The following is a 56,793-nucleotide window of genomic DNA, read 5'->3' on the forward strand; positions in this document are numbered from 1 at the left end:
CATATCACCGACGTCGCCGACAAGCCCGGTTGGGTCGATTGACACCAGTAGAGTACGAAGCAATCATAGAGCCAGCTGCTCTCGCAGCTTGACACTCAAACTGTCACCTTTCTTTGCATCAGTCCCCTGCGCTGAATCGTCTCCAGCTGCACTTGCAATGCCCCGTCGACAACCGCATATTGCGTTTCATACTCTGCTGGCCATCTCGTAGCCTCATCTTTTTTCTCAATGCACAGTCCCGCAAACTGATGCCGTTCTCCACTCTTCAGCTCGACATTCGCCCCCGCCGCATTATTCCAAACCACGGTGCCGAAACGCTCTTCGATGGCGGTCTTTTCCTCGGCAACAGGGCCAAGTGCGAAGAACTTTTCCGTTGTAGTCATCATCTTCCTCTCATTCACTCCAGCCCAGGGGTTCCCGGTCCAGGTGCATCCGGTGCCGTCATCGTGCCTTGCCCGACTATGTCTGTTCTCAGTGTTGCAGATTTCCGGTCGTTCCTCTGTGCGTTCACCATCATTTCCGTGGTTACGCCCTTCTCGTGTGGATTCAACCCATGTGGTGGCATAGACGGAATTCCCTGCCTCAACCCCTCCACGTCGGCCAGGCCGAACGCTGCTCGCGGACTTTCGGTCCTCCATTTCTCAACGATCTCGTTCGTTTCACCTCCACGCAGACACGCTTCGACTTTCATTGCCGACTCCTGTGGCAGTTCGCTTAACGCTTCTCGCATCGACTTCCAACGCGCTGTGATCAACTTCTTCTCAGTCGCATCGAGACGGCTGTAAATTTCCTCTCCCAATGCGGCCCCCCTCATATTCTTTCCAAGCCGTTCATTCGCTTCGGCGTTGCCTGCCGTGAAACGCTCCACCGCTCCCTGATAGTCCTCTACCGCGTTTTGTAACCGTTTCGTGGATTCTGTGTCGACCGCGGGGAGGTATCGCACCGCCTGCACCATGCGCTCGATACTCGCCTGATCTGCCCGACGAAACGCATCGCTTCCGACAATGGCCTGTCCATGCCCCGGCAACCGTTCGTCCACGTACCGTTGCAACACGTTGAACGAAGCGACACGTGCTTCCCGAGCCTCACGGATCATCTCCACGGCACTCTCTCGCGCTCTCGCCGCTTCAACTGCTCGACGGGCCTGATCACTGTTGTCCTGCAACTGGCTCGCGACCACGAACCGTTGGCGTGCTTCGTCCAGCAGCTCCTCTACTTTTCGCGTGCCGTTCCAAAATCCGTCAGTGGCGCTGGCTCTCTCCATCGGGTCTTTCACCCTCTCATTCAGAGTTCCCAACTCCGACACTAACTGTGTCAATGCCTGCTCTGACTTCGCCTGTGCTTCTGCTTCTACCCCCGCGTGCTCGTTCGGATAATTTGTAGCAGCATATTCGGAGTCCCGTTCCGCATTCTTGCCACCAACTTCTAATGATTCGCGTGCTGGCCGGTCTGACGTCTCGCGCTGCTTCTTCCGGTCTTCTTCCGCCTGCATCTGTTTGATCTTCCGATCAATTTCTGCCAATCGTGACTGTGCATCTTCGAGTTCCTCCGCGTGTTTGAACGGTTTTCCGAGCTGTCCGTCGACACTTTCCAGAATGGATTCGGCTTCCTCACGATTCTTCAGGAGCCGTTCCTTCACGCGGTCGAGACCGCTGATCTTGTTCTCAATCAACTGCGCAACGTTCCCACCGACTTCGCTTCTCTCGTCGAGAACGGCTTCGTAATCGAGTTCGACCTGAACCGAGTCGGGGTGAGCTCCGGTGTCGGCTGGTGTCAGCAGAACCTTTCGCTCCATCTTTTCGTTGAAGTCGAAGCTCATGTCGACAATGAATCCGCCCATCTCAATACGGTTTCCTTCACCATTGATCATTCCTCCCCCTGGCCGGGAGGTCGAGCGAATCAATCCCAGGATCGCTTCCGAGGTGTCTTTTCTGTCTTCATACCTCGTGCCGGCGACCGTTGCTTGGAAAGAATCGCCCCGAGTGTCGATACGTCGAGCGATCGCGGCTTCCACATCGGGTAGACGCTTTGCCACCTGTTCGAGCCGTTGTTCTGCTGAGCTACGGCGGTACTTCAATGCGGCTTGTGCCTTGTCGTGGCCTCGTGCACGCCGTGACAGTTTCTGAACGGTCACGTCCAACTCGGTGCGCTCCACGAGCAGAGGGTTGCCCGATGACCCGGCCATCATCTGTTGTGCATCCAATGCCAGATCGCCGGGGTCATCGAGTTCGCGCACGTCCAATCGTCCTCGCATCACCTGCGAAATCGCGGTCGCTTTTCGTCCGATGATGTCCCATGAGGTCGAGTCGAACGTGTTCTCCGTTGCGTACCGGTAGATCTGGACCTCGTCATTCTGGTTGCCTTGACGCAGAATTCGACCTTCACGCTGTTCCAGTTGGTCCGGTCGCCAGGGGCAATCAACGTGGTGCATAGCAATCGCTCGGGCCTGAATGTTTGCGCCAGTTCCCATTTTCTGGCTCGACCCGATCAGCACGTCGACCCGACCCTCTCGCGCGGCTTTAAACAGCTCGGCTCGCTGCTCATCGTCTTTCGCGTCGTGGATGAACCGAATTCGGTCTCGCTCCATACCGTGTCGTGTCACCAAGTCCGACTTCATCTGGTCGTAGGCGTTCCACTCGTCATCGTTCGGGGTCGACAAGTCACAGAACACGATCTGGAATGCACCCCTGTTCTCCGAAACTTCCGCGGTTCCTGGAACCAGGTATTCGTTGTCCCGGTTCTCCCGCCAGATCGAGGCCACGCGGCGAGTGACATAATTGATCTTTACGTCCCCGCTGAATTCCTCGCCAACCATCCTCGGGTCGAGGGCGACTTTCCGCCCGTCGTTATACACCGTCAGATGATTGTCTGCTCCTTTCTCGGGCCGACCGCTCAGTCGGTCCAACCGTTCTTCGAGGTATTCCATGTACTTAGCGTGAGTCTCCGTTCGCGGGATGATCACCATTTCCGGACGACGCTCCCCGTCACTGTTGACCGCCTGGTCCGGCACCGGCAGATTCAGATCTTCACTCCGTCGAACGTCTGCGAACTGCTGCCAGGAGGACAACATCTCCGGCACATTCTTGAACTTCGCGAAACGTGTCCGCTGCTTCAGTCGGCCCGCAGCATCTCGCTCGATACGGGTCACTGTCTCCCCGAACGTCGAACCCCACTGATCGAACGATTTCACTCCCGCGTCCTCCAACAGATCCGGTCGCAACAATTTCGACATCACGTGAGCTTCGCTGATCGAGTTCGCAATCGGTGTTCCTGTGGCCAGTGTCACGACACGCTCACCATATGTGTCCCGCAGGTAGCCAATCTTCATCTCCAGATCAGTAGCCTTCTGCGACCCCTCGATGAACGCTCCTGCAATTGATGTTGGTGTGTGCAGGTTCTTGTACTCGTGTGCTTCGTCCACCGTCAAGTAGTCGATGCCGGTGTCTTCGAACGACAGATTCGTCTCATCGGCCTTCGCAAGTATCTTTTCCAGACGCGCTTCTTGCGTCTTCTTCGCCTTTTCGATGTTCTTCACTGTTCGGTTGTTGTCCCGGCCAGTCGCTTCTTCCATAGCAACTCGGGCCTCGTCCAATTCGGCCGTGATATCTCGGAAGTAGTTTTTCGCGGTGTCGGGTTTCACACCCAGCAGCCGGAAAGCTGAGTGAGTCATGATGATGCCGTCCCACTCTCCAGTTGTGGCTTTGGCAATGAACGCTCGCCGTGCGTTGAGATTTCCTCCTTTCGCGGCCACATCGTCACTGCCTGCTGACAGCAACTTCGCATTGGGATACATCTCCTGCCACTCTCGCGTGAACTGCTCCAGCATGTGTCCGGGTACAAGCACCGCCGGTTTCGACACCAGCCCTCGCCGCTTGAGCTCCATCATTCCCATCACCGCAGCACCGGTTTTACCAGCACCCACGACATGGAACAGTCCCACCGCCGGCTCGGCAATGATTCGCGCCACTGCCGTCTTTTGATGTGGGTGCGGGACATAGTCATCAACTAGTCCGGGCAACTTCAGTCGCTCCGCTTCTGGTTCGTAATCGCGGGGCACCAACGAATTGAACCGCCGGTTGTACTCAGCCACCAGACGCTCGGACCGTTCCGGGTCTTCCCACACCCAGTCCTCGAAACGCTCCACGATTTCGTCGGCCTTCGCTCTCGCCGCTTCTGTCTCCGTAGCGTTCAACACTCGAGTTTTGTCTTCGAGAGTGTCCATGACTGTGATTTCTGCTCCGGACAGCAACTTCCGGTAAATGTCATAGACCGGCATCCTCTCTGTTCCCCATTGAGATGCAGCCTCGACCGTGCGCCTGCTACCACCATGCTCGACTTCCCAGAACCCAGCGCCAGCCTTATGCACCTTTGCCAACCTGTCCTGTGCAATATCGCGCAAGAATCTTTCGTGGTCCTCTGCCGGAATCCATACCGCACCAATCGTTGGGGTAATGTCTTCCAGCCCAATGGGCTCGGGGATGACTTTCTGCAGCTCTTGAACGTTAACCTTGTACCGGTCATCGCCTTCAGCCTCTCTTTCAGCAGCCTCCAGCTTGGTCCGAACGTTCCCTGAAAGATACTCCGCGCGCGTAGCCAGGCGAGCCGTTTCAGGATCGTCGAAGACCAGAGCACCGAGTTCCGCCCGTGCTGTATCTTCGTCGGTGCCCAGCAGATTCGCGATACGGTCGAGTTCCGCCCGTCCGCGAGCATCCAAGCACAGTCCCAGGGCTTCTTCTGCCGTGTCCGCTCCCAGCAAAGGACGATTCTGCTCCACCGTTCGCTGATGCAGCACATCGGCTGCCACCGCTTCTTCGGTCTCGTCGTTATAGATCTCAAGGGCCTTAGTGAGTGACCACAATGGGTCATCTCGCATAATCTTCGCGGGGGTCGGGTCGACACGCACTTGCACTCGGACTCGCTCTTTTTCGCCCGTGTCATCATTCCGCACGATCTTCGTCTGCCAGCGCGTCCGGTGCCGGTTGATCGGGCCGAATCTCTCTACGTGTTTCGCCCACACCTCTCTCGTTTCTTCTCGCAGAGCCACGAGTTCTTCCGTATCGACAGGTGTTGCGACTTGGCCCTCGATCAAGGCCGATGCCCGGTCGCGTAGATCCATCAATGATCGGACTTCGTCCATTGCGTTTTTCGGAACCTTGACCTCGACGGTTTCTCCGTCGATCACGCGCACGAAACTCTCGGGTTCGCGCTCCAACAGCGTTCCTGGCCACTGTCCTGGATTCAGATCCACGGCGACTGACTGTTCACGTGCTGCCAGGACCTCGGGGCTTGGGGCCACATACGTCCGTCCCCGTTCCTCGGCGGCATCGACTATCGCCGCCAGTCTGTCCCTCAGCTGCTCCGGCACAGCGGCGAGGTTGTCGGTCTTCACATCGATCTGTGTGTCACGGAAGGTGGATATCTCGAGTTCGCCCAGCACGTTCTCGGGGTGATCTTGGAAATACCGGTTCAGCAGTAGCCGGCCACCTGCATTCCCGATCTGTGTCGGGGTCGACTTCACCCACCGAAGTGTCTCCGGGGTTGGTTCTTCGCCCTCCATTCGTTTCCGGAACACGAGCACGTCCGTGACCACTTCTGTCCCGGCAGTACGTCGATGTGTCCCGTTCGGTAGTCGCACCGCGCCAAGCAGGTCTGCCTCGCGGCTGATTTCGGCCCGGAACGCCGGGTTCTGTGAGTCCATCGTGAACGCTGACGTCATCATCACGCCGATGCCGCCTTCGTGGAGCCCTCCGACTGCTTTTCGGATGAAGTAGTTGTGGATTGAGAATCGTTCGCCGGGGTTCCACGATGGGTCGAAGACAGGGAAGTTGCCGAACGGCACGTTCGCTATTGTCGCATCGAACTGGTCGGGGCGGACCAGAGTTTTTCCGAACGACTCATTGCGTACCTCGGCGTTTGGGTACAGGTATCCGGCGACCTGAGCTGAAATCGGGTCGAGTTCGATTCCCACCATGTCCATCGAGTCCGGAGCGGTGCCGATGAAGTTGCCCGAGCCACATCCTGGTTCGAGAACCTTGCCCTCGTTGAGACCGAGCTTCTGAAGTGCTGACCACATCTCCCCCACGATGGCCGGTGCCGTGTAGTGGGCATTAATGGTGGTTGCTCGGGCCGCTTCCCACTCGTCTTCTGTCAGAAGTTCCCGTAGCTGTTCACGCTCGGCAGCCCAGTTGCTCTTAGTCTCATCGAACACATCAGCAACAGCGCCCCAGGATGACCACCCGGCCAACACTTCCTGATCTTGTCCGGTCGCGGTCCGCCCGGTCTCGGTCAGTGACCGGACGCGCTCAATTGCGGCCACGTTCGCTTGGAAGCGAGCTTTCGGGCCGGACGGAACATACTCCTCGCCCATGTCCATGCGGAACACCGGCCCGGTCACTTCCTGTCCGTCCCCGCCGTCCGCTTCTTCCTGGACATGCGAAGTGTCCGTGACCGGTCCCTCCTTTTGTCCGGTCACGGACACTTCTACGGTGGGTGATGCATCGACTCCGTTTGCCGGGGTCAATCCTCCAACGGAGTCCCCGTCTCGTCGACCTCCGGTGGATACCGATCCAGAACGACCTCTTGCCAGGCCACTTCCTCGGCCTGCTTCCGGTTCGCCCGGCTCTTGCCCATCAGCAGCAACGGATTCGCTCGTTCCTCGTCCGTCGCCTGCTTCCCCTCCGGCTCCAGCTCTGCGATCACCTCCGACCTCCTCGTCACGTATTCCTCGAACATCGCCGCGTAGTGCTCGTCCGGGTTCTGGATAGTCTGTGCTTTCGTCGGGGCGAACGTCTCCACGTACTCCCGAATCCTCCGGCCCTCGGCCATTGCCCTCACCTGCTCCTGCATTCTCTCCTGGCTGCGCTACCAAATTCTCTTTGACGCTCAATACTGGCTGTACATCACTCTCTTCCGAGAAGATGAGGTCGAACAACCCCTCAGAATCATCGAATCCTTTTTCTGCCATTCTTCCTTACTCCATATAATAGAACATTCGTTCTATTTGTCAATATCTAATTGCTTGTTGCACTTGCCGTTCTGTTGGTCACCGGTCAATACCGGTGCTGTCCGTGGCCGGTCCGGTCACCGCCTGACCGGGCATCATGCTCATGTCCGGGCTGGTCTTCGTATCCAGTCGCGTCCGTTCGCGGCCCATGCATTGATCCCACGCTCGTTCCTGGTGCACTCCGGTCGACCGGGAGATGGCCATGATCTGACCGGCCAGCTGACCGCGTGGGGAATCTCGGTCATCCATGATTGCCGAGGTCCGCTCGGTCTCTGCTTTCAGATGCGCTGATAGGTCGGCCCCTGACATCGCTTTCGTCCACGCTCGGGAAACGACGCTGGCGCGGTCGTAGCGTTTCCCCTCGCTACCAAGGTCATACGTACACGCTTCGTCCTGCTTCTCGTATGCGTCCCAATACCGGTCCAGCGCGACCTCCACCTGTTCTGCTCCTGCGGTGGGTGTCCACGACATCAACGCCGCTTCTCTGCTCGCGGCCTTGGTCACATAAATATCCTCGTCGTTCTCGAACTTATTCAACGCTTCGGCAGACATTTCGTCTCGCGCCGCGCGTTGGATGATCGCCCACTCCTGTCCACCGGTTCTCGAATCGTTCGCCGCGACGAGCGCGTCGGCGTACCGCTCCATCACTCCCGCTTCGGCAGGAGCTTCATCGACCATCAGTTCCGCAGCTCTCTGCGCATCTTGCGCCTGACCGCTCAGCAGAGTGCGCAGGTCTTCCTTATATTCGAGCTGGGTCTGCGGTGACTGCGTGACCCGCTCGCCCAGCTGTCTTACCAGCCGCAGTCTCAGACTCAACCGGTCCCGGACTTCTGCCTCGGAGCTTTCAACCATGTGTCTTCACCCTTCTCTTTCGACAGTGGTTTCTGTCACCGTCGTCACCGTGGGCGGTTCGACTGAGTACACGCTCTCGGGGGTATGGGTGCGCTCGATCATCGACTTCTGAACGCGCAGACTCTCGGAGGGAATCTTGGACCGGTCTTCCAACCCCAGCGCAGGCATCTCCGGAATTCCGATCATGCGTGAGTACTCGTGTGCAATGCGGCTGTTGACCCCACCATCGTCCAGACTCTCTCGCTCTACATTCGACAAGCGCCGCCAGCGATCGCTCACCTCTTTCTGTTCTGAGCTCATCACGTCATAGCACGCCATGCCGAGTCCTTGGCCGCGCAGAGTCGCAGTCCGCGGGACATGTCGCCGCGCCGTCATCTCGTCCCAATCCAGCTGGTCTCGCTCGAACGACGCTTCCACATATTCGCGCACTTGGTCGCCTGTCTTGTCCACGTCGGGATACCACGTGGCCGGGTTCTTCGGGGTCAGCCGCAGCGCGCTCTCGACACTGGATTTCTCAGCTAATCGACCCGCTTTGCTGGCCATGATGTCGTTGACCTGGTGAGGAAAGCGCTCTGACAGACTGCGCCGGACTCCAGCCATAAACGGTGCTGTCCGTTGCGCCCCTTGGTGCAGAGCCGCTGAGTACGCGATCATCGCCGCGCCCCGGCTTGCCGCTACGCGTTCGTTGACTTCGAACACCTCGTGCACAGATTCCGGGACGTGCTCATCCCGAAGCGTCTCTCGAAACCCTCGTGCGGCTGACAAGTACTTTCGTGCTGCCACTTCCACGTGCTCGTTTGCCGCCGTCATCTCCTGTTTCACATAACGTTCGGCCTCGGCTCTTTGCTGTGGCTGGCGCGCCATCTCCTGTGCATGAACCAGGGCATCGATGATCCGACGCCGAAGTAGCATTACCGTTTCATCAGCTTCGAGCAGGTCCATCGGACTGCCGTTGCTCTCGCCCGAACCGACATAGGTGTCGTGTTCGTCTTCCCACCACCGTGAAGCATCGCCGCGTGCTGGGACTCTCTCAGTGCGGTTCGGATTGCGAGCGTCGGCTATCGCATCTTCGACTACGCGTTCCAGAACTCCGTCATCGACTTCGTTACGTCCCTGACCGATGTGGTTTTCCATCTGCCAGACAAGCGTTGGCGATGACTTGAGCCGGTCGAGGTCTCCGTAGGCATCTCCAACGTCTGCTAGGCCATAGATTCTGTCCCCGCGATCACTTCCGGCTTCTTCTTCCTGCTTTTGCAATTGCCGTTCGTAGTCCGCCAACTCGTTCCATCGTTCCCATCGCAGGGACACGTCCTCGGGGCTATTTCCGACAATTCCCAGCCGCATGGCCTCTCCCGGAGGAGAGGCCGCAAGGTCCTGGTGGAGCAGTTTCAGTCCGTCGTTGTTCATCCTCATACCTTCCCGTTCATCGACCCATATCGACGGTGGCAGAGGCATCCGCCGTCCTCGGACCGGCTGTCATGTAAACCTGTTCACGTTTCACACCCAGCACTGTTTGACCTGCGCTGTGCACTGGCACTGCTCGAGCGTTATTCAAAGCTTCTGTCAACGCATCACATTTGCTGACTACTTGTTTGGCCTCAGCATCGATATCAGCAACTTCGCGTCGATCCTCCGCCGCCGGTTCGTCAGCTTCCATCCTCACCAGGAATCGATCATGGATTTTCTGTGCATACGAAACAGCTGACCATTTGGTTATTTCCGTACGGTCTTTCAATTCTTCGAGCTGCTGGGCGCCCATCACGATCTGCACTGAATGATCGTCCACAGACGTCAACGCCTCATGCTCTTTGCCCATATATGTCCGAGCTCTTTCCCATTCCGGACGTGTCATCGTCACTGTGACATCCGGTTCCTGTTGGAGAGATTTGTTCGGAGCTGGGAATGAGTCCACATCGGTAGGAATCCCTTGATTCAGTGCCCACCAATTGCTCGTTGCGCCAGTCCCCTCCATGAGCACAAGCTCGGCACGAGCACGCGCGTCCGAAACAGCGAGACTGTTCCCGTCGGTACGCAAGCAACTCTGTTTAAGTCGTTTCCCCACCTCGTCTCGTAGAACGCCGCCAGCCGGTAACTCTTCCGTTTCGTTCGTTTCCCACGGGCCATAGTCCTGCCGTCTCCACACGTCTGCGTCTCGCTTATAGGCCTCGATTCGTTGGAAACCCCCTCGATCTGCAGCTGTCCACTTTGCGGGGTCCGGTGGCATACACGACACCCCGGCTTCCAGACTTGCCTGCTGAGTCAGTCGCCAACTCGGAGTGCTCCGTAATTCCTCAAGCAGTTCGGGCCGGACCACTTCTGCCGTTGTGGTTGATAGTCCGGCCAGCCACGGCCGCTCATAACTACTCGCGCCCTCAAACGCCTCGGAGAATCCCCGGAGTTCCTCTGCCCGTGCGCTCATCTCTTCCTGCACATCCGGATCCACGGAAAGTTCGCTGACTGTCTGATAGTTTTCGACCGCAGATGCAACGCTTTCATCCGTGGCTGCAGTCTCCAGCTTCTGAAGGAGGTCCCATGCGATGGAACCTCGTTCGTCTGCTGGACTGATCATCAGCCGTTCATGCGCGTCCGCCAAGGCGTGCACCATGCGACTGCGCATCGAACGGACTTGAGCATCTGCATGCTTGATCATCTGCTCCTGAAGATCCGCCATGCCTGATCACCGATCCATTCCCACATCCGGAGTCTGGTCCGGACTAGGTGGAGCGTACGACTGCTGCTGTTGGTGAACGGGCTGGCCTCGATCAGCGAACCGTTGCGAATGCTGTGGGTATGGGTCCGGGGCTGTGCCCCAAGCCGGCGCACCGCCTTGTTCCACCCCCGGACCGGACACGTTCTGATTCACTTCCGGCTGCACATCCCTACCAGGCGCAATTCTGCCCCGACCTTGGGGCTCATGCATATAGCTCGCCGCTACGTCGTGTGCATACAGTTTGTGTCCGACTCGCTGTTCCCCGGTCTTCTTATCCACGAATGGTTTCGGTACATAGTTGCCGTTCACTGCTACCCGCTGGCCCTTTTCCAGAGAGGCCATGATGTTGTCACGGAGCTTCGCGTTGTCGACCGTAACTTCGTATCGAGTTGCTTTGGCGTCTTTCCATTCGTTTGTTTCTGGGTCTCTGTAGCGTTTGTTCTCCATCACCGGGAACGCGGCGAACTGCGTTCCGTCCGGCGCGGACCTCAGTTCGGGATCGGCTGCGACGTTTCCGCTGATGGTGCGTTTCTCGGCCATTGTGGTCACTCTCCCTTGTTCGGTAGCCGCCTTATTGCGACTCACCCGGAGTACGTGACCACCGCACACCCCCGTAGAGTGACAAACATTTTCCGAAGACCAAGGCGAATACAGATGAAAGCGGCAACCATTACTTGGTCGCCGCTTTCTGCCGTTCGAGATGGATCTCTCACTCAATGCCCCAGACTGGCTGGCACTCTGATTCCGGTGACGGGGGCTTCGGAGACCGCCACCGTCAGCGATTCCAACGAATCAACCTTCGGGAATTCTCCACCGTGCCAAGAAACGATTTCATCAAACGTCAGCCCGTCGATCACTTGTGACCTTGGTGCACCCCACCTCGTCACAGCGAATACACCGGTAAGTGACCAATCGTCGCGCCACTCGCGGCCCTCCCTGCGAGACCTCAAATGGAATCCCTCCCCGGGGTCATAACTGATTCTCAGCCACTCACTCGCCACTTCTGGGACATCGACGGGGCGCTGGCATTGAAGAACCAGTCCCAATCCAAACACCTTATTCTCGAATCCCCCATGTTCTACCGGCCAGAACGACATACACCATTCACGAGACACGTATCCTCCTTGGCTCTCCTGATGCCATGTATCCGTCATCGTTCTTCGTCTCCCGGTCCCATCGTTTCCTCATCTTCTGGTGGCTGGTTCTCCCCGCTGTTCTCGTCCTCTTTCTCTTCCAATCCTGACCACGTTGCCATTTCGTCATCCGACCGTTCCCAAATCAGGTCGGCCGCTTCTGGGAACTGCTCGGTCTTCAACGTCAGGATCGCGTCAGTCCCACCGGGCACTCCGTCGCCGGTCAGCACTGATGTCCGTTCGCCTCGGGCTTTTCTCACTGGACCCGCTCCACCGACGTTCGACTCGCTGACGATCTCTCCGTTGTCATCGACAACTCTGACCCGGACGTATTCTGCTTCGGCATCGGCACCGGGTCGTTCAACCGTCTTCGTCTCGACTCGTGTGAACACCGTCCGTTCCCAAAGGTCTTCGTCATAGTCTCGCTGCACAGGGTCCGGCTCTTTATGCTGCCCGTCAGCGCAGCTGCCGAGTTCCTTGACCTGCTCACGTAGGCGCATCATCATCTGTTGGAGCTGGGGTAGCCACATCCACATTGCGTTGACCGTTGGTGCGCCTTCTTCCCATGTTTTGTACTCAAGGTTCATCGCCGCATGGAGTTCGGCCACGATTTCGGAATGGCGGAACCAGCATCCCGGTATTACTGCCTTGTTGATCTTGAACTCCGCAATCAACCAGTCCACCCATCGTCGGAGGCCGACCCATGCTTCTTGCTGTAGCTCGACTGGGATTTCCCGCCACCGAAGACCCAACCATGCCGGATATTCTGGCTCCTCAGCCAATCCCATCAGACCTGGGTCTAAGTACGATTCCGTCGTGTTTTCGTATACCTGGTCCGGTCGTGTGACCCTTTCGAGCAGCGCGTCCAGATCACTGGGGTCAACTTCTTCTTCGGATTCAGGTTGCACCTCGTTGTCATCGACCATCGTTACCGCCCCTCTTCTGATATTTTCGTGCATTCGCACACACAGCTTCCGCGAGTCTCCGTATCATCGACCCGATCACTTTCGCGGCTTTTCCATCCCCGCATTCTTCTTTCATCAGCTCATGGGCCGTGGTGTGGCAAAGTTCCGAACACAGCCAGTACCCAGCTCCACCACTGTTAACGGATGCAGCACACTCTTCGACGCTTTCGTGGTCCGTCGTGATCGAGTGCCAATCGAGCTCCGCAAATCTGCCGCAAACCTCACACAACATGGGTCGACTGCCGTTCGTTCCCATCGTTGTTCCTCCGTTTGCAATGTTCGTTGTCATTGTTCTTCCCATCGTGTTCGAAGGAATGTGACGATCACGAGCGTTGCTCTCCGTCGATTCCATCCGTGAAACTCGCGTTTCCTGTCCATCAGCCGGTGCACCGCTTGATGATGTTCCCGGCACAACGGCATCAGATCCTCATCTGCTTCTTTCGCCGCCCACGTTCCGTCTCCCTTATCCACCACTCCGTCGTACGAGACGTGGTGCAGATCAAGACTTTTTGTGTCTTCCAATCGCAATCCGCATACCTGGCAGGCTGGTTCGAATCCGGCTGACCGGCGGTCACGGAACCACCGTCGCCGTCTCCAGTGCCATTGTTGAGACTGCAGATACCCCTTTTGGTAGCTGCTCGATCCAGTCCTGGTGAGACTCAGCCGACTCATCTTGCATCACCCGATTCAGAACATCGTGATCGACGGTTTGTCCGCCGAGTCCTCATTGCTCGGCTGTTCGTCGTCGGTCTTCGCCTCCGGCTCCTGCCGGACCTCGCCTGTGGCTTCGTCAGTGTCGACGACTTCGCTCGCGACAATTTCTCCGTCTTCCATCGAGCCGAGGTGCTTCTCCCAGGAGTCTTCCTCTCCCTCGTCGAGGAGTGACTGTGCGTACAGCTTCTTCGTCATGTTGATTTCTTCTGCGTACTTCGACTTCCAGTACGGGGTCAGCTTCATCAGCATGGGACGGTTGTTCCGGAAAAACACGACAGCCCAACCGAAAGGCAGGCGGTGCAGCTCCGACACCTCAAAGACCTTCTTTTCATGAAGCTGGTCTGAAACGCTCGACCCATCTTTCTGCCGTGTCTTTGACGAGCGCACCACTTCACGCTGGCCTGCCAGTGTCGACAGCACTTCGAGGTCTTGGGTGTTTGACGCGCCTCCGAGCTGAATTTTCACAGTCGCTGCGTCGAAGATGGCTGACGCCGCTTGCTCACCCCACGAGTTCCGTACCTGCGCCATGGACTGGAACACCGCCATCACGCAGATACCGACACCACCTCCATCAGCCATGAGAGGTACAAGGCCTTCCCACGCCTTGGTGATGTTCGCGATCTCATCGAGGACCAACATCATCGGCGGGTCGAGACGGTTGCCCTCGCTCTTGGCTGCGATTTCACGTGCCCGTTCTGTGATGGCGTCCATCATCGCCACGAGGAATGGTCCGGCCGAGGATCCGCCCGTCTTGGTTCCCACGATGTACAGGGTGCCCGATTTCTGGATGAATTCATCGATGTTGAATTCTTCGTCCTTGGTCTTCGGATTCATCACGTCGCGCACGTTATCGACGCTCAGTCCTCCGACTGCGTTCGCGACTCCGAACCACTTGTTTGTTCGCATTTTCGGGTCCGACTCGATTTCGGATTCTAAACTGGTTGCCCAACCACGGGCAGCACGACCTGCTTCTTCGTGCTCTCGCAAAATTTTCACTGCGTCTTTAGCTTCGGCGGGAGAAGTGCCCCATTTCATGAGCGTGTCGACGCCTTCCCCGGCCAGGGCACACGCGTGAAGTAGTGCCTGCATGATGCCGATTGCTGGTGGTCGCCACTCCGAATTCGACGAATCTTCGCTCAGACCGGCAGCCGACACCAACGACGTTGCACGCTGGTTCGCCACTCGTGCCGTCTCGCACCCTGTGATAGGTGACCATTTAAGTGTTGTCGGCTTCCCCGTCAGTCCCTGCGGGTCGAACAGTGTCACCGGCCCCCGCTTTGCGCGGATCGCCGCTGTCATTGCGTAGTTGTCAGCCCGTGAGGACGTCGTGATCACTGGCCCTGGGGCGTCGATGATCGCCTTGACGAGAATGTTCACGCCTTTACCGGACCGTGGTGGCCCGATGAACACGATTGATTCCTCGAGAGCGATCCACGACTGAATACCCTCGGAGTATCCGAATTCAATGTTCGCTTTCTCCGGTAGCGGCTTCTCTTTCAGAGTTGGTCGCACCTTCCCGACCACCTTGACCGCAGCCTTGTGCCCCATCGCCTTATTCACTTCACGACGCTTCGCTACACCGCGCCGTTCCCGAAGCCTCTTGACGAAGTACCCATCTGATTCCAAATACTCCCGGTACTTGATCACGCCCACAATGGCCCCGGAGACGACCAGGATAAGTGTAATGACCCACACGGTCACAATTGCGCCGCCGGGTGCGGCGCAACCCTCTGTTGTCTGTCCGAACACCGATGCATCCCCGGTGCCGAAGAAACTGAACACGTCGAACACACCAGAAGGTGCTGCCCAAGCCCCGCACGCAATCCTGTTCACGAGCATCGCCGCACCCGTCAACAAACCCAGGACTCCGATCAAGCCGCCCACGATATAGAGGATGATGTCTTCTCGGGACGTCGCCGTCATCTGGTTCTCCCGCTCTTGGAAAAGTCCCATCACGCAACATCCTTTCCCGCGTCTGGTGCCGCCCAGTCAGTGAAACTCTGTCCGCCTGCCGTGATCAATGGTTGTCCGTCCTTGTCTTCTCCGGAAGCGCGAAGACGCTGGTCAGTGTCGAACAGTGGAACTTCTTCTTCGGTGAGATCGTTTCGCACGTGGAACGTCTTCTGTCCCAGCCGCCATAGACCAGTTCCCTTTTCCAATGACTTCAACATTGAACGTTCCTTGTCGTTGAGCTCCAGTTCTTCTGTTGTGGAACGCAACGCGGCCGCGTCCTGTCGGTAGATCACTTTGATATCAGCGTCCGCGAGCAGTGATTTCGCCATTGCAGCCATCTGGGATCCTTGGTCGCCAGCCATGTTCAGGTCCGAGACTTTGTGCAAGATCAGGATGTTGAAGATGCCGTAGTCACGCGCCAACTTCCAGTTCTCGACCATCCGCTGAAGATCAGCCCGTGAAGTTACCGCGTCCCAGCCCTCCTCATAAACGACAAGTCTCTGGCCTCCATCAGGATTCGTGACCATTGCCTCGATCCACGTACCGCAGCACGCCGAGGCCACCCTGCGTCCGGTCTGAGTCGCACCGCGAAGTGCCGCTGTGTCGATGGAAACAGCAGGGAGGTCACCGTCGAACGTCACCGTTGACAGACCATCGAACATTCCCGCCACGTCACCCGTGGACAACCGGCGCAGAGACAACCCCAACACTTCACAGGCATCGGCAATCAACGGCGGTGCAGTTTCCTGGGCTTTCTTGAGCGCGGCCTCCACGTCCGGAACGATCATCATCCGGCCGGCCTCTTTAGCAATATCGGCAGCGCCCTCAACTCCGTCCTCCAACGCCGCGTGCTCGGCAGGAGTCAGTTCCGCTTGTCCCGTCAGAATCTTCACGATTGTTTCGAGAATCGACAGACGACGAGTCCGAACCATCATGTCCCAGCCCTCGTCGGTCATCGGGTTACCCATTCGGTCAATGGAGGGACGGACTCCTTCTTCCAATGGGTTCAGCCGTGTCGGCAGACCTGGCCCGATCTGAATAACGCGTCCATTGAGACGCTGGATGACAGGAGTCCACTCCCCTTTCAGATCACTCGCTACCGCGAGTTTCTTACCGAACTGGACGAGTCGCGATGACCACGATTTCGCACAAGATGATTTTCCAGTGCCCACAGTTCCGAACAAGAGCATGGCCATACCCGAGATGATTCCTCGCCGGTATAGATCCCAGGGGTCGATGCAGAACATTCCCCCACCGAACAAGTCCACGCCAATCGGAGGCCCGAACGTGCCGAGGTTTGGCCCCGCACAGAAAGGATAAGCCGTGGCCGCTGTATGCCCGGCGACCTTGACGCCTCCGTCGCGCACAGTCCTCGCTCCTCGTCCTGACTGCTTGCGTGGCTGGCCACCCGATCCCCACTTGCGCTTCGGGAATCCGGCTTTAAGGTCCCGCGTCGGATTCTCTTCTGCAAGGCGGCGTTCGGCTTCCATCCCTACCATTCGGATGATCCGGGACTGCCGTTTACGCGCCTTCTTATCTCCATCAACGAATGCAAATACGTTCTGTTTCTTCGCCATCAGATATTCAGCCTCCCCAGCGGGGTCGCCGCTGCCATGAATGCGCTGTCCTGCTGTCCGTACATCACTCGAAGTTCACAGTTCGCGCGTGCCGCCGCAGTCTTCAACTGCGACACGCTTGCGTCCATCTCTTCTTCGCTGAATGCCGACACGGTCACCATCACCGTCATTTTCAGAGCCGCATGGCCCCGCTCCAGTTCGCTTTCCTCTTGGCTCAAGTCTTCGAGCTGTCGGTCGTGCCGGAGAGTCGTCTGCTTGCCCAGCTTGTCTCGCAACGTCGCGTTTGATGTCCACGTCGCTTTCGACCGCTCATTCGTCTTCAACGCTTTACCGATATCTCGCGGTTTCATGTACACACTCACTGTGTGCCGGAAATCTCCCGAGAAGATGAAGTTTTGCAAGAACCCGAGCTGTGCCTGTGACCGAGGGAATTCAGAGACCTTAAAGGTTCGGTGAATAGCTCCCTCGGATGCGAACGTCGCCAACGAATCGCGTGCCCACATTGGACCCGCAGCACCCACATCGACTCCATCTTCACGCTCGGAGATTTCTACTGAGGCGGCAGGGTCAAAGGCGGTCCGAACAAGTGCAGCCAACGACCGCGGGGAGTGCCACCGAACGACCTCTGTGCCTGATTCCGGAAGTGCCGACTCAACGGCACCCATGGCCACCAATGCTGTTTCCATGAATCCGCGGATGCCGCGTCCAGCTGAATGGATGCGCTTGGCCAGCTTCGTTTGGCTCAGAACCACGGCCATCCACATTCCATGCACTGGCCGTCCTTCTGCTGCAACCAGCATGTCTACGAGCGACTGATGAAGGAAAGGGTCAATTGCCTCCCCGGCCTGCTCCACTGTCTCTCCGGTATCCGGGTCGACCACAGTCTGTGCGTTGCTTATTTCCTGCTCGTAGTGGTCGAGCACGGCTGAACCTGATGCGATTGTCGTCTGGTCTGCCATCTGTACTCGGAGCACGCCGTCGATTCCCGCAATCGTCGCCTCTGCTTCTGCCCACGCTCGAAGCCTGGTCTCCTGGTCTTCGAACGATTCGAGGCCGAACGCTTTGTGGGTCGATATTTGGGCGACCACAATTCCCTCTTTGGCAACCGGATCGTAGGCGAATGCTGCTCCGCCTGGCATCTGATAAACCAACAGCTCGCTGAACTCGCCCGGAAGCAGCAGCCGACCCGGTTTCAGCGGTTTGATCCGGCCTTTCTTGTCTCTTCCGGTGTCTTCACTGCGACGCGGCGGATCGATGACTTCCAATTCTGGACTGAGCTCAATCCCTTCGTCACCGACAACCACATCGACACCGGATTCCTCGGGCAGGTATTCGTTCTGACCGGTGCGCTTTCGTGATTGGGAACTCAAGATAACCCGGACCCAGGTGAGCAGTGATTTTCCGAAGATTCGAGGAATACCGATTGCCCCGAACACTCCCGCTGTCAGTGCCGCTGCGATCAGTCCACCGGGGAAACCACCGGCGACTACGCATACCACGATGATGACCATGCCCACGCCCAGGAACACGATCTGCAGCATGTCCATCCCGAACGCAACGCCGGTGGATTCCTCTCGCCCGAACCGGGCTCCGTCCCATTCGCTGGATTCATCATTGACAATCTGAGCGGTCATTGTTTTCACCTTCCACCTGTCACGAGTCGGCGCCCGGCTCGGGCTGTTCCACCGACTGACTTCTTCACCACGCTGGTGCTTCCTCGGACCACTCGCTGTCCGGCCTGGTTGATGCCTCCATAGACGCGGCGCTGTCCTGCCATTGCGTAGTTACCTGCTGTCTGTTCAAGCATTCGTGCCGAGTCTGGGGTCATGAACGAAATGATGCTGATCATCACGATGGGCATCGCGGCCGAGATGATCACCAGGACCACTCCAGCTGCCATCTGAACCCAGTCAGAGCCGATGGATGCCATCGTGATGCCGAATTTGGTGACTGCTGCGGCAATTGGCTTCGCCATGAGCAGCGCCACCACCAAGCTCGCCCACTTCGAGGCGATGCCTTTAGCTGCATCCCACGACATCGCGAACACTCCCACCGGAGTGAACATCGCCAGCACGAGAACGATCACGGTGCGGAACAGCATCATCAGCATCAGTGCCAGGCATGACAGTAGAATTACGCCCGATACGAGCCATGGCAGGATGGACTGGCCTACCTGATCGGTCCCGGTTGCCATGGCCCAGATTTCGTAGCCTGCGTCGACCTGGACTCCCCCGTCACCGTTATTCGCTGACGGGTCCCACCACAGTCCGAATAGCCGCAGAATGCCGCCGACACCAACATCATCACCACTGGTGTCGCCCTTGCCCACTTCCAGAATCCATTGCGCTAACTCGTCAGTTCCGACCAGTCCCAGGTACACAAGGCCGGCGCAGATGTAGGTTGACGGGACGGCCAGCACTGCGGAGGCAAATGCGCGGAGCATTCCTGCTGTTGAAGACCGGTAGATCGACATGAAGATCTGGATTGCGAGGAAGATGATGAGGAGCGGCATCATGGCGATCACCATGACGTTGAGCATTCCTGGGTATTCCACGGTGTGCTGGTAGGCACCGCCCTGGTACACCTCAACTTCTCCACCGATGACCGCGATCCACCAGTCGGATCCCCCGCCTTCTGGAGTGAACGATCCCACTCCAAACGCACCTTTGAGGAACTCCCAAGATGCGATTGCGAATCCGTCGATTGATTGCTGGATCAGGGCCTGGATCGACTTTCCCCAGTCTTTCCAGGGACCGTCGAGAAGCCCTCCCCAATCATCTTTCTTCGCTAGATACATCGTTGCCTTTCATCGGTTCTCGCGCTTGGGAATCCTCAGAACAGTGACAGTCCCGAGAAGTACATGGCCGCACCACCGAGCGAACCCATGATCACGCAGGCTGCGAGCCCGATCAGCAGGGCCTTAGCTCCCATCGACTGCCCGGCACCGGATCCGCCGATCTTGGATGCCACCCAGAACGCCAAAGCGATACCCATGAAGATGACGATGCACGCCATGATCGTGCCGAGAATCTGACCGCCGAGGGTGCGGAAGAAGCCCATCCACGGTGCGTCGAATCGGGGTTCCACACCTGGGTCATACCCCTGAGCAAGAACTGCTGTGCTGTGGTTGATGAATTCGGCTTTCATCATGTTCATTTCTGCGGTTTCCTTTCAGAGACTCCCCGACCCTGTGCCGGAGAAATTCGAGGGGAATTACTTCACCGGGATAGTGAACTTGCGGTACCCGTACACGGCGGGGTCGTTGTCCATGAACTTTTCGAAGAAGATCACTTCGACCGGCGCACCTTTTGCAGCATTGAAATTGGTGTTGTCGCAGTTGCCCTTTTTGCCGTCTGGTTGCCACTGGATGCGCGAATACATGGGTTCGTGTTTCTTCTCGTATTCGCTGCGGTTCTTCTTCCAGTCATCTTTGGAAGGCAGATCGCCGTGGTTGCCTTTCCACGTCAGGCTCTTCGTCCATGCCTTATCGGCATTCCATTTGTGCGCTCCGATTTCCCGAATCGCCTTGCCCATCTTCGACGCTTCTGCTTCGGAGGGCTGATACTTCAGACCGTTCTTCCCTTCACCGTTGTCCGCCCCGTCCTTCTTGGCTTTCATGTGTTTCTTCGATGAAATCGAGACGGTTGCCGTGCACTTTGAATGCGGCGGTTTACGGTCGACCCGGATCGTTTTCTGTTTCGCCGCTTCCGGCAACAGTCCTTCTGTCTTCGAATCGCTCGAAGACCACTGGATTCCACCGCCGATGGAACCGAGCAGAATCACTCCGACGAAGAACAGACCTACGCCGACCTGTCCCTTCTTTGACCATTCTTGAATGGAGAACGACTTGCCTGCGAGCCACATCGTCAGCATCACACCGCAACCGACAACCGCCAGCGCGAGTGCTGAACCCAGGAACCAGGCCGCAACTGTATTCAGCTGCGTTACTGGTGCGGTGATGTCTTCGAGCATTCGAGCCTCCAAGGAGAAAACGTCGTGTCGTAGTCGTTTCTCTCTCGAAGCCGGATATGTCTGTCAGGGCATAGAAAGCGGGTGACCTCTCAATGAGATCACCCGCCCACAACCCAACGGTTCCATCGTCCGTCACTCAAATAGCCGCATCACTGCCATTTCTTCATCCCTCCCGTGTTCGGCGCTGAGCATTCCTGCCAGCTGCTTCGAGAAGTGCTTTAGCTCGTCGCGCTTCTTGACTGAGTCCTCTCACGTGACCGATCAGTTCTCTCTGTGTGGACTGCCAGTCCGCCCATGTCGCTTCAAATTCGATTTCCGTTCTCTCGTTGTCAGCCCAGATCTGCCACAGATCATCATCCGCCTGTATCTCGGCGTCCGTCAGACCCGTCAAAATTCGTTCGTCGACAGTTCTGATGAAAATGATCTGTTCCAGGCTCGACGCCAGCATCATGGACAGTTCAACGAGGCGCACCAACTTGGTCTCGGCATCAGTGGTCGACAATCCTGCGGACTGAATCTCTCTCATGCTGGTTTCGGCTTCGCTGATGAGTTCAGCTGCCCACAGAATTTCGGAGTGGCCGACCAACGTCGATGCGGCTCCCGCTTCCAGCATTTCGCAATAATTTGCCAAGCTGTCTTTCTCGGCTCTCGCTAGCTGAAACTCCAAGAGGTACAGGACGCCAGTCACTGCCGCCCCTGCCATGCCGTTCAGTACCCCGCCGAGGAAGCCGTATCCAAATCCCGATCCACTAAACACCGACCATGGGCCACCCAACATCAGTAGGACCGTGAAAACGCAACCCATTGCCCAGAACATCGGAATCCCGTGAAACCCCGCAATGAGGCCGTCACCGAGCCGCATCCGCTTTACGGCAGCCAACTCGTTCCGCATAGGGCGTTCGCTCAACGCATCGAGCTCTTCACGATCTACAGGACCAAGACCGACCTGTTCTTCCTCTCTCCGTTTCACCGCGCGTGCTCCGACCACATCTAACGGGTAGTAACGGACTTCTTTGACCACGCGGGATGCGTATTTGAGAACCTTGCTCCTTGCTTCGGAAGCGGACATCTTCACAGCGACCACACCAACCACAGTACGAACACCCAAGCAGCCATAGCGATCACTGCGACCGCACCCAACAGCAGCCTGCCGGCCTGGCCGTGGAAGATTTTCGGCAGATTCTCTGGAGCGTCATCGTCTTCTTTGGGAACGATGTTTTCAAGGTAGTACGTCCACCAGCGACGGAAACGCGCTCGGTTCTTATCCCGCATGAGTCGCCAGCGACCGAACAGTCCTCGATACCTGTCGTACTCGAACAGATCTTCCGACGCAGTCTCCTGCTTCCCCTGGTTTGGTGCTTCCTCATTAGTTTCGATGTTCAGACTTTCGTCCTGGTCTTGATAGTTCTTCTCAGCCATCACTCTCGTCCTTTCGCATCCTCAGCACTGAGTACTCCCAATGCCACCTGGAGAAGTGTTCTTGTCGTTGCCACATACTGCCTGACGGTGTTCCGTTCCCATCCGGTCACCGTGACCACGTGTTCAACCGGGACTTTGCTAATGGGTCCTTTCCACGAACTCATTGCCATTGCGGTTTCGCGAGTCCAGGCCCCTGACTCATCTGCACCGGGCAGACACTGAATCAGATCTGTGACTCTGATTCCCCGCGGCGACACTTGCTCTTTGTGATCGATGGCCCGGCGAATCACCTGGCAGTGCAACTCGAACAGCCGTTTGCAGTCACGTACTCGCTGTTCGCTGAGTCCGAATGCTTTCGATGCGGTTCTCACATCTGATTCGAATTTCAGGTGGGTTAGGAATCCGACCATGAATGCTTGTGTCTCCATCACTGATGCGGCTGCAGAGATCACTGGGCGAAGCCACGTCATCGTCGCAAGATGTTCTGCAACAACCACGGCGATGTCTGTCCCCCAGGAGCGAGGATCACCAGCCGCAATCCGATCAAGAGCTTCTTCTACTGGAGCGGAGGAATCTTTTCCACCTGCCACCAAGTCTCCCGGATTGCGTCGAGTCTCCATGTCGATGAGGTCGGCCATCCGGTTCCGAGCGATTCCCGTCAGCCACGCTTCCAGCCTGCCCAGTTCTGGGTCGAACCCGGCACGTGCTTTCCACGCCGACACGATCACTTCACCGGCCACGTCATCTGCCCAGCGGGAGAGTCCGATCGACGCCATACGTGGTCGGATCGTTCGCTTTGAGACAGTCTCAACGGCTGCAAGCAATTCATCTTCTGAAAATGGTTTTTTGTGCTCTTGCATGGTTCGCTGTCCTTTCTTCCCCGTCATCCTGTAGCCCGGTCACTCGCCTGAGTTGTTCGGTCGTTGACCGAGGTGGTTTCCATGACAGTGACCGTTTGGTCCCGGTCAACTAGCTCGCGGACATCCGCATCGAGTGCTTCGTACACTGACCGGTCGAGCAGCTTGGGGAAGTCGAATTGTTTTCTGCATCCAGGGCAGGTCCGAGCGTTCCACCCGGACTCGGCGTGATGCCGAATCGGACATTTAGGTTCCTGACCGACTGACCGTCCCTGTGTCCGGACTGTCCCGCTGTGGTCACCGAAACGGCCACTGACGGCTTCCCACCAATCGTGACCGTCGTTGAGCAGGCTACGGCGAATGAAAGCGTCCGGTGCTCCGACCGTCCGTGCGGACCGTCCGATGATCTGTTCGGCCAGCCAGACCGCCCGGTCACGGTCAAGGGCGACCGGCCACTGTCCGTCCACGACAGCGACGAGCTTGTCCAGATCGACCGAGCCACGAGCATTCGACACCCGGATGCAGCCAAGCTGTCCGCTCTGTTCGCCCCTCTGAATTTCTTCATTCTCGATCTTCGTCGTCTTCTCTGCCTCGGCTCCCGCCGAGCGCTTCTGCGGCCCGACACGTTCGCTGGTAGTCACAGAAGACGATGACGGTTCAATGACGGTTAGAGACGCACCCGCGTCAGTCTCCGCGCGCGGGACCCGACTCTCAGTCCGGTACCCCCCGACTGACAGTCGGTTAGGTGAACCTTGCTTCATGGACCCGACTGTCTGTCGGCTCTTGATTTCTCGGCCCGGAGAGCGGCCATCAGACTCCCTGCCGGGTACTGAATTCTCAACACCCGACTCTCTGTCGGCTGTTGCGCTCTCGGGGATTGCTTCAGTCCGCGCAATCGGCTCATTCACTGCTTCTGGATGCAGCCGATACATGTTGCCTGACTTCGCTCCCGCTGCCGTGTATCGGACTTCAACACTCACCAGACCGAGGTCACGGAACCGTTTCAGTGCACGCTGCACTGTGCGTTCGTTGAACCCGGATTCCCGCGCCAATAGACTCTGCGAAGGAAAGGCCGACCATAGTCCTGACTCTTCATCAAATGACGCGTTATCGGCCACCAGCATCAGGATGAACCGTTCTGGTCCCGAGAGCTCGAATAGATCGAATACTTGCCGTCTGGCCCACGTGATCATTTCTACCGCCATGCTTCACCCCCTTCAGTTCTCGTGTTGATTTTGTTGTTCCGTTTTCTCTGTCCCACGTGTTTCGCCGGGGATTTCATCGAGTAAGTCCAGTTGCCCCGGAACCTCGATTGGAGGCTTTTCCTCATCGACAGGCATCGTGTTCACCACTCGTCAGGCTGTGGCTCTTTGAAGCTGATCCTCAGATCGATCACTGAGTCCAGCCATACCCAGCCGTTTGCGATCCATCCCCACCACCACCGCAGGTCCAGCCAATGCAGGAACCACGGACCCTGATAGGTCAGCTCGGCCAGCGTTCCCAAAGTGAGCACAAACCCAAGGACGGCTAAGAAGAAAAAGCTTCTATTCACGACCTGTCACCCGCCCCGGCTTGTCAGCCGTCACTCCGGGCGCAGCCTCACGGACATAGCCTCGCGCCCGTCCTCCCGACTCTCCGGTATTGATGGACACGAGGGACTCGTTCCGCCTAAACACCGCCAAAACCTTCACCAGCAGCATCAACACCACAATCAGATTCGCGACAGCAAGAAGTCCGGTACTGACCTCTTCTGCGGGCGCTTCGCGCACCCATTTGATGGCTCTCGTCAAATAGGACGTGTGTTCCAGGACGCCCAGGACCAATACACACCACAGCCACCACACGGCGGTCATAAACACTCGCCGAATCTTCGGTTCTGAACGCCGGTACATGGCAACCGGTTGATAGGTGCCTACAACATCGTCACCAATCGCTCGGCCGAGCTTCGCCCAGTTCTTTCCCATACGGATCGAAACCTTCATGATCGTTCCTCCGCTCGTTCGATTGCTTCCATCAGCGCTCTTCTCGCCGCCAGATAGCCTTGCCGCATGTCTTGCGAGAATCGGTCCCCCACCCGCGCGTGGAACGTGATCGCTCGGTCGTTCGCCAGTTCCTCCAGCACGTCGACGAGTTCGCGCATCTTCTCTACGCGTTCTGCTTTCGCGGTGGGACCTCGCCAGAAGTCAGCGACCGCCCTCATTGCCGCGAAATGACCGACTCTCGGCTCCCAGGTAGCCACGCCATGGTCTCTGGACGCATCAGCCAGGTCCTTCGCGTCAACGACCCGTCGGGCAGCCGGTGCCGAGTCTTCGCTGCGAAATTGCGTTCCGATTCTCGGTCCTCGTCCGTTCGGCGCGATCATTACTGCCCCTTCTCCCCGTCACCGGCAACGTTTCCTTCGGGGATATCTCGCGCGTCGATCACAACCGGTCCCGGCAAACCTGCTTCGAGCAGTGCTGAGATTCCCCGACCTTCCGGCACTTCGTCGACGTAGCAGCGGTACTCATCCCATAACGGGTCGCACAATGGGCAATCGCTGTCGCTGGCGCACACCATTCGGTCGTAGGCGACGAACAGCACTCTCGAATCTTCTTCCAGCACAACCTGCATCAGCGGCTTGCCAGTGAATGGGTGCTTCGTCTCCGTCCCGATATAGGCAAGGCTGGCCACGACTGGAGTTGCTTGGTAGTCATCTTCAGCGAAGTGCCCTAAGTACAGGAAGGGTACGATCACGTCACTGGCCAGCAAGTGAGCCACATGCAGCCCGACCTCGTCCATCGGAATGCGCTGATCGTGGGGATTCATATTCGCTTCGGTCATCAGCATCGATTCAGACATAATCAGCCTCCGGTTCTTTCAGATCGGGAACGCGTGCGAACAATTCCGGGTCGCCTGCAAGCGCGGCGAGCTTCTTCGTCACCATGTCAACGCCGACGGCGATTCCGTGGTGGACGGGGCACAAGTCCTCCTCCACGCCGCACGCTTCGCAGTCCTCAGCGTTGTTGACGTTCGCGTTCTTAATCCACCAGTCGCGGTCGCGCTCGTCTGAGTTGGTCTCGAACGTCGCGATTGCCTCCGCCTCGGCCAGTGCGTCATGCACGTCGATCACTGCGACGGGGAACTTCAGGTTGCCTATGCTCGACGGACCTACCGGCCGAGAATGGTCCTCATCCGGGCCTGCCGGGTCATCCTCATTGCGCGCACGAATTGCCCACCAGTCTCCGTCGAATCCCCCGAACACGAGCCAAACGTCTCCTGCCCCGTCGCGCAACGTGTGCACGTCGCTCAGTTCGGCGGCGATGAATGCGTCTTCGGTCTCGAAAGTTGCGATGACGTTACCCATGGTTTCCTCCTTGGAGTGTGTTTCAATTTCAATTCCGGTCACGAGGGAGCGGCTTTCACTTCGGTCAAGAGATTGGAGACTCATCGTCTTCTCCGTTCTCTCTCGCACCCGCAGTCGCTCGTCGTCCTTCGGCGTTGAAAATGTGGGGATGCGATTCCCTCAGTGCGGCCAGTCGCCGGCGCCCGGTCTTATCGCTGAATCCGAACTCACCGGCCAGGTCTGCGCCCGAGGTGTCTGTCCCTTTTTCGGTTCGTTTGGTGATGAACTCGATGACGGCATCCATGTCAGTATTCGACGTAGTCTTGGGCTTTGACGTAGCAGTGGTGCTGTCGTCTTTCGCCTTCGGCTCGGTGGGAACGCTTGCCAGTTTTGAAGCATCGGGCAGTGCGATCTGTTCTCCTTGTTCGGCGCGTGAGGTCAGGACCTTCCGCTGAGCTCTCACCAATTCGAGATTCGTCACATGCTGCTCTCGTGCCAGCTCGGCTTCTTGGCGTGCGTTCTCCCGCTCGGCTTCCACCTCGAGCTGCTTCCGCTCCCGTTCGGCCTGCTCTGCCAACCACTCGGCTTCGGCCTGCTTCTCTCGCCGACGTGAAATCGGATCTTCCACCGCAACTCGTGACAGCTGCTCGGTAGCCGCGAACACCGCGAACGGAACCATCCCCGCGATCACCGCTCCGACGAGGCCTTGCCACGATCCTGTCCGAGCACTCCCATAGCTCAATGCGTGCGCCACGTTTGCCACCACCGACAGTCCAGTGAACGCTGCGAGTAGAACCCACGATGGCCAAGTCTTCTCTCCCCGTGTCTTGTGAATCAGGATTGACCCGGCATACACGAGAATCGCAGTGTCGATGAATGCTGGCACAGCCCAGTGCATCCATCCGGGCAGACCCAACCAGGACGCCACCTCCATGAGAGCGACGAAACTGATACCGAATGCCACAAGACCTGCAAACGCAACACCGACAGTGATCAGGCGGACGAAGCGGTGATCGTCCGGGTTGATCCGTGACTTCTGTGCGAGGGTGACAGTCGTAGTCAGGCCGGACGGTGTACCCTGGTCGTGCCTTTGAATTTTGCTTAATGCTCTTGCATGGTTCTCTGGCTGGACGGCCTCATCCCCTGTGGGTGGGGCCGTTTCCATGTCTCCCCGCGTTTGGGGAGCCAGTGTTGAGTTCTCGGAAGTCATGTTGATTTCCTCTCTCATCGGTCAACGTCTCCAATCCAGTCGCACGAGACTCCTCCATTACCGTTGTCGCCGTCATAGACAACGCAGGTAATGGTGCGACCGTCTTCGAGCACGATGGGCTCTTCATGAAGGCCCTGTCCGTCGCCGCGTTCTTCAACCACCGATGGATCATTCGTCTCGTTCGATCCTTCTTCGGGGGTGTCCTCGACTCGCTTCGATTCACACCCGGACAGAGACGCGGCCAGAATCCCAGCAGTCAGTAGCAGCAATGGTTTGGTCAGCTTCGAGGTATTCATCATTCGTCCAATCAATCCGATTCGAGAGTGGTCAATCGACCCATCGTCACCAGCTGCAGTTCGGGAATCTGCGCCGTTTCCTCACCGATGATGGGCTTGAGGGTCTTGTACAGAGCACGCATCAGGCGGAAGCGGTCATCATTGGGGGTATCAATCCGCCGCATCACTTCCACCAGATGTGCTGCGTCGTCCATCACCCGCTTAAACACAGGATCCAGGGATGGGCCGCGGCCGAGTAGTCGAGCTTGTTTCTCGCCGGTCCGCAGGGCTTCGTCGAATTCATCGACCGCCAGTTCATACGCAGTGATGACCGATTCGGACGAGTCCGCTTCCCACTTTTCTCGCGCCTGTTCAGCGGCTTCCGCTGCGTCGATGATTCGCACCGCGAATTCTTCATTCGTCACGTCATGAATCGCCGGGAACTCGATCAATAGGTCAAGGTCGGTATGCCACTGGCTCCACCGTTTCCGTGCTGCATCATGTCGCGCCACGATTATGTCCATAGGCGACCACTTTTGCCCTGACTCCATATGTCCCAATGGAGCACTAGCACGACCCACCGTTCTGCCCTCCGTTCCACGTCCAAAGGAGGTAATCACTCGCAACATCCAAATCAGGACTGCCCAGGCCAAGCAGATTGGCAAGATGACTTTCACGAACAGCAGTCCAAACATGCTCAGTGACGTAAGGAGCCAGTCGACCACCGCGTCCTGAAAGATTTCTTCCAACGACTCATTTCCACTCAATCGTTCAGAGCCAGCCACCAGCTTCATGACGCTCTCCCACTGATCGTTTGGAGGTTGGTGACGGTTTTCTTGATTGATCCCACGGTGTCTGTGTCAGAGAGGGCTGACTGAAACGACGGGATGGACTGTCTGTCCATTGCCGACAGCAAATCGGACAACACTCCTAGGGCGTCCGCTACGTCTCGTCCGAGGTCTTCCACCTTGCCTCCGTCGAGGGAGGCAAGGTCTGATACCCCACCGCTAAATGCCACTTCGAGGAGCTTGGACTGTTTCTTCACCATCGGCAGTGGTGATCCGGCACCGTAATGCAGTTCACGAATTGCCCGAACTACATGCTCATGTCCTGGAGTGTTGTTCGACTCACGCAAGCTCACCGATGCCGGTTCGAGACCCGACCCTGCGACGAGGTCGTAATCTTCTTCGTCATCATCGACCACTTCCGCGTCGATGATGTTGTCATCTAAGGACGGGGCAGGTGGTGATGCCGTCTTCGGCTGCTCGCGGTCATATTGCTTGCCGTCCAGTCCGACGATGGGGTCACTGGATTCAGGTGATTCATTTGAATCACCTGCCCCGCTCAGTCGTCGGACGATGGTCGGTTGACTCAGGTCAGTTGCAGAAGCAATTCCGCGAGTACTCATTCCAGCAGCGCGGAGCTCCGAAATCACTTGCTCTTGAAGTTCTTTTGGCGGGCGCAGACTGACGTCTCGAAATTCTTCGTCCAGGTAGTCCTGCCAAGAGTCATAGCCGAGGGCGAGCCAGATGCGGCCTTTCCATGCAGCAGAAATCTTGACCTGGAGTGATCCGTAATCTTCTTTGAGTTCGTCGGTCAATTCACGTGCTTCTGCGGATGAAAATTGACTTACGAGTTCGGTACTCATGCCGACATCACCGCCTCTGAGTCGATTCCTTCGACAAGCAGGGAAAAGGGGACTTCCAACGCATTCGCAAGCGAAACGAGTTCGTTGATTCGCCATTCCGTGCGACCGTGTAGCCGCGACGAGAACTGTGCTGGTGTCAGCCCAATTGCTTCGGCTGCTTGAAGTCCAAGCCAATCGCGACGCGCCATGGCAGCTTTGATATTGCCTCTCAGGGCTAGTTGATAGCTCATAGAGAAAACCATAGTCCTCTGAGGACTATTCTGCAAGCAACAAATGTCTCTGAGCGAATATTTTTACCGCTCTGGCTATGCCTGAGTCCCTAGACGGGATACAATTCTTATATGACTACAGCACCCGAAGCACCCGTTGACCTGGAACGTGAAGCCAACCTCAAAGTGAGCAATGAAGTTCGCGCCTGGCTCGCCCGCAGAGGTGTCAAACAGTTCACCGTTGCAGAACTACTCGGCATTGGGCAGTCTGCGATTTCGAAGCGCCTCCGGGGCGTCCTTCCCTTTTCAGCAGCCGAACTGATGCTGATTGCGAATGCACTCGATATTTCACTCGCTGAGCTGCTTGGTGACCTTGTGAATGAGAAGAACCCCCACCCGGTGGATGGAGGTTCTTCGAACGGTAGCGGGAGGGGGACTCGATCCCCCGACCTCACGATTATGAGTCGTGCGCTCTAACCAGCTGAGCTACCCCGCCCCAGCGCCGCATTCTAGGCGGCACGAGAGCCCCGAAAGGGAATCGAACCCTTGACCTTCTCCTTACCATGGAGATGCTCTGCCGACTGAGCTATCGGGGCAACAGGTAAGAATTTACACGGGTTCGCTCGCTCTGGGCAAATCGGGTGTCAGTGACGTCACTCACACGTCCCGCGATCTCCAGCCAAACCTCACACAGAGCTCCAGCCTGAACCGCCTTCACCAGGAAAAACACTCATTCCACGGGGTCGAATCGCCCCGCAAGGTATCCCTGCAGACGACCGGGATGGTTCGTGATGATCCCGTCGACCTCGGCCCCGAGGAGCTCCCTCCATTCGTTCATCTCGTCGGCAGTCCAGACGAAGACACCGAGGTCGTTGTCCATTATCTCGGTGACGACGGATTTGCGCATGGAGAACCCTTTGTACGAGGGGTTGATCGCCACCGCCCCGAGATCGCGAGCGATCTCGATGTCCTCGGGTTTCGGTACCATGCGCAGGAGGAAGCGAGCCACCATCGGCAGCATGTCTCGACAGGTCTCAAGTGTTTCGAGATTGAACGACTGGACGACCATCCGGTCGGCAATGCCGGTCTCCACCACCAGCTCCGAGATCCTCGCCACCGCACCCGATGACCACTCTCCTTTGAGCTCGAGCAGCAACTCACCGCCTTGGTGCTGGATATCTCGCATCACGGCCGACAAGGTCGGGATGCGGACTCCATGGAAGCCCGGCCCCATCCACGAGCCGGCGTCGACGAACGACAGCTCTTCGGCGGTGAGATTGACCACGGGGCCCTTTCGGTTCGTGGTTCGGTCCAGGTCCGGGTCGTGGAGGATGACGGGGACGCCGTCGGCGCTGGTCGAGGTGTCGACCTCGATGAGATCGACACCGAGGGCGCGTGCGGCATCGACCGCGGCCAGGCTGTTCTCGGGAACCACGGCGGAATAGCCGCGGTGGGCGATCACCAGTGGGCGGCTGCCGGATCCCGGGCGTTCGACGATGCCCCGCTCGTGGAGGAACTGCTGAAAACTCATGGCTTCAGCCTATGCCCTGAGAGCACAAAGTCGCATGACAGGCGGTCGCACTTCCATGGGTCAGCCGCGGAGGCGATGCCGCCGTCGAGCGGAACGCACCGCGGACGCGTCGCGGATGATGGGAACTCACCTCACTTTCGACACAGGCACGACTGCAGCGGATATCTTGTGCGGTACCTCAGTTCCTAAATGCGAAGGTTCACCATGGAAGCTAAAGATCGGCGTAGTCCCAGAAACGGTGATCGACGATTCACTGCTGCTTCAGGCATACACCTTCCTCGTTGCACCTCTGCTCTTCCACATGGGCTCGCTGATCCCACTGCGAGTGATGCTCAAGCCCACGCCATCGTGTTCTTCCTCAGCAGCCGGCTCGTGTCCGCCTACCTATGGCAAGTGCCGGCCATCGTCCTGCTCACCGGAATCCAGCTGCTGTGGCAGCCGATGCCCGATCCCGGCACCGGAGCCTGGTGGCTGACCTGTCCGGTCTTCGTCATCGCCGTCCTGCTCATCGTGTGGGCGATCTCGACGATCACTAAACGTTGGGAGAGCCCGCGCCCGGTCCTCTCCCCGAGGTGGCCCACCGATGCCGTCACCGTCACCGCCGTCGCCCTCTTCGTCGTCCAGTCCCTGGCGATCTCGAGCTACGGACTCCACCTGCCAATGGCCATCCTCGGCCTGGTGTGCACCACGATCGCCGTCAACCTCGCCGAAGACAGCGCCACCGCTCGTTCCCGCATCAGCGCCGGAAACGATGCCACCATCGCCGAGGGGAACCCGCCGACGCCTGATCGGCGGGCTGATCCCCGGGTTCCGCCTCGGTGACGGCGTCGTACTTCTTCACGTTCCTACGCCGCCATGCAGCGATCTCCTTCTCCACGTTGCGGGGCGGAGTGAAAACGGGCGGGCCGTCGCGCAGATCCATCACGGCCTCCCGCACCCGGGCATTGAAGCCGGCAAGGTAGTCGCGGACCTCGGACTCGGTGGAGAAAGCGTCGACAGTCTCTTCGAGGACGGCGTTCTCCTTGCGCAGCTGGAAAGCGGCCGGAGCGACACCGTTGATGCCCTCGGAATCCATCTTCTGCTTGATCCACCAGTCGGGATCGGATGAGCCGTGCAGACCGGTCAGCGGTTTGCCGCGGCCCGACAGATCGTCGAAGTCCCCGCGCTTGATGGCTCGGTCGAGAGCGGATTCGACGACAGCGTTGCGGTCCTCGAGCGAATTCAAACGCCGAGGCGGCTGCGCATCGTCCGTGTCATCGCTCATCGGTTCGGCCCTCCTCGGCGGAGCATTTCCGCTTTGTCCTCACACGGTAGGCGTCGGTCGGGCGACTGGGCAAGGGAACGGGTGGAAAATGAGAGAAGCTCCGTGACCTCTCGGTCACGGAGCTTCTCCGTTCTGCGTGGCAGATATAGGATTCGAACCTATGAAGGCAATGCCGGCTGATTTACAGTCAGCTCCCTTTGGCCGCTCGGGCAATCTGCCGCAGTCAGCGCTCGATGAGCACCTGAAAAGAATACAAGGCCCGGACCCGAATCACCAACTCGTTAGACGCAGATCACAATTCGGGACCTCGACTAGACTCGGACCCAACAGCCACGCCCGTTTCAGGCGGGCATCACCGATTGCAGACAAAGGAGCATTCATGGCCAGCGAATCCTCATTCGACATCGTCAGCAAGGTCGACCGTCAGGAAGCCGACAACGCGCTCAATCAGGCGGCGAAGGAGATCAACTCCCGCTACGACTTCCGCGGCACCGATGCATCGATCGCCTGGAGCGGGGAAGCCGTGCAGATGAAGGCCAACAGCGAGGACCGGGTCAAGGCCATCCTCGACGTCTTCCAGTCGAAGCTGGTCAAGCGCGGAATCTCGCTGAAGTCCCTGGAGGACGGTGAGCCGTACCCCTCCGGCAAGGAGCACCGAATCGACGCGTCCCTCAAAGAGGGCATCGACAAGGACAATGCGAAGAAGATCTCGAAGATCATCCGCGACGAGGGCCCCAAGGGCGTCAAAGCGCAGATCCAGGGCGATGAGCTGCGCGTGAGCTCGAAGAAGCGCGACGACCTGCAGGAAGTCATCGCCCTGCTCAAGGGACAGAACCTAGACGTCGACCTGCAGTTCACAAACTACCGCTGATTGCCGCGCACCACACCGGCCCGATCCGCACTGCTGAGTGCGGACCGGGCCGGTGTCGTATTCGCCCGTAACGCTGTGACTCGCAAGAGGCCGGTCAGTGTTCGGGGAGTTCGAGCGGGATGTAGTACAGACCCTTCGAGTCCTCTTCGACGCTGGCCCGGAGACGATCGTCGAGGTGGATGAAATCATTGACCTTGATGGTGCCCTTCTGGCCGCTGAGTTCGCGGATGGCGAAGGCGGGGATGAGGCCCTGGCGTCCCGAGCCGTCGACGGCGAGCGCGTATTTCGGGCCGGTCGCGCGGACCCGAACGTCGATGCCCGTGTCCTGTTCCCGCAGTTCGTCGAGTTCGACGACGGGTTCCGGGTTCGTCAGCGCGGTGAGCTCGACGGCGAGGGTATCGGCCATGTCATCGACGGTCGCGAGCATGTTCGCCATGGCACGGGCGAATTCGCCGTGCAGCTTGCTCGGCTTCATCGCAGCGCCGGGTTTGTACATGTCCTCATGGGTCAGTTCGCTCCAGGCGTCCTGGAGCCGGGTCTTGACCTGGATCTCGGCGAAGACGGGCGGCCCTTGGTCAGACGGGATGCGCAGGATGACGTGGCAGGCACGGTAGCCGCTGGCCTTCGGCGGGTCCGTGTAGTCTTTCCACTCGATGAGTTCGAACGCGCCAAGCTGATCGGGATCGCGCAGCGCGGCGAACATCATCGACTGATCACGCGGTGATTTGCACAGCACCTTGACGCCGACGATGTCGCGGATCTGGTCTTCGACATCCTCGGCGGAGGTGATCGTCAGATCTGGATCGTCGTCGGTCTTCTCCGTCAGCTTCGCCAGGGTCCGTGCCGCGTCCTTGATCCGATGACCGTCGACGTCGAGGCGGGAGATGTCCTTGTCCTTGAGCAGGCCCTTCTGCTGTTCGGTCAGCCAGTGTTTGATCCGCACCGCCGCCGTCTGCCAGGCGTTGAGCCGTTCGACATAGGCACGTTCGACGATCGTTTTGAGCTGCGATTCGTTTCTCACGCGGTCTCCCCTGCCGGCCTTCAGCGCAATGGTCCACGCTCGCTGGTGCGATCTGCTGCACGCTGGTGCGACTTGGTGTGCGCTGGCGTGGTCTGGACGTCTCCGACTCTACGCGGTGGAAGCATCAGGCGCCGGCAGCGACTCGTCTCCCCGTTGCAACGGGAAGAGAAGGCACTGCCGGTGCCAGATGGCCCCAGGAGTGGAGGAAGTAAGGCTAAGCGGAGGGTAAGGCACGAACGGTGCAGGATGCCTAAGCCCTGGGAGGTGCCACGGTCGTGCGTGGTGCTCGAACGGCGCGGGAGGCCTCAGCTATGTGTGACACTCCGACGGCGCGAAGAGCGCCCGGTGGCATACCTCAGCTGCCTGCAGACGGCTGGCCGACGGATTCGGCGGTGACGTGTCCGCGCGCCTCGGCGAGCATGGCTTCACGGGTGGCGAGCTTGATCCGCTCACGTCCCTCGACCTCGCCGGCAGCCTTCTCAGCGGCCTCGACGCGGTGGTAGCCCTCCCAATCGGCGTAGTCGACGCCCTTGGATTCGAGGAGTTCGATGATGGCCGATTCGTCCGGGTACACCGGATCGGTGAGCGCACCGGCGGCACGGTCGTCGAGGATGTGGCCGATGGTCTCGAGCGCATCGCCCTTCGTGTGGCCGATGAGCCCGACGGGTCCGCGCTTGATCCACCCAGTGGTGTACACGCCCTGAACGACATCGGCCTCGGCGGCCGCGGTCTGGTCATCGGAGTCGACGACGCGACCCTCGTGGTTCGGGATCACACGCTTGCGATCGTCGAAAGGCAGCTGCGGCAGCTGAGTGCCCGCATAGCCGACGGCACGGTAGACAGCGTCGAGCTCCCAGTCGTGGAAGCTGCCGGTGCCGTTGACACCGCCGGAGCCGTCGAGTTCCATCCGTTCGGTGCGCAGCCCCGTCACCTTGTCCTCGCCGAGGATGGCGGCCGGTGAGTGCAGGAAGTGCAGGTGGAGACGCCGCTTCGCTCCGGTGGGTTCGCGCATGGTGAAGTCCGTAAGCGTCTTCGCGACCTGCTTGGTCTGGTTGCTCGACTCGATCGCCTGCATCGACCCTTCGTCGAACTCGAAGTCCTCCGGATAGACGATGAGGTCGACGTCCTTGACGGCGCCGAGTTCGCGCAGCTCGAGCGGGGTGAACTTCGCCTGAGCAGGTCCGCGACGGCCGAAGATGTGGACATCGGTGACCTTCGAGGACTTCAGTCCTTCGTACACGTGATCGGGGATCTCCGTGGTGTGCATATCGTCGGCCTGCTTCGCCAACACGCGGGCGACGTCAAGGGCGACGTTGCCGTTGCCGATGACGGCGACGCGCTCGGCATCCAGCGGCCAGGACTGCGGGACGTCGGGGTGCGAGTCGTACCAGTTGACGAAGTCCGCGGCGCCGTAGGATCCGGGCAGATCGATGCCGGGCAGGTCAAGGGCGGCGTCGACGAAGCAGCCGGTGGAGAAGATCACCGCATCATAGCGGTCGGTGAGCTCTTCGAGGTGGAGGTCGACTCCGTACTCGACATTGGAGAACAGGCGGATGTCGCCTCGGTCGAGGACCTTGATCAGGGCGTTGATGATGCCCTTGATCCGCGGGTGGTCGGGAGCGACTCCGTAGCGGACGAGCCCGAAGGGAGTCGGCAGACGATCGAAGAGATCGATGCTCAGATCGAAGTCACGCTCCGCCTTTGTCATGAGATCGGCCGCGTAGATCCCAGCAGGACCGGCGCCGACGATGGCCACCCGGAAGGGACGAGTCATTCTCACACCTCTCTGTTCAGTCCCACCGAGTCTATCGTCAATGTAGGTCATCCTTACAATGACGTGACCAAACTCGCATCACCGCCGCCTGGTCAGCAGACTGCATCCCTCGCCGCCCTGCCATCTCACGGGCGGTCCCGCCGGCTCCCCCGAGCCCAGCCCTCACTAGACTGAAGCATGTGAGCCAGAACCCTGCCCCCGATGAGAGCGCAATCCGCCGTGCCGGCCTGATCAACGGATTCTCCGCCTACCTGCTGTGGGGCATGATGCCGCTGCTCTTCGCCGCCGCAGCCCCCACCGGCGCCCTCGAACTCGTCTCCCATCGAGTCATCTGGTCGCTGGTCTTCTGCGCCATCCTCCTCGTCTTCACCGGCGGGTTCCTGCGCACGTGGCAGATTCTGCGCTCACCGCGCCTCTTCGGCCTGCTGCTTCTGGCCTCGGTGCTCATCGCCATCAACTGGACGACGTTCATCTACGGGGTCGAAACCAACCAACTCCTCGAGATCTCACTCGGCTACTACCTCAACCCGCTCATCTCCATCGGTCTGGGCGTGGTCTTCCTGGGTGAGAAGCTGCGTCCACTGCAGTGGACGGCCGTGGGCTTCGGTCTGCTCGCGGTCATCATCGTCGGCATCGGCCTCGGCCGAGTCCCCTACCTCGCCTTCACCGTCGCCCTGTCCTTCGGCCTCTACGGGCTGGTGAAGAACAAGGTCGGCAGCCGAGTCGGCGCCCTCGAAGGCATGACTGTCGAAAGCCTCGTCCTCGCCGTACCCTCGGCGATCTACCTCATCGTCCTCGGATCACTGGGGCTGCAGACGTTCACCGGCTTCGGCGGCTGGCACGTCTTCGTCATCATTATCACCGGGCCCGCCACCGCGATCCCGCTCATCCTCTTCAGCGCCGCCGCCCGCCGCATCCCGCTGTCCTGGGTGGGCATGCTCCAGTACCTCACTCCGACCATCCAATTCACCCTCGGCGTCACGGTGCTCGGCGAGATGATGTCGATGACCCGCTGGATCGGGTTCTTCGTCATCTGGATCGCCGTGATCCTGTTGTGCACGGACATGATCCGCCACAGCCGGCGCCGCTGACCCCCGACACCTCCCTATTGCTACCTGACGGCGGCCCAGTCCAGCGCGAGGTTGCTGAGCCGCCGTCAGGTAGCAATTGGGGTAAGGGCCGGGATTATCCGCTCGGATCGTCTCCGGCTCTTGACACCAACGCCGGCACCATGGTTCATTAGTTAAGCAACTAACCAACTCACATGGAGCCGAATGTGATCGACGACGCCAAACCCCTGTTCACTCAGATCGCCGAGAAGGTCGAGGACTCGATCCTCAACGGAACCCTGCCCGAGCTCTCGCGGGCACCGTCGACGAACGAACTCGCCGGTTTCTACTCCATCAACCCGGCCACAGCGGCCAAGGGCATCAACCGGCTCGTCGACAAGGGCGTGCTGGAAAAGCGACGCGGGATCGGCATGTTCGTCACCGAAGGTGCCCGTGCACTGCTCATCAACGAACACCGCACCACCTTCTCCGACAACTTCATCACTCCCCTGCTGAACGAGGCCAACCGGCTCGGCCTGGGCTCGAGGGACGTGATCGCGCTAATCGAAGAGCGCTCCCAAAAACTCCACCTGACCACAGCACTCGATCCGACCGCAGCGAAGGGATGACCCATGAACTCCGTCGTCGAGGTCCGCCACCTCACCAAGACGTACAAGAACACCACCGCACTCAATGACGTCAGTCTGACCATCGACGAGGATTCGATCTACGGCCTGCTCGGTCGCAACGGCGCCGGCAAGACGACGCTCATGTCGATCCTCACAGCCCAGAACTTCGCCACCAGCGGCGACGTCGAAGTCTTCGGAGAAGACCCGTATGAGAACGCCCGCGTGCTCAACCGCATGTGCTTCGTCCGCGAGAGCCAGAAGTACCCAGACGATTCCAACGCCGGACATGCCCTGGCAAACGCCCGCTTGTTCTTCCCCCACTGGGACCAGGATCTCGCCGAACAGCTCGTCGACGACTTCCGCCTGCCGCTGAAGACGATGGTCAGGAAGCTCTCACGTGGTCAGCAGTCAGCCATCGGCGTCATCATCGGCTTGGCCTCACACGCCGAAATCACATTCTTCGATGAGCCCTACCTCGGATTCGACGCCGTGGCCCGCCAGACCTTCTACGACCGACTCATCTCCGACTACGCCGAACACCCGCGCACCGTCGTGCTCTCGAGCCACCTCATCGACGAGGTCGCCGATCTTATCGAGAAGGTCATCGTCATCGACCGCGGCCGCATCATCATGGATGAGACCACCGAGGAGGTCCGCAGCCGTGCCGTCAACGTCGTCGGCGACGCAGATGCGATCAACCGTCTCGCCGTGGGCCGCGAAGTCATCCACCGCGAATCACTCGGCCGGGTCGCCTCGGTGACGATGCTCGGTCACCTCAGCCGCACCGACCGCGAGTTCATCGCCGACGCTAACCTCGACCTCACTCCCGTCTCCCTGCAGCAGCTCATCGTTCGCAGCACACAGACGGACTCCCAACCCGCATCCGACACCGACGTCAGGAGCATGCAGCCATGACCGCCATCGCCGAACACACCGAATCAGCACCGGTTACCCGCCCTAAGAACCGCACCTTCGGCGTCGTCCGTCTCCAGTTCACGAATACGCAGACCTTCGTCTGGGTGCCGCTCCTCGTCCTCGTCGGGATGTGGCTGATCACTCTCATCGTCTACTGGATCATCGCCTCCTCCGGCGTGGACTCGCCGATGTACAGCGGAGGATCGCAGGGACCGCTGTGGTACTTCGCCGTCGTCGGAGCCCAGGCGATGAACCTGACATTCTATTTCTCCCAGGCCATGAGTCTCACCCGCAGGGAGTTCTACCTCGGCTCGCTGCTGGCCGCCGCGATCAGCGCCGTCGGAATCTCCACCGCCTTCGTCCTGCTCGGACTCATCGAACAGTCCACCGAAGGCTACGGCATCAACGGGTACTTCGCCTACCTGCCGTGGGTGTGGGAACACGGACCGTTCGCCGCCGGATTCATCTACTTCGTGCTCACGATGCTGTGGTTCGTGCTCGGTTTCTGGTTCGCGATCGTCAACAAGCGGTTCGGGGCACTCATCCTCACGGCCTCCATCATCGCCATCGTCCTGATCCTGCTGGCCGGTGCTGCTTGGGTAAGCTTCAACCGGGCCTGGCCCGAGGTGTGGATGTGGTTCGCAGATGCGCAAGCGATCGGACTTGCGCTCTGGGCGTTCGGCCTCTCCGTGGTCTTCGCGCTCGGCTCGTACCTCACCCTGCGTCGCCTGACGACGTGATCTGCTGACACCCTCGCCGAGGCGGCCGAACCGTGCCGATGTTCAGCTCAGGACCGCAAGCGCTCCCCCGGCCAGCACCGCTGAGGCGGCGACGGCCGCACCCATCGCTGCCGTCGTCCTCCATCCCATCGCTTTGCCGACCATCACCATCGACGGGATGCTCAGCGCCGGCAGTGCGATGAGCATCGCACCGGTGATGCCGGCGCCGACGCCGAGGGGCAGCAGCGTGAGGATGATCGGGATCTCTCCGCCGGTGGGGATGACCAATAGGGTCGCCACAACCGCCACGATGAGGACGGCACCGGCACCCAATTGGGCTTCGAGCCCGAAGACACCGGTCAGCCACGGTGCGATGAGTCCGATGACGAAGACGAGCGCGAGGTGTTCGGGCACGAGGATGAGGGTGAACCTGGCCAAGGACCGCAGATAGCGCACGGGCAGAGACAGCAGATTCGCCGAGGCGGGTGCGGGCTCCGGTGCCACCTCGGCGGGGCCGTTCACCCACCGTCCGATGAGCGCGGCGGCACCGACCGCGACGAGGAGCGCGAAGACGATGCGTACCGCCATGTACTGCCACGGCAGGACGAGGGCCAAGAAGATGATGACAGCGGGGTTGAGCAGCGGATTGCCCACCCAATAGGCAAGAGCGGCCGAACGGCGCACACCCGAGTCCCGCAGGCCTGCGGCCACCGGTGCCGCACAGCAGGTGCACATCATCGACGGCATCGACAAGGCGGCACCCACGAGGGATTGACCGGTGTGGCTGCGGCGGTTGAGCAGCTTCAGCAGCCAGTCACGCGGCACCAGTGCGTCGATGGCCGCCGCGACGAGCAGTGCCACCAGCAGCGCTTTCCACACGGCGGTGAAGTACACGAGCGTGAAGTCCCACGCCCCCGACAGCGACACCGTGTCCCCCGCGGCGTCGAAGAGAGGAGCACCATCCCACAGCGAGGTCTTGCTCAGCGTCCATGCCTTGTCCCAGTACGGCAGCCATTTCGACCAGCTCAGGCCCACCACGAGCAGCAGTGCGAGCACACCCAGCCCGATCCAATCGGCGGCGCCGAGCCTCTGTGGAGTCCTCACCGGTGCCGAAGGCTGGGTGTGCGTCATCGCGGTAGGTCCTTTGCGCTCATGCCGAAACGGCGGTGAAGCAGGAGAGAGATGGCAGAGGGAACGAGATCAGGAGCTGCGGGAGACGACGGAATCGGCGAAGGCGAACAGCGCCTCCTTCACCCGGCCGTCGGGCAGCGGTGCCAACGCGGCCTTGGACTCCTCGGCCCAGCGGGCCGCCTCGGTGCGGGCCCGCTCGGTCACGGGATGGGCGGCCAGTGCTGCACGCGCAGCTTCCAGGGCCTCATCGGAATCGAGGTCGGCGTCGAGCAGTCGGACCACCTCGGCGGCGGACTCATCACCCTCAGCCGCGGCGGCACGCACATAGAGCACGGGCAGGGTGGGAACGCGTTCGCGCAGATCCGTGCCCGGAGTCTTCCCTGACTCCGATGATGTCGTGGTCAGATCGATGATGTCGTCGGCGAGCTGGAAGGCCACACCGACGCGTTCGCCGAAGACCCGCACGGGTTCGGCCAGGTTCGCATCGGCGCCGGAGAACATGATCCCGAACCGCGCCGAGGTGGCGATGAGCGAACCCGTCTTGTCGGCGAGCACCTGAATGTAGTGTTCGATCTCGTCGGCGCCCTCGGGAGGACCGGCGAATTCGTTGAGCTGACCGAGGACGAGTCGTTCAAAGGTCTCGGCCTGGATGCGCACGGCCTCGGGTCCGAGCTTCGCGGTCACCCCGGAAGCCTTGGAGAAGAGCAGGTCTCCGGTGAGGATCGCCACCGAATTGCCCCACACCTCGTGGGCGGCCTTCGCACCGCGCCGCACGGGAGCATCATCCATGACATCGTCGTGGTACAGCGATGCGAGGTGGATGAGTTCGACGGCGACGGCAGCATCGACGATGTCCTCGTTCTGCGCATCTCCGAGGCGGGCGGTCAGCAGCACGAGGTTCGGGCGGGCGCGTTTTCCGCCGGCGGCCAGCAGATGCTTCGATGTCTCGTCCGGCAGTCTCCGCGTCTGTTCGGTGACCTCGTAGAGACGGGCCTCCACGGTTTCCAACTGAATCGAGATCTCCGCCGCGAGCTGGGCGTCGTCACCGGTGAAGGTGGCCGGAGAGGCTAGGTGGCTCATGTCCTCGTCATTCGTCGTAGTCGTTCTCGGCATGCCGTTGTCCTCGCCCTTGCGCTCAGAGTTCTTCACTGTGGTCTCAGCGTCCTCGTCCCTGCGCTCAGACATTGCTGGTGGCCGGGACGATTCGGGTCAGGGCGGAGATCACCCTGTCGATGAGATCGGCCTCGGAGACCTTCGGGTCGCGGTAGAGGTTCGCCAACAATTTGACGACGAACTCCATCACAACGTCAACACCCATACCGTACTTGATTCCGAACTGCATGAGCGCAGGATGGCCGATGATCGAGGCGAAAACGCGTCCCAATGTGAAGTACCCGCCCAGGGAGTCTCCGAGCAGAGCAGGGTACTCCTCCAACCGGCGACGCATCACGGACTGCGGGTAGCGCGAATATGTGGAGATCACCTCGGCGGCGATGCGCGCGGATTCCAGCGCGTAGTCGATGCCTTCGCCGTTGAACGGGTTGACCATTCCGCCGGAGTCGCCGACGAGCAGCAGACCACGGTGGAAGTGCGGTGTGCGGTTGAAGGCCATCGGCAGGGCCGCGGATTTGATCGGACCCAGCGAGGTGGTTTCGTCAATGCCCCACTCGTGGCCCATGTCCGCGATCCACTGGTTCATCATTCCGCGCAGATCCACGGATTTGAACTGGGGCGAGGAGTCGAGCAGTCCGGCACCGATGTTCACCGTGCCGTCGCCGAGGGGGAAGATCCACCCGTATCCGGGCAGGGTCTCGGATTCCCCGGCCGCATTCGTCGACCGCATCTCCACCCAGGATTCGATGTAGTCATCGGCATGCCGTGGCGTCGTGTGATAGGCGCGGGCGGCGATTCCCATCGGACGGTCGTCGCGCTTCTCCAGCCCCATCGACACGGCCAGGCGGGAGGAGACTCCGTCGGCGGCAATGACGATCGGTGCCCGGAAGTGGGCCTCGGGCCCCACTCGGCGACCGCGGTGATCTGTTCCGGAGGCGTGGACGCCGCGGATCCACCCGTCGTCGCCCACGTCCGGGGACATGGCGCGAACCTGTTCGAAGAGCCGGGCGCCGCTGCGCTGGGCATGACGAGCGAAGGCCTCGTCCATGCTCATCCGTGGGCGGGTCACCCCATAGTTCGGGGTGCCGTCGATCTCGGGCCAGTCGAGTTCGAGCCGGTGGCCACCGCCGATGAGCCGCAGCCCCTTGTTCCTGTGCCAGCCGTCGGATTCCGGCAGGTCCATTCCGAGGTAGCCGGCTTCTTTCACCGCACGCGGGGTCAGGGCGTCGCCGCAGATCTTGTCGCGCGGGAATCCGGACTTCTCCAGGATGATGACCTCGTGCCCGGCTTGGGCGAGGTAGGCGCCGATCGCCGAGCCGGCCGGGCCGGCACCGACGACGACGACTTCGGCATCGAACTCATTCATCGTCAAGGCTGGGTCGGCTCCGTGGCGCCTGCCGCCTCGGTGGGTTTGAGGGCATGGTGGACTGCGACGATTCCGCCGGTGAGGTTGCGGTACTTCACCTGGTCGAAGCCGGCGTCGAGGATCTGGTGGGCGAAGGCGTCCTGGTTCGGCCAGGCACGGATCGACTCGGCCAGGTAGACATAGGCCTCGGGGTTCGACGACACGGCACGGGCCAGCGGCGGCAGGGCTCTCATCAGGTACTCCTTGTACACGAGGCTGAAGGCATCGAGCGTCGGAGTGGAGAATTCGCAGATCACGAGACGTCCGCCGGGCTTGAGCACGCGCAGCATCTCGCTCAGCGCCAGGTCGACATCGTGGACGTTGCGGATGCCGAAGGAGATCGTGACGACGTCGAAGCTCGTATCGGCGAAAGGCAGGTCCATCGCATCGGCGTAGATGAAGTCGATCTGCGGGTGCCGACGGCGTCCCTCGGCGAGCATCCCCGTGGAGATGTCCCCGGCCACCACCTCGGCGCCGTGGTGGGTGAACGTCATCGAGGAGGTGCCGGTGCCGGCAGCCAGGTCGAGCACGCGCTCACCGGGCCCGGCGGCCACGGAATGGGCCACGGTGCGCCTCCAGGCACGGGCGAAGCCCAAGGAGAGGACGTCGTTCGTGAGGTCGTAGCGGGAGGCGACATCGTCGAACATCGACGCGACGTCTGCGGGCTGTTTGTCCAGCTTGGCACGGTTCATGACCATATTCTCTCAACACCTGAACCGGGAGGGCGAATCCAGATCCCTGCTACTCGCGATCCTCAACTAGAATCGTGGCGACATGACTACGACTTTCGGCACTTCCGACATCCTCTCCGCCCCTCCGCGCCTGCATGTGCGGTCCCGTTTCGTCGACGACGTCGATCCCGGGCCCGGCTTCCCCTTCGAATCGGGTCTGCCCACGACCGTGGAGCAGACGCTCGAGTTGCTGCCCACCGACGGCTTCTCCTGCTGGGTCCGTGACACCTCCGGCCTCATCGGCTTCGGCCGCACTCTGCGCATCCGGGCCCGCGGCCCCGAAAGGTTCACCGAACTCTCGGATGCGTGGAAGGCCATCACCGAGGCGGCTGCGGTCGAGGATGAGGTCGATCTGCTCGGTTCCGGACTCATGTGCTTTGCCACGGTCGCCTATTCGGGGGAATCAGCGGTCGATTCGATCATCCATGTCCCCGAATTCGTTCTCGGCCGCCGCGGCGGCCGCGTGTGGCTGACCTCGATCTCGGCGGCCGAGGAGCCTCCTCTGCCGCCGATCCTCCATGCCGAGCCGCTGCAGCGCGTGCACTCGGCCCGGGCCGAGACCGGGGAGCTCGATCCCGACAAGTGGTCCCGGCTCGTCGAACAGGTCGCTGCCATGCTCACTCCGATCGACAACTCGGCGGAGGTGGACGCGTTCTCGGATGATCCGACTCTGCGCAAGATCGTCCTCGCCCGCGACGAAGTCGTCACCACCGAAGAGGACATCGACGTGCGTGCGGTGCTCGGGGCACTCAACCGCAGCTACCCGAGCTGCTGGACCTTCGACATCGCCGGCCTCATCGGGTCGACCCCGGAGCTGCTCATCGGGGTCGAGAACAACAGAGTGACCTCACGAGTGCTGGCCGGAACCTACCGGGTGGAGAACAACCCGATGGAGGAAATGCCGGCGGCTCGGAAGCTGCTGAGCGCGCACAAGGACAGCACCGAACATGCGTTCGCCATCGCCTCCCTGCAGCGCAGTCTGGGTTCGGTCGCCGAGGATGTCACCGTCGATGAGCGCCCTCACCTGCTGCCTTTGGCCAATGTCATCCATTCGGCGTCCGATGCGCAGGCGAACCTCTCCCCCGATTCCGGGCTCACCGCCCTCGACGTCGCCGCATCGGTCCACCCCACTGCCGCCGTCGGCGGCTACCCGCAGGCGAGCGCCGTGGCACACGTCGATGAGCTCGAACCCCTCGACCGCGGCCGCTACTCCGGCCCCGTCGGATGGATGGACGGGCGCGGCAACGGCCAGTTCGGCATCGCCCTGCGCTGCGGCCAGCTCGAGGACCGCAACCGCATCCGACTGTATGCCGGTGCCGGGATCATGCCGGATTCGGATCCCGTCACGGAGGTGGCCGAGACGAACGCGAAGCTGGCTCCGATGCGTCGGGCGCTCGGTCTCGACCGAGACTGACCGTTCACCGGAACTCTCCGGCATTGTCGCGGGCCCGGTCGGCGAAGATGAGAAGAGGTCGACCGGTGAGGCGCTCCGTGTGCCCACGCGGAGCGCAGTTGATTCAGTAGTGATAACGGGCCTGAAGAATCACCAGGTCCTGGTCGTCTGCGAGATAGACCAGTCGGTGCTCTGCGGTGATGCGCCGCGACCACGCGCCCGGCGCTCCGTACTTCAGCTGTTCGGGCTTGCCTATCCCGGAGAACGGTTCACGCAGGCAGGCGTCGATGAGCGTATTGATGCGCTTCAGAGTCTTCCGGTCGGCAGTCTGCCAGTGCTTGTAGTCCTCCCAGGCCGACTCGTCCCAGTCCAGACGCACTCAAGCTTCCTCGTCCGAGCGATCAAGGTCGTGAACCTCAACCTTTCCACCTCGGGCACGGTCGTAGGCATCGAGCAGGCGGCGGGCATTGGCCGGCGAGCGGAAAAGGTAAGCGGTCTCCTGCCAAGCGGCGTACTCGTCGGCCGGCATCAGGACGGCATTGCCCTTGCGAGAGACTATCTCGACTGCATCACGGTCCTCATTCACTCGCTCGATGAGGGGGAACAGGGTCTTGCGCGCCTCGCTTGCGCTGATGGACATGATGACGACCTCCACCTTCGCACGAGTTGTACTCATTTATGGTACCACTATCAGCGTCGAACAGTCACTCAAGCTCCTGAGTGGTCGTGAGTCCCGTCGGCGAAGGCAAGCGCCGGCCGACCCGGGGCTCCGAACCGCGGACGATCCTACTGCTGCTGCGGTACGGTCACCTCGATGATCCGGCGAGCCTGTACGTTTCGCCGTCCGTCGATCTGGCTCAGGGTCGTTTCGAATTCCTCTGCGCTGGTCACCCGTTCGTGGTCCCATCCGTATCCTGCAGCGAAGTCGGCGAAACCGCGACCGTGGGGCACGGTGAAATATCGTTCCAGGAAACCTCCGAGATGGGGCTGGGAATGTTCGAGTCCGGAGAAGATCGCTCCCCCGTCGTCGTTGAGCACGACGATCGTCACCTCCCCGGCATCCTCGGCGCTCGGGGTGAGCAGTCCGCCGATGTCGTGGAGCATGGCGATATCACCGATGAGCAGGACGACCGGCTCCCCCAGACCCAGCGACAGTCCTGTCGCCGTCGAGATCAGTCCGTCGATTCCGGCGAGTCCGCGTGAGGCGTGGATGCGGGCGCGGATGTCGGTGGCGTCGCTGAGATAGCGCACGGAGTTCGAGCTGGCAACGAAGAGAGTGATGTCCTGGGCGGCCAAATGCTCAGTGACCGTCCGTGCGGTCGCCTGGAAATCCCTCGCCGAGGCGGCCTCCGGGTTCTCTCCACTGCCCGGTTCCGGGGACCGTACCGCAGACCTCTCTGTTCGTGCAGCAGCAACCAGGGGCGTCCCGGCGTCGATCCAGGCGCGCACCCAGGTCAGCCCCGAGGCGGCGGCGCCCTGCGTCTCGCCCGCAGCCCTCCCGTCGTCCGCGACGGTCCTCTCGTCGCGGACGGGCAGGTCGAATGCATCGACGGCATCGGGAATGCACTGCACGGTCACGGTTTCGTCGGCGAGCAGCGCGGCGACTGGCCTGGTCAGCGTCGGTTTTCCGTGGACGATGACGGTGCGGATCGCCTCGCGCAGCTCGGGGTGTTCGCTGAGCACACGGGCATGAGCCGGCACGACCGTCGAGGGTTCGGATGATCCGGAAGTCGAGGATTCCTTCGAATCAACAGCGGTGCGGGCCAGAGGACTCGAGGGTTCGGCAAGCACCGGAAGACGGTGAACTTCAGCGAGCGCACGCAACGATTCGGCCGAATGCCCTCCGGCGTCTCCGGCGACGATGACCGTCCCCTCGGTGATCGTGACTTCGACAGACGTCTGCGAATCGTTCCCTGCGCCGATGTCTTCCGTTTCCTTGATGCGGGGCTCGGCATTCGCGACTCGGGTCTCGGCAAGCCCCTTGATCTCGCTGTTCCACGTGTCCAACTCCTCCGGGGTGGGAACCAAGGGGGTGTCGAACTGCACATTGAATTGGACGGGGCCGGCTGCCTCGGTAACGGTGTCCCTGCGTGATCCCAATGCTGCGGCCACGGCGTCTGACATCGCTCGGTGGACCGCCTCCGCAGTGTCGCCGGCGGGGATGTCAAAGCGGGCACGCACATCGCTGAGCACCTGCGACTGGTCGTCGATGGTCTGGTTGGCTCCGGTGCCACGCAGCCGAGCGGGACGATCCGCGGTGAGTGCCAGCAGCGGCAGGTGCCCGTACGAGGCCTCGAGGACGGCGGGATGGAGATTGGCGACGGCCGAGCCGGACGTCGTCACGACCGCCACGGCGGACTCACTGCCGCGCGCACGCAGACCTCGGGACAGGCCGAGGGCGAGGAAGGCGGCATCACGCTCATCGACGCGCACATGAGCGCGGATGAGCCCCGCCTCGGCGAGCGGAGCCAGAGCATAGACCAAGGGGGCGGACCGCGAACCGGGGGCGAAGACGACATCACTGGCCCCGGCATGGACCAGGCTTCGGGCAATCTGCTGCGCCACCGCGCTCGAATTCGACATCACCTGATATTCAACCACCTGACCACCTGTGGTTCACCTCCGCCCTCTAACCTCGAGAAATGCGCCGCTCGTTGATCATTGCGATGGGAGCACGAGCCATCCGCACTCTGACCGCGGCCCGCTCCCATCGCGGACGCTATCCCGCTCGCGACCAGACCACCTCCTTCCTCGGCCCCGAACCCCGTGGCAAGGATGCCCGGACCTGGCATATCAGGGACAAACGGAAACTCTCGCCGAGGCTGCGCGAATTCTTCCTCTACTCCCCCGCGCTCGGGCGCACCGTCGGCGTGCGTGTGCTGCTGCCGGGGATTCCGGCCGAGGTCAGCCCCGTCATCCACCTCTTCCACGGAGGCGGCGATGATTTCCGCTCATGGACGGATTTCGGTTCCGCCGAGGAGCTCACCCTCGACTCCCCGTACCTCGTCGTCATGCCCGACGGCGGGGCAGGAACCTATTCGCGTCTGGCTGTTGGCAGCGAGGTCCACGATTGGCCGCGATTTCATACCGAGGAGATCCCAGCGTTCCTCAAGGCGAACTTCTCCGTCGACTGGGCGCCTGCCGGCCAGCTGGTGGCGGGGCTGTCGATGGGCGGGTACGGGGCGATGAAGTACTCGGCCTGGCATCCCGACAGGTACGGATCGTCCGCCGCGTTCTCCTCTCCTCTGGATCCTCTGTCGACCGTGCCCGCCTTCGACATCATCGCGATGCGCGAAGGCGCGCGATCACTGAGCCTGTTCGGCGATCCCGCTCTCGACCGCAGCGAATGGCTGGCGAATTCCCCATACGCTCTGGCCGAGAACCTCCGCGGCGTCGACCTGTGGTTCAGCGCCGGTTCCGGCAGCCTCGAAGGGGCGAAGGATCGCGACCTGTTGGAGTCGATGATCAGCTCGCAGGGCGAGCGCTTCTCCGCCCGTCTCAACTCCCTCGGCATCCGCCATTCCTGGTTTCCGCGCACCAGCGGCCTGCACAACTGGACCAGCTGGGAACGGGAACTCGGGGCGTGGCTGAAGACCCTCGCCAAGCGGCGCAACTATGCGAGTTCGGATCGCCGTCGGACAGATCGCGTGGCCGATGGCGGACAGTTCACCTTCCTCACCGGCCATGCCCTCTTCGACATCCACGGGTGGCGGGTGGAGATCTCTCGTCGTCGCGCGCAGGTGGTGCGCTTCGATGCCGTCAGCGCCGCCGGCTTCTCTCTGACCGGGACCGGCAGCTTCCGTGTGCGCACTCCCGGTCTCTTCGATCCCGGCCGCCGCTACGACATCAGCGTGTCCGGTCCCAGCGGGGACAATGCCTATCAGCAGAAGGCCGACAAGAAAGGGCGGCTGACATTCACCGGTCGCCTGGCCGCGGCCATGCACGATCCGATCATCCCCGGAAAGCGCACCGCTCACTTCGCCACGCTGGGACAGGACGAGGTGACCACGGTCAGGATCGCCTCGGCGCCGGTCGACGAAGGGCGGTCCACAGTCGATGATCCAGATCAATTGCCCGGAGAAACGACGCATGAGCACGCTGGCGTTTATATTGAGAGCGGTCGCGAATCGGCCGCTGATTCCTCGGAACGCTGACCAGAGAGGCACGCAATGAACCGCATTCTCCTAGCCATCGCTCTCGTCGCCGGACTCTCCCTCGCCGGCTGCACTGGCGGAGGAGGCGAGCCGGACCAAACTGCCGACGGCGGATCCTCGTCGGCCGCCGAGGCTCAGCCGGAAGCCGAGAAGCTCGACGAAGCCCAGCTCAAGGAGATCTTCGAATCGACTCAGGCTGAGGGTCAGTCATTCAAAGAGGGCGGCGCCACCGGCGAAATGGCCAAAGCCCTGGAAAGTTCGAAGTTCGAGCCTGCCAAGTGCAAGGACATCACTCTCAACCTGATCAATTCGAAGCTCGTCCAGGGCGGCACAAGTGTGGCAGGGGCCTCAAACGACAATGTTCTGTCCGCGGGCCTCTCCAGCTTCGACAGCGTCGACGATGCGCAGACGCAGCTCGACGGAACCGAGAAGGTCGCCGAAGAGTGCAGCGATGTGAAGTTGACGACCGCTGGCCTCGAAATGCAGGTGAAGATGAAAGCTTCTGACCCCGATGTGGCCGGAGCCGATGAGACCGCCGGAATCGTCGCCTCAGTCGAAACCGGAGGTCAGACCGCCACCGAGATTCAGTACGTCGCCGCACGTGTCGACAACAGCCTTGTCGCTGTGACAAACGTCGCTGATGTCGAAGAAGCGACAGTGACGAATGCCGCTGACGCTTTCGTCGAGTCTGTGAAGAAAGCCGGCTGACTCAGTTCAGCCCCGGTCCGGTTCAGGCAGAATCGACTCAACCGCGCAGAGCGCTCCAGCAGCTCTGGAGCCGGTCGGCCCACCATGCGAATCGTCCCGGATCCACCGCCAGCTGCTGCAGGCGGTCAGGGTCCGGGACGATTCGCGTGACCGGGATGGCGCCGTCGACCGGAGTCAGGGCCTCGTCCTCGGCGACGACATCGGCGGTGAAGAGGCGCCCGGTGCCCAGACCGCAGGCCACCCGATCACCGAGGATGTCCAGGCTGCGGTCGGTGCGAGGCAGTCTGGCGGCGAGTTCGGCTCCGGCGGCCAGGCCGACGGATGACTCGAGAGCCGAGGACACGACGGCGGGCAGGCCCGAAGCGCCAATGACGTCGAGGGCGGCGCCGATCCCGCCCAGCGGTTGGACCTTGACGATGATGACTTCGGCGGCTCCGAGTTCGGCCACGCGCAGCGGGTCCTCGGCTTTGCGGATGGATTCGTCGGCGGCGATGACGATCGGCAGTCCTCTTCGGGCGAGCTCATCGCGCAGTTCGGCCAGCTGCTCGACCTCGGGCACCGGCTGTTCGAAGTATTGGAGGTCGAACTCGGCAAATGCCTCACAAGCTTGAAGGGCCTCGCTGAGCGTGTATCCGGCATTCGCGTCCAGGCGCAGCGTCGTCTCGGGGCAGAGCCTGCGGAATTCCCGCAGGCGTGTCAGATCCTCGTCGAGGGAGGCGAATCCGTGCTCGGCGACCTTCGCCTTGACGGTGCCGACCCGGTCATAGCGCGACAGGATCGGTGCGACCTGATCGGGTGGACAGGCGGGCAGGGTGCCGTTGACGTCGACGGTCTCACCGCTCGTCCCCGCCTCCGCCACGGCCGGACTGGAACCGCGCACGGGAACGGTGGAGGGGGCCGCCTCGGCGAGGGCGGTTGTCTGCGGGATCAGCCCGGAGAATTCGAGGGAGGCGCGCAGCCACCGGCTGGCCTCCTCGGTGCCGTATTCGACGAAAGGGGAGAACTCCGCCCACCCGGAAGGGCCGGTGAACAGCGCCACTTCCCGCTCCGTGATCCCCCGGAACCGGGTGACCATCGGCAGCCGCACCACATGCAGGTCCTCGATGACCTCATCGAAGCGTTGCGGCAGATCAAGAGGTGCGGCAGCCGGAGCCTCTGAGTCCAATGCGCCAGTGTGCGAACGTGCGAAATCGGCCATGAGCCCAGACTAACCCCGCCGCCCCGGCCAACGCTGCCTGCCGTTCGGAACCTCACCGTCCGCCGCCCGGCCCCGGACCGCACCACAACGACCAAGCGCTAGGCTGGGGCCATGACGGTTTCTGAAATCTTCGACCCTTCTGCCTGGCGCGAAGTCTCCGGGTTCGACTTCACCGATATCACCTACCACCGGGCCATCGACCCTGCCACCGGCAACGACATCGGCTGCGTGCGCATCGCCTTCGACCGTCCAGAGGTCCGCAATGCCTTCCGCCCGCACACCGTCGACGAGCTCTACCGCGCTCTCGACCATGCTCGCCAGACCTCCGACGTCGGCGCCGTGCTGCTCACCGGCAACGGCCCGAGCGAGAAGGACGGCGGTTGGGCCTTCTGCTCCGGCGGCGATCAGCGCATCCGCGGCCGCTCCGGCTACCAGTACGCCTCCGGTGAGACCCGTGAGAGCGTCGATCCGGCTCGTGCCGGCCGCCTCCACATCCTCGAGGTCCAGCGCCTCATCCGCACCATGCCGAAGGTCGTCATCGCCGTCGTCCCCGGCTGGGCAGCCGGCGGAGGCCACAGCCTCCACGTCGTCTGCGATATGACGATCGCCTCACGCGAACACGCGAAGTTCAAGCAGACCGATGCCGATGTCGGCTCCTACGACGCCGGCTACGGTTCCGCCTACCTGGCGAAGATGGTCGGGCAGAAGAAGGCCCGTGAGATCTTCTTCCTGGGCCGCACCTACTCCGCGCAGGAGATGGCCGACATGGGAGCCGTCAATGAAGTCGTCGACCACGCCGATCTCGAGACCGCGGCCCTCCAGATGGCGCGGGAGATCCTGGGCAAGTCACCGAACGCGCAGCGCATGCTCAAGTTCGCCTTCAACCTCGTCGACGACGGGCTGGTCGGCCAGCAGGTCTTCGCCGGAGAAGCCACCCGACTTGGCTATATGACCGACGAGGCGGTCGAGGGTCGCGACGCCTTCCTCGAAAAGCGCGATCCCGACTGGTCGCCGTTCCCCTGGTACTACTGAGCGGCCGGTTCCCACAACTGTGTACATGCGCGAACTCAGCCCTCACGAGCTGCCCGAGGCGATTGATCGGGCACTGACCAGGACCTCGATCCTCATCCTCCCCTCGGATCGGGACGGTGCCGTCACCGAGGTGTCCCCCGGCAAGTGGGCAGGACCTGTTCCCGCTCCGGCTCTCATCCTCTTCACCTCAGGGTCGACAGGAAAGGCGAAAGCGGTGGCGTTGTCAGCTGACGCGCTGACAACCTCGGCCCGGGCGACCGAACGGTTCCTCTCCGGGCCGGGTGACTGGCATCTGTGCCTGCCGGTCAACCACATCGCCGGGTTCCAAGTCGAGCTGCGCGCCCGCCTGGCGGGCCGCGCCCCGGTCAGGGCCGCCGCGGCGAGGTTCACCGCCCAGTCCTTCGCCGCCGAGGCCACGACTCTGCTGGAACGGGCGGGCGACCGACCGACGTACACCTCGCTCGTGCCCACCCAGCTCCACCGCATCCTCGAGGACGACGCGGCGACAGCTGCAGCCGCACGGATCACGCACATCCTCCTCGGCGGGGCGGCGATCTCACCGTCCCTGCTCGAGCGCGCCGAGGCCGCGGGCCTGGCGATCGTGCGGACCTACGGGATGAGCGAGACGGCGGGCGGCTGCGTCTATGACGGGGCTCCGTTCGACGGGGTCGACGTCACCATCACCGAGGCGGGGACGATCGATCTGAGCGGCCCGGTCATCGCCGACGGCTACGTCGAGATCGGCGCCGACGGAGCGATCACACCGGTCGAGTCCCCCGCCCTCACCGTCGACGAGGCGGGACGGCGGATCATGCACACCAGCGATCTGGGTCGGATCGATTCCGGTGTGCTCAGCGTGCTCGGTCGAGCCGACGACATCATCGTCTCCGGCGGCACGAACGTCTCCCCGCATGCCCTGGAGTCCGGCCTGCTGCCGAGCTGGCAGAAGGCGGGAATAGAGGAGATGCTTGTGACCTGGGTGCCCGACGAGGAATGGGGCAGACGGATCGTCGCGCTCGTCCGCCTCGCCGACGGCGGAGGTGGTGTCGGAGCCGAGGATCCACAAGAATCGGCACAGAAGCTCAACGCCCTCGATCACGGGATGACCGGGCAGCTGCTGCCGCAGCTCGTCTTCCCAGTCGCTGAGATTCCGAACCGGTCGATCGGCAAACCCGATCGCCAGGCGGCGGCCCGCATCGCCGCCGATCTCATCGCGCGTGATGCGAATACCCATACCGGTGAACTACCGGTAACATGAGACGGCTCCACAATTCGACAGGAAGGTGAGCGAGGACTATGGCTGATGCCGCCCAGTGGATTTCTGGAGCTCGACTGCGAACTCTGCCCCTGGCTCTCGCACCCGTCCTCATCGGAACCGGCGCCGCGATCGGATCGCTCGGCGGATTCACCGCCTTCATCCTCGACGACATCTCGGGCAAGGACGACCACGTCAGCTTCGGACAGATCCTGCTGCGCGGATTCCTCGCTCTCCTCGTCTCCCTGTGCCTGCAGATCGGCTCGAACTACGCCAACGACTATTCCGATGGCATCCGCGGCACCGATGACGAACGCGTCGGACCGGTCCGGCTGACCGCAACCGGGCTGGCCGAACCTCACGAGGTCAAACGGGCCGCCTTCATCTTCTTCGGCCTGGCCGGAGTCGCGGGCATCGTGCTCATCCTCATCTCACAGGCCTGGTGGTTCCTCATCGTCGGGGCCGCCGCCGTCGCCGCCGCCTGGTTCTACACCGGGGGCAAACGACCGTACGGCTATATGGGCCTCGGCGAGGTCTTCGTGTTCGTGTTCTTCGGACTCGTGGCGACCTTGGGCACGATGTGGATGCAGGTCGGCCACCTCACCTTGAGCGGCTGGGCCGGTGCCGTGGCAATCGGATCACTGGCCTCGGCTGTGCTCATGGTCAACAACCTCCGCGATATCCCGACAGACATCGAGGCAGGCAAGATCACTCTGGCCGTGAGGATGGGCGACAATGCCGCACGCATCGCCTATGCGGTGCTCGTGCTGCTGCCGTTCGCGCTGCTGGCGCTGGCGATCCTCGACGGACATCCGGCCGTGGCCTTGGCGATCCTCGCCCTCGTCCCAGCACTCAACCCACTCAAGACGGTGCTCAGCGGCACAACGGGCCCTGGCCTGATTCCGCCGATCAAATCCACCGGATTGACCGGTTTGGCCTTCTCCGCACTGATGGGTCTCGGTCTGGCGCTCTGAGGCATTTCAGTGCTGACGCCTGGTGTTCCAAGGCTCAGTCGCCTGGCGTTCCAAGGCTCAGCGCGCTGAAAGGCCCCGGCTCATTCGGATCTGAGCCGCCTCAGCCGAGCCGCAGCTCATTAGGCTGAGCCACAAGTTCATTTGGACTGGTCGCCGTCTTCTCCGAGGCGCTCCTCGACGATCTCATCTTCTGCAGCTTCATCGGCGCCGACGCGCTTGGGCTTGGAGGCTCGCTTGGCGACCTTTGCTTCGATCTCGGTCGCTGCTTGGGCGCGCATCTTACCGAGCAAGAGGTAGCTCAGCAGCGCGCCGATGATGATGGCGGCGATCGCCATGACGAGATTGAAGCCGAGGAACGGGAACAGAACGAGGCCAGCGGCGATGATGAGGCCGAAGCGAGCGAGTGTGTAGAGCCAGAAGGTGCGCATTGAACTCATTTTAGCCTCCGATCGTGACAGTCTTGTCACCGCTCGCTGGAGGCCGCGCTCAGGTTGGTGGACTATCCTTGTTGCATGGCTCGACTACTCATTGCCGCGATCGTCCTGGCGGCAGCGGTGACACTGTACGGACTCTTCGATTGCCTGTTGCGCGATCGGGGTCTGATTCGGGTCCTGCCCAAACCTGTATGGGCACTCGTCATCCTCTTCATTCCCGTCCTCGGGTTCATCCTCTGGTATCTGTTCGGACGCGGTTCGGAAGACAAGCCCACCCGCGGCACCCGCCCTCGCGGTCAGGTCGCCCCGGATGATGATCCAGACTATCTGCGACAGGTCGATCGCGAACTCAAGCTCGGCAAGCATGCGCCTCCGGCTCAGGACAACGACGAGAAGAAGCCTCCGCGCGATGATTCTGCCAAGCCGGATGATGACAGCGATCCCGCGGATTCCTCCGCTGATACGTCAGCCGACTCCGACGACCGGGGCACCAAGGGCGACGGCCACGGCCGTCCGAACTGATTTCCCCTTTCGCACCGCCGCTGTTCGACGACGGCATCGACACCGCAGGTGCGTTGCCACTCTGCGATCCAGCGAGAAGGCACACTTTTCTCTGAACGGCTCACCGAGGAACGTGGTGATTTCAGAGCAGCCCGAGCCGAAACTGTCGTCCGCCGCCTGATCACGGCATCGAACCAGCACGCTGACGGCCCAGTCTGAGGCGGAGAGCCCAGTTTCAAACATGGGCTCTCCGCCTCAGACTGGGCCGTCAGCAGTTATCGCGCCCGGTGCAGGCGGTGGCTCCCGGTGCTGGACGTCAGAGCGGCCTTGAGAGCGGCCCAGCGCTTCAGTCGAGCCCGGAGTACGAGTGCAGGCCGTTGAAGTACATGTTCACGACGGTGAAGTTGAAGATCACCGAGGCGATGCCGATGAGGTTGAGCACGGCCACCTTCGTCGGGCCCCAACCGCGAGTCGCACGTGCGTGCAGGTACGCGGCGTAGATGACCCAGACGACGAACGTCCAGATCTCCTTCGAATCCCAGCCCCAGTAACGGCTCCAGGCCACTTCGGCCCAGATGGCCCCGGCGATGAGCGTGAACGTCCAGGTGATGAAGCCGACTGCCGCGATCCGGTAGGAGATCCGCTCGAGGTCGGTGCTCGAGGGCAGACGATGCAGGAACCGCAGCCACTTCGGATCCTTGGTCTCGTGCACGCTCTTCAGGATCTGGAATACCGCCAGGATCGCAGAGATGTAGAGGAGTGAGGTCGAGAGGATCGCGATCGGCACGTGGATGGCGATCCAGTACGAATCCAGCGCCGGGATGAGCTTCGCGGCAGGCGTGTAGAAGACGGTGATCGCCAGTCCCAGGCACAGCAGCACTCCCCCGGAGACGAACGTCCCCAGATAGCGCACGTCCTTCTTCGTCAGCACGACGAGGAAGACGATTACGGTGATCGCGGTGGCGGTGAGGACATACTCCATCATGTTGCCCCACGGCACACGGGAGACAGACAGGGCACGGGTGAGAACCCCGCCGACGTGCAGCAACATGGCGAGCACGAGCAGCGAAGTGCCGATGCGGGCACCGCGGTGCATGTTCTTCCGGGACGACTTCACCGTCGCGGAGTCGTCGTCGCCGGGCCGGTCGAGGACGGCAGTCGTCGCCGTCTTC

54 protein-coding genes, 3 tRNA genes and 1 pseudogene (1 of these 58 only partly in view) are annotated in these 56,793 nt (G+C 60.9%); 14 read left to right on the forward strand and 44 right to left on the reverse strand.

Annotated features, from left to right (window positions below; genetic code table 11):
* Positions 1 to 95: 95 nt before the first annotated feature.
* The 27 genes from BI49514_RS11905 to BI49514_RS16380 form a co-directional block, all read right to left on the reverse strand.
* A complete protein-coding gene (locus BI49514_RS11905) occupies positions 96 to 386 on the reverse strand; it encodes a hypothetical protein (protein ID WP_101546749.1) in 291 nt (96 codons plus the stop codon).
* Between the two features lie 11 nt (positions 387 to 397).
* Positions 398 to 6,472 (reverse strand): helicase-related protein, encoded by a 6,075-nt coding sequence (locus BI49514_RS11910; RefSeq protein WP_180954383.1) that lies wholly within the window; start codon positions 6,470 to 6,472, stop codon positions 398 to 400.
* A 44-nt stretch (positions 6,473 to 6,516) separates the two neighbouring features.
* On the reverse strand, positions 6,517 to 6,846 hold the full coding sequence (locus tag BI49514_RS16580) for a hypothetical protein (protein ID WP_115614111.1): 330 nt from the start codon (positions 6,844 to 6,846) through the stop codon (positions 6,517 to 6,519).
* Between the two features lie 196 nt (positions 6,847 to 7,042).
* Positions 7,043 to 7,855, reverse strand: coding sequence for a hypothetical protein (locus BI49514_RS11915; RefSeq protein ID WP_101546751.1), 813 nt, complete (start codon positions 7,853 to 7,855; stop codon positions 7,043 to 7,045).
* A 6-nt stretch (positions 7,856 to 7,861) separates the two neighbouring features.
* Positions 7,862 to 9,262 carry a hypothetical protein gene (locus BI49514_RS11920; protein ID WP_145996217.1) on the reverse strand — a complete coding sequence of 467 codons (1,401 nt, stop codon included), beginning with the start codon at positions 9,260 to 9,262 and terminating at the stop codon, positions 7,862 to 7,864.
* A 16-nt stretch (positions 9,263 to 9,278) separates the two neighbouring features.
* Entirely contained in the window at positions 9,279 to 10,526 is a 1,248-nt protein-coding gene (locus BI49514_RS11925) for a hypothetical protein (RefSeq protein WP_101546753.1), read from the reverse strand.
* 6 nt (positions 10,527 to 10,532) lie between these two features.
* Entirely contained in the window at positions 10,533 to 11,105 is a 573-nt protein-coding gene (locus BI49514_RS11930; RefSeq protein WP_101546754.1) for a single-stranded DNA-binding protein, read from the reverse strand.
* A gap of 610 nt (positions 11,106 to 11,715) precedes the next feature.
* Positions 11,716 to 12,624: a hypothetical protein gene (locus tag BI49514_RS11940; protein WP_101546756.1), complete on the reverse strand. Its 909-nt coding sequence runs from the start codon at positions 12,622 to 12,624 to the stop codon at positions 11,716 to 11,718.
* Between the two features lie 726 nt (positions 12,625 to 13,350).
* Positions 13,351 to 15,330, reverse strand: coding sequence for a type IV secretory system conjugative DNA transfer family protein (locus tag BI49514_RS11950; protein ID WP_101546758.1), 1,980 nt, complete (start codon positions 15,328 to 15,330; stop codon positions 13,351 to 13,353).
* Positions 15,330 to 16,907: a conjugal transfer protein TraC gene (locus BI49514_RS16365; RefSeq protein ID WP_145996218.1), complete on the reverse strand. Its 1,578-nt coding sequence runs from the start codon at positions 16,905 to 16,907 to the stop codon at positions 15,330 to 15,332. The genes BI49514_RS11950 and BI49514_RS16365 overlap by 1 nt, the downstream gene beginning before the upstream one ends.
* Positions 16,907 to 18,541 carry an SCO6880 family protein gene (locus tag BI49514_RS11960; protein ID WP_101546760.1) on the reverse strand — a complete coding sequence of 545 codons (1,635 nt, stop codon included), beginning with the start codon at positions 18,539 to 18,541 and terminating at the stop codon, positions 16,907 to 16,909. The genes BI49514_RS16365 and BI49514_RS11960 overlap by 1 nt, the downstream gene beginning before the upstream one ends.
* A 5-nt stretch (positions 18,542 to 18,546) precedes the next feature.
* The gene (locus BI49514_RS11965) at positions 18,547 to 19,704 is read right to left on the reverse strand and encodes a TrbL/VirB6 family protein (protein ID WP_101546761.1); all 1,158 of its coding nucleotides are present in this window, start codon (positions 19,702 to 19,704) and stop codon (positions 18,547 to 18,549) included.
* Between the two features lie 35 nt (positions 19,705 to 19,739).
* A complete protein-coding gene (locus BI49514_RS11970; protein ID WP_101546762.1) occupies positions 19,740 to 20,063 on the reverse strand; it encodes a hypothetical protein in 324 nt (107 codons plus the stop codon).
* Positions 20,064 to 20,120: 57 nt separating this feature from the next.
* Complete coding sequence (locus tag BI49514_RS11975) at positions 20,121 to 20,879, reverse strand: hypothetical protein (RefSeq protein WP_101546763.1); 759 nt, start codon at positions 20,877 to 20,879, stop codon at positions 20,121 to 20,123.
* 163 nt (positions 20,880 to 21,042) lie between these two features.
* Complete coding sequence (locus BI49514_RS11980; RefSeq protein WP_101546764.1) at positions 21,043 to 21,900, reverse strand: hypothetical protein; 858 nt, start codon at positions 21,898 to 21,900, stop codon at positions 21,043 to 21,045.
* 50 nt (positions 21,901 to 21,950) lie between these two features.
* On the reverse strand, positions 21,951 to 22,298 hold the full coding sequence (locus BI49514_RS11985; protein WP_101546765.1) for a hypothetical protein: 348 nt from the start codon (positions 22,296 to 22,298) through the stop codon (positions 21,951 to 21,953).
* Positions 22,298 to 23,158, reverse strand: coding sequence for a sigma factor (locus BI49514_RS11990; protein ID WP_167444046.1), 861 nt, complete (start codon positions 23,156 to 23,158; stop codon positions 22,298 to 22,300). Before BI49514_RS11990 ends, BI49514_RS11985 begins: the two co-directional genes overlap by 1 nt.
* Positions 23,159 to 23,181: 23 nt before the next feature.
* Complete coding sequence (locus BI49514_RS16370) at positions 23,182 to 24,360, reverse strand: helix-turn-helix domain-containing protein (protein WP_115614108.1); 1,179 nt, start codon at positions 24,358 to 24,360, stop codon at positions 23,182 to 23,184.
* Between the two features lie 339 nt (positions 24,361 to 24,699).
* Entirely contained in the window at positions 24,700 to 25,137 is a 438-nt protein-coding gene (locus tag BI49514_RS12005) for a hypothetical protein (protein WP_101546769.1), read from the reverse strand.
* Positions 25,134 to 25,517, reverse strand: coding sequence for a hypothetical protein (locus tag BI49514_RS12010; RefSeq protein WP_101546770.1), 384 nt, complete (start codon positions 25,515 to 25,517; stop codon positions 25,134 to 25,136). Before BI49514_RS12010 ends, BI49514_RS12005 begins: the two co-directional genes overlap by 4 nt.
* Complete coding sequence (locus BI49514_RS12015) at positions 25,517 to 25,993, reverse strand: hypothetical protein (protein ID WP_101546771.1); 477 nt, start codon at positions 25,991 to 25,993, stop codon at positions 25,517 to 25,519. Before BI49514_RS12015 ends, BI49514_RS12010 begins: the two co-directional genes overlap by 1 nt.
* On the reverse strand, positions 25,986 to 26,498 hold the full coding sequence (locus BI49514_RS12020; protein ID WP_101546772.1) for a hypothetical protein: 513 nt from the start codon (positions 26,496 to 26,498) through the stop codon (positions 25,986 to 25,988). Before BI49514_RS12020 ends, BI49514_RS12015 begins: the two co-directional genes overlap by 8 nt.
* 64 nt (positions 26,499 to 26,562) lie before the next feature.
* On the reverse strand, positions 26,563 to 27,687 hold the full coding sequence (locus tag BI49514_RS12025) for a DUF2637 domain-containing protein (protein ID WP_101546815.1): 1,125 nt from the start codon (positions 27,685 to 27,687) through the stop codon (positions 26,563 to 26,565).
* A 14-nt stretch (positions 27,688 to 27,701) separates the two neighbouring features.
* Positions 27,702 to 27,983, reverse strand: coding sequence for a hypothetical protein (locus tag BI49514_RS12030; RefSeq protein ID WP_145996219.1), 282 nt, complete (start codon positions 27,981 to 27,983; stop codon positions 27,702 to 27,704).
* A gap of 11 nt (positions 27,984 to 27,994) precedes the next feature.
* On the reverse strand, positions 27,995 to 28,756 hold the full coding sequence (locus BI49514_RS12035; RefSeq protein ID WP_101546774.1) for a hypothetical protein: 762 nt from the start codon (positions 28,754 to 28,756) through the stop codon (positions 27,995 to 27,997).
* Positions 28,753 to 29,610, reverse strand: a complete 858-nt coding sequence (locus BI49514_RS16375; RefSeq protein ID WP_145996220.1) for a hypothetical protein — start codon at positions 29,608 to 29,610, stop codon at positions 28,753 to 28,755. The genes BI49514_RS12035 and BI49514_RS16375 overlap by 4 nt, the downstream gene beginning before the upstream one ends.
* Positions 29,607 to 29,840: a helix-turn-helix domain-containing protein gene (locus BI49514_RS16380; protein ID WP_145996221.1), complete on the reverse strand. Its 234-nt coding sequence runs from the start codon at positions 29,838 to 29,840 to the stop codon at positions 29,607 to 29,609. The genes BI49514_RS16375 and BI49514_RS16380 overlap by 4 nt, the downstream gene beginning before the upstream one ends.
* A gap of 111 nt (positions 29,841 to 29,951) precedes the next feature.
* Between BI49514_RS16380 and BI49514_RS17305 the strand changes: the two are divergent.
* Positions 29,952 to 30,206, forward strand: a pseudogene (locus tag BI49514_RS17305) (helix-turn-helix domain-containing protein); the annotation flags it as partial.
* Positions 30,207 to 30,241: 35 nt separating this feature from the next.
* Here BI49514_RS17305 and BI49514_RS12050 read toward each other — a convergent pair.
* From BI49514_RS12050 to BI49514_RS12060, 3 genes are all read right to left on the reverse strand, one after another.
* Positions 30,242 to 30,315, reverse strand: a tRNA-Met gene (locus BI49514_RS12050).
* A 27-nt stretch (positions 30,316 to 30,342) separates the two neighbouring features.
* A tRNA-Thr gene (locus tag BI49514_RS12055) sits at positions 30,343 to 30,415 on the reverse strand.
* A 134-nt stretch (positions 30,416 to 30,549) separates the two neighbouring features.
* Positions 30,550 to 31,350, reverse strand: a complete 801-nt coding sequence (locus BI49514_RS12060) for a glycerophosphodiester phosphodiesterase (RefSeq protein WP_101546776.1) — start codon at positions 31,348 to 31,350, stop codon at positions 30,550 to 30,552.
* Between the two features lie 372 nt (positions 31,351 to 31,722).
* Between BI49514_RS12060 and BI49514_RS12070 the strand changes: the two genes are divergently transcribed.
* Positions 31,723 to 32,172, forward strand: coding sequence for a hypothetical protein (locus BI49514_RS12070; RefSeq protein WP_180954384.1), 450 nt, complete (start codon positions 31,723 to 31,725; stop codon positions 32,170 to 32,172).
* Here the strand turns inward: BI49514_RS12070 and BI49514_RS12075 are convergent.
* Both BI49514_RS12075 and BI49514_RS12080 read right to left on the reverse strand, forming a co-directional pair.
* Entirely contained in the window at positions 32,087 to 32,614 is a 528-nt protein-coding gene (locus BI49514_RS12075) for a DnaJ family domain-containing protein (RefSeq protein ID WP_101546779.1), read from the reverse strand. The two genes, BI49514_RS12070 and BI49514_RS12075, sit on opposite strands and share 86 nt — an antisense overlap.
* Positions 32,615 to 32,751: 137 nt before the next feature.
* Positions 32,752 to 32,833, reverse strand: a tRNA-Tyr gene (locus BI49514_RS12080).
* Between the two features lie 160 nt (positions 32,834 to 32,993).
* On the opposite strand from BI49514_RS12080, the gene BI49514_RS16585 reads away from it, so the two are divergent.
* Positions 32,994 to 33,485, forward strand: a complete 492-nt coding sequence (locus tag BI49514_RS16585; protein ID WP_167443926.1) for a YajQ family cyclic di-GMP-binding protein — start codon at positions 32,994 to 32,996, stop codon at positions 33,483 to 33,485.
* 94 nt (positions 33,486 to 33,579) lie between these two features.
* Here the strand turns inward: BI49514_RS16585 and BI49514_RS12085 are convergent, their stop codons facing one another.
* Both BI49514_RS12085 and BI49514_RS12090 read right to left on the reverse strand, forming a co-directional pair.
* Positions 33,580 to 34,506 carry a GTP pyrophosphokinase gene (locus BI49514_RS12085; protein ID WP_101546780.1) on the reverse strand — a complete coding sequence of 309 codons (927 nt, stop codon included), beginning with the start codon at positions 34,504 to 34,506 and terminating at the stop codon, positions 33,580 to 33,582.
* 355 nt (positions 34,507 to 34,861) lie between these two features.
* Positions 34,862 to 36,280 carry an FAD-dependent oxidoreductase gene (locus tag BI49514_RS12090; RefSeq protein ID WP_101546781.1) on the reverse strand — a complete coding sequence of 473 codons (1,419 nt, stop codon included), beginning with the start codon at positions 36,278 to 36,280 and terminating at the stop codon, positions 34,862 to 34,864.
* A gap of 179 nt (positions 36,281 to 36,459) precedes the next feature.
* Between BI49514_RS12090 and rarD the strand changes: the two genes are divergently transcribed.
* The 4 genes from rarD to BI49514_RS12110 all read left to right on the forward strand — a co-directional run bounded on the left by rarD (position 36,460) and on the right by BI49514_RS12110 (position 39,613).
* On the forward strand, positions 36,460 to 37,371 hold the full coding sequence (gene rarD, locus BI49514_RS12095; protein ID WP_101546782.1) for an EamA family transporter RarD: 912 nt from the start codon (positions 36,460 to 36,462) through the stop codon (positions 37,369 to 37,371).
* Between the two features lie 185 nt (positions 37,372 to 37,556).
* Complete coding sequence (locus BI49514_RS12100) at positions 37,557 to 37,958, forward strand: GntR family transcriptional regulator (protein ID WP_101546783.1); 402 nt, start codon at positions 37,557 to 37,559, stop codon at positions 37,956 to 37,958.
* Positions 37,959 to 37,961: 3 nt separating this feature from the next.
* Entirely contained in the window at positions 37,962 to 38,873 is a 912-nt protein-coding gene (locus BI49514_RS12105) for an ABC transporter ATP-binding protein (protein WP_101546784.1), read from the forward strand.
* Positions 38,870 to 39,613, forward strand: a complete 744-nt coding sequence (locus BI49514_RS12110) for a hypothetical protein (RefSeq protein WP_101546785.1) — start codon at positions 38,870 to 38,872, stop codon at positions 39,611 to 39,613. The genes BI49514_RS12105 and BI49514_RS12110 overlap by 4 nt, the downstream gene beginning before the upstream one ends.
* Positions 39,614 to 39,655: 42 nt before the next feature.
* Here BI49514_RS12110 and BI49514_RS12115 read toward each other — a convergent pair whose 3' ends face one another.
* From BI49514_RS12115 to BI49514_RS12130, 4 genes are all read right to left on the reverse strand, one after another.
* A complete protein-coding gene (locus BI49514_RS12115) occupies positions 39,656 to 40,723 on the reverse strand; it encodes a permease (RefSeq protein ID WP_101546786.1) in 1,068 nt (355 codons plus the stop codon).
* 69 nt (positions 40,724 to 40,792) lie between these two features.
* Positions 40,793 to 41,803 (reverse strand): polyprenyl synthetase family protein, encoded by a 1,011-nt coding sequence (locus tag BI49514_RS12120; RefSeq protein ID WP_101546816.1) that lies wholly within the window; start codon positions 41,801 to 41,803, stop codon positions 40,793 to 40,795.
* Between the two features lie 97 nt (positions 41,804 to 41,900).
* Positions 41,901 to 43,202, reverse strand: a complete 1,302-nt coding sequence (locus BI49514_RS12125) for a geranylgeranyl reductase family protein (protein WP_101546787.1) — start codon at positions 43,200 to 43,202, stop codon at positions 41,901 to 41,903.
* A 2-nt stretch (positions 43,203 to 43,204) separates the two neighbouring features.
* Complete coding sequence (locus BI49514_RS12130; protein ID WP_101546817.1) at positions 43,205 to 43,933, reverse strand: demethylmenaquinone methyltransferase; 729 nt, start codon at positions 43,931 to 43,933, stop codon at positions 43,205 to 43,207.
* 82 nt (positions 43,934 to 44,015) lie between these two features.
* Between BI49514_RS12130 and BI49514_RS12135 the strand changes: the two genes are divergently transcribed.
* Positions 44,016 to 45,386, forward strand: coding sequence for an isochorismate synthase (locus BI49514_RS12135; RefSeq protein ID WP_101546788.1), 1,371 nt, complete (start codon positions 44,016 to 44,018; stop codon positions 45,384 to 45,386).
* Between the two features lie 103 nt (positions 45,387 to 45,489).
* Here BI49514_RS12135 and BI49514_RS12140 read toward each other — a convergent pair whose 3' ends face one another.
* From BI49514_RS12140 to menD, 3 genes are all read right to left on the reverse strand, one after another.
* Positions 45,490 to 45,744 (reverse strand): Txe/YoeB family addiction module toxin, encoded by a 255-nt coding sequence (locus tag BI49514_RS12140; protein WP_101546789.1) that lies wholly within the window; start codon positions 45,742 to 45,744, stop codon positions 45,490 to 45,492.
* Entirely contained in the window at positions 45,745 to 46,005 is a 261-nt protein-coding gene (locus BI49514_RS12145) for a type II toxin-antitoxin system Phd/YefM family antitoxin (RefSeq protein ID WP_101546818.1), read from the reverse strand.
* A 146-nt stretch (positions 46,006 to 46,151) separates the two neighbouring features.
* The gene (gene menD, locus BI49514_RS12150) at positions 46,152 to 47,948 is read right to left on the reverse strand and encodes a 2-succinyl-5-enolpyruvyl-6-hydroxy-3-cyclohexene-1-carboxylic-acid synthase (protein WP_244195036.1); all 1,797 of its coding nucleotides are present in this window, start codon (positions 47,946 to 47,948) and stop codon (positions 46,152 to 46,154) included.
* Positions 47,949 to 48,007: 59 nt separating this feature from the next.
* Between menD and BI49514_RS12155 the strand changes: the two genes are divergently transcribed.
* Both BI49514_RS12155 and BI49514_RS12160 read left to right on the forward strand, forming a co-directional pair.
* On the forward strand, positions 48,008 to 49,519 hold the full coding sequence (locus BI49514_RS12155) for an alpha/beta hydrolase (RefSeq protein WP_101546790.1): 1,512 nt from the start codon (positions 48,008 to 48,010) through the stop codon (positions 49,517 to 49,519).
* A 15-nt stretch (positions 49,520 to 49,534) separates the two neighbouring features.
* Complete coding sequence (locus BI49514_RS12160) at positions 49,535 to 50,227, forward strand: hypothetical protein (protein WP_101546791.1); 693 nt, start codon at positions 49,535 to 49,537, stop codon at positions 50,225 to 50,227.
* 37 nt (positions 50,228 to 50,264) lie between these two features.
* On the opposite strand, the gene BI49514_RS12165 is transcribed toward BI49514_RS12160, so the two are convergent.
* A complete protein-coding gene (locus BI49514_RS12165; RefSeq protein ID WP_101546792.1) occupies positions 50,265 to 51,425 on the reverse strand; it encodes an o-succinylbenzoate synthase in 1,161 nt (386 codons plus the stop codon).
* A 111-nt stretch (positions 51,426 to 51,536) separates the two neighbouring features.
* Here BI49514_RS12165 and BI49514_RS12170 point away from each other — a divergent pair, with 111 nt between their 5' ends.
* Genes BI49514_RS12170 through BI49514_RS12180 form a run of 3 tightly spaced genes read left to right on the forward strand, consistent with a single transcriptional unit; the run spans position 51,537 to position 54,686 of the window.
* Positions 51,537 to 52,457 carry a 1,4-dihydroxy-2-naphthoyl-CoA synthase gene (locus BI49514_RS12170; RefSeq protein WP_101546793.1) on the forward strand — a complete coding sequence of 307 codons (921 nt, stop codon included), beginning with the start codon at positions 51,537 to 51,539 and terminating at the stop codon, positions 52,455 to 52,457.
* A gap of 25 nt (positions 52,458 to 52,482) precedes the next feature.
* Positions 52,483 to 53,715, forward strand: coding sequence for an AMP-binding protein (locus tag BI49514_RS12175; RefSeq protein WP_101546794.1), 1,233 nt, complete (start codon positions 52,483 to 52,485; stop codon positions 53,713 to 53,715).
* A 38-nt stretch (positions 53,716 to 53,753) separates the two neighbouring features.
* On the forward strand, positions 53,754 to 54,686 hold the full coding sequence (locus BI49514_RS12180) for a 1,4-dihydroxy-2-naphthoate polyprenyltransferase (protein WP_101546795.1): 933 nt from the start codon (positions 53,754 to 53,756) through the stop codon (positions 54,684 to 54,686).
* A gap of 137 nt (positions 54,687 to 54,823) precedes the next feature.
* Here BI49514_RS12180 and BI49514_RS12185 read toward each other — a convergent pair whose 3' ends face one another.
* A complete protein-coding gene (locus BI49514_RS12185) occupies positions 54,824 to 55,114 on the reverse strand; it encodes a DUF4229 domain-containing protein (protein WP_101546796.1) in 291 nt (96 codons plus the stop codon).
* An 84-nt stretch (positions 55,115 to 55,198) separates the two neighbouring features.
* Here BI49514_RS12185 and BI49514_RS12190 point away from each other — a divergent pair, with 84 nt between their 5' ends.
* Entirely contained in the window at positions 55,199 to 55,642 is a 444-nt protein-coding gene (locus BI49514_RS12190) for a PLD nuclease N-terminal domain-containing protein (RefSeq protein ID WP_101546797.1), read from the forward strand.
* Positions 55,643 to 55,967: 325 nt separating this feature from the next.
* Here BI49514_RS12190 and ccsB read toward each other — a convergent pair whose 3' ends face one another.
* Positions 55,968 to 56,793: the 3' portion of a c-type cytochrome biogenesis protein CcsB gene (gene ccsB, locus BI49514_RS12195; RefSeq protein ID WP_101546798.1), read on the reverse strand. 179 nt of this gene lie beyond the right edge of the window; the window shows 826 of its 1,005 coding nt (coding positions 180-1,005); its start codon lies beyond the right edge, outside the window — the gene reads right to left on this strand; the stop codon is at positions 55,968 to 55,970.

This window comes from Brevibacterium iodinum ATCC 49514 (assembly GCF_900169265.1).
In the GTDB taxonomy this organism is placed as follows: domain Bacteria; phylum Actinomycetota; class Actinomycetes; order Actinomycetales; family Brevibacteriaceae; genus Brevibacterium; species Brevibacterium iodinum.

Coding starts and splice junctions, on each gene's coding strand:
- BI49514_RS11905 (WP_101546749.1), bottom strand. CDS start 386: ATGATGACTACAACGGAAAAGTTCTTCGCACTTGGCCCTGTTGCCGAG.
- BI49514_RS16580 (WP_115614111.1), bottom strand. CDS start 6,846: ATGCAGGAGCAGGTGAGGGCAATGGCCGAGGGCCGGAGGATTCGGGAG.
- BI49514_RS11915 (WP_101546751.1), bottom strand. CDS start 7,855: ATGGTTGAAAGCTCCGAGGCAGAAGTCCGGGACCGGTTGAGTCTGAGA.
- BI49514_RS11920 (WP_145996217.1), bottom strand. CDS start 9,262: ATGAACAACGACGGACTGAAACTGCTCCACCAGGACCTTGCGGCCTCT.
- BI49514_RS11925 (WP_101546753.1), bottom strand. CDS start 10,526: ATGGCGGATCTTCAGGAGCAGATGATCAAGCATGCAGATGCTCAAGTC.
- BI49514_RS11930 (WP_101546754.1), bottom strand. CDS start 11,105: ATGGCCGAGAAACGCACCATCAGCGGAAACGTCGCAGCCGATCCCGAA.
- BI49514_RS11940 (WP_101546756.1), bottom strand. CDS start 12,624: ATGGTCGATGACAACGAGGTGCAACCTGAATCCGAAGAAGAAGTTGAC.
- BI49514_RS11950 (WP_101546758.1), bottom strand. CDS start 15,330: ATGGGACTTTTCCAAGAGCGGGAGAACCAGATGACGGCGACGTCCCGA.
- BI49514_RS16365 (WP_145996218.1), bottom strand. CDS start 16,907: ATGGCGAAGAAACAGAACGTATTTGCATTCGTTGATGGAGATAAGAAG.
- BI49514_RS11960 (WP_101546760.1), bottom strand. CDS start 18,541: ATGACCGCTCAGATTGTCAATGATGAATCCAGCGAATGGGACGGAGCC.
- BI49514_RS11965 (WP_101546761.1), bottom strand. CDS start 19,704: ATGTATCTAGCGAAGAAAGATGATTGGGGAGGGCTTCTCGACGGTCCC.
- BI49514_RS11970 (WP_101546762.1), bottom strand. CDS start 20,063: ATGAACATGATGAAAGCCGAATTCATCAACCACAGCACAGCAGTTCTT.
- BI49514_RS11975 (WP_101546763.1), bottom strand. CDS start 20,879: ATGCTCGAAGACATCACCGCACCAGTAACGCAGCTGAATACAGTTGCG.
- BI49514_RS11985 (WP_101546765.1), bottom strand. CDS start 22,298: ATGGCTGAGAAGAACTATCAAGACCAGGACGAAAGTCTGAACATCGAA.
- BI49514_RS11990 (WP_167444046.1), bottom strand. CDS start 23,158: ATGCAAGAGCACAAAAAACCATTTTCAGAAGATGAATTGCTTGCAGCC.
- BI49514_RS16370 (WP_115614108.1), bottom strand. CDS start 24,360: ATGGCGGTAGAAATGATCACGTGGGCCAGACGGCAAGTATTCGATCTA.
- BI49514_RS12005 (WP_101546769.1), bottom strand. CDS start 25,137: ATGAAGGTTTCGATCCGTATGGGAAAGAACTGGGCGAAGCTCGGCCGA.
- BI49514_RS12010 (WP_101546770.1), bottom strand. CDS start 25,517: ATGATCGCGCCGAACGGACGAGGACCGAGAATCGGAACGCAATTTCGC.
- BI49514_RS12015 (WP_101546771.1), bottom strand. CDS start 25,993: ATGTCTGAATCGATGCTGATGACCGAAGCGAATATGAATCCCCACGAT.
- BI49514_RS12020 (WP_101546772.1), bottom strand. CDS start 26,498: ATGGGTAACGTCATCGCAACTTTCGAGACCGAAGACGCATTCATCGCC.
- BI49514_RS12025 (WP_101546815.1), bottom strand. CDS start 27,687: ATGACTTCCGAGAACTCAACACTGGCTCCCCAAACGCGGGGAGACATG.
- BI49514_RS12030 (WP_145996219.1), bottom strand. CDS start 27,983: ATGAATACCTCGAAGCTGACCAAACCATTGCTGCTACTGACTGCTGGG.
- BI49514_RS12035 (WP_101546774.1), bottom strand. CDS start 28,756: ATGAAGCTGGTGGCTGGCTCTGAACGATTGAGTGGAAATGAGTCGTTG.
- BI49514_RS16375 (WP_145996220.1), bottom strand. CDS start 29,610: ATGAGTACCGAACTCGTAAGTCAATTTTCATCCGCAGAAGCACGTGAA.
- BI49514_RS16380 (WP_145996221.1), bottom strand. CDS start 29,840: ATGAGCTATCAACTAGCCCTGAGAGGCAATATCAAAGCTGCCATGGCG.
- BI49514_RS12060 (WP_101546776.1), bottom strand. CDS start 31,350: ATGAGTTTTCAGCAGTTCCTCCACGAGCGGGGCATCGTCGAACGCCCG.
- BI49514_RS12075 (WP_101546779.1), bottom strand. CDS start 32,614: ATGAGCGATGACACGGACGATGCGCAGCCGCCTCGGCGTTTGAATTCG.
- BI49514_RS16585 (WP_167443926.1), top strand. CDS start 32,994: ATGGCCAGCGAATCCTCATTCGACATCGTCAGCAAGGTCGACCGTCAG.
- BI49514_RS12090 (WP_101546781.1), bottom strand. CDS start 36,280: ATGACTCGTCCCTTCCGGGTGGCCATCGTCGGCGCCGGTCCTGCTGGG.
- BI49514_RS12105 (WP_101546784.1), top strand. CDS start 37,962: ATGAACTCCGTCGTCGAGGTCCGCCACCTCACCAAGACGTACAAGAAC.
- BI49514_RS12110 (WP_101546785.1), top strand. CDS start 38,870: ATGACCGCCATCGCCGAACACACCGAATCAGCACCGGTTACCCGCCCT.
- BI49514_RS12115 (WP_101546786.1), bottom strand. CDS start 40,723: ATGACGCACACCCAGCCTTCGGCACCGGTGAGGACTCCACAGAGGCTC.
- BI49514_RS12120 (WP_101546816.1), bottom strand. CDS start 41,803: ATGAGCCACCTAGCCTCTCCGGCCACCTTCACCGGTGACGACGCCCAG.
- BI49514_RS12125 (WP_101546787.1), bottom strand. CDS start 43,202: ATGAATGAGTTCGATGCCGAAGTCGTCGTCGTCGGTGCCGGCCCGGCC.
- BI49514_RS12130 (WP_101546817.1), bottom strand. CDS start 43,933: ATGAACCGTGCCAAGCTGGACAAACAGCCCGCAGACGTCGCGTCGATG.
- BI49514_RS12135 (WP_101546788.1), top strand. CDS start 44,016: ATGACTACGACTTTCGGCACTTCCGACATCCTCTCCGCCCCTCCGCGC.
- BI49514_RS12145 (WP_101546818.1), bottom strand. CDS start 46,005: ATGTCCATCAGCGCAAGCGAGGCGCGCAAGACCCTGTTCCCCCTCATC.
- menD (WP_244195036.1), bottom strand. CDS start 47,948: ATGTCGAATTCGAGCGCGGTGGCGCAGCAGATTGCCCGAAGCCTGGTC.
- BI49514_RS12155 (WP_101546790.1), top strand. CDS start 48,008: ATGCGCCGCTCGTTGATCATTGCGATGGGAGCACGAGCCATCCGCACT.
- BI49514_RS12160 (WP_101546791.1), top strand. CDS start 49,535: ATGAACCGCATTCTCCTAGCCATCGCTCTCGTCGCCGGACTCTCCCTC.
- BI49514_RS12165 (WP_101546792.1), bottom strand. CDS start 51,425: ATGGCCGATTTCGCACGTTCGCACACTGGCGCATTGGACTCAGAGGCT.
- BI49514_RS12170 (WP_101546793.1), top strand. CDS start 51,537: ATGACGGTTTCTGAAATCTTCGACCCTTCTGCCTGGCGCGAAGTCTCC.
- BI49514_RS12175 (WP_101546794.1), top strand. CDS start 52,483: ATGCGCGAACTCAGCCCTCACGAGCTGCCCGAGGCGATTGATCGGGCA.
- BI49514_RS12180 (WP_101546795.1), top strand. CDS start 53,754: ATGGCTGATGCCGCCCAGTGGATTTCTGGAGCTCGACTGCGAACTCTG.
- BI49514_RS12185 (WP_101546796.1), bottom strand. CDS start 55,114: ATGCGCACCTTCTGGCTCTACACACTCGCTCGCTTCGGCCTCATCATC.
- BI49514_RS12190 (WP_101546797.1), top strand. CDS start 55,199: ATGGCTCGACTACTCATTGCCGCGATCGTCCTGGCGGCAGCGGTGACA.